We start from the raw sequence: 50,849 nt of genomic DNA on the forward strand, positions 1-50,849 counted from the left end.
GCCCGACGGCACGGTGGACATCCTCAACACCGGCGCCGCCGGCACGCCGCTGACGACCGCCGACAAGGCGCTGCTGACGGTGGACGTGTGGGAACACGCCTACTACATCGATTACCGCAACCTGCGCCCGAAGTACGTCGAGACCTTCCTCGACAAGCTGGTGAACTGGGGTTTTGCCGAGGCGAACTTCGCCTGACCCGATTCACAGCCAGGCCGCGGCATCGCGCCGCTTCCTGAATGACGGCCAGCCTGTGTGCTGGCCGTTGTCTTTCGTGGCGCGTCAGTTTCCGAACGGCGCGCCGCGCAACTTGCTGCCGGCCTTGAGGCCGCGCTTGGTGAACCAGCCGGCGTTCATCTCCAGCGCAAAACGCACCGGCCTGGTCGAGCAATGCGACTGGTCGGACTGCGGCTGCATCTCGGCGATGTTGACGATGGTGCCGTCGTCGGCGACGAAGGCGATGGCCAGCGGGATCAACGTGTTGCGCATCCAGAAGCAGCGCACGTCGCTGTCGTCGTTGACGAAGAGCATGCCCTCGTTGGTCCCCATGCTGCGGCGAAACATCATGCCGGTCTGCTGCTGCAGCGGCGTGATGGCGAGCTCGGCCTGGATGACGTGCATGCCGGCGGTGAGCGGCACCGTGCGCAGGCGCGGCTGCGGGCCGTCCTGCGCCCAGGCGGCCAGCGGCAACAGCACGAAGAGCAGGGCGGTGCGGCGGGCCGCGGCGAGCAACCGTGAGGGCTTGATGGAAGTCATGGACGCGGATGGTGGCTGTGGCCTAGATTATCGGCACCTCGACGGCGAAGCCGATGTATCCAGCCACAGCCGTACCCATAGAAGCCGCCCTTGCCGTTCTCGACGACCCTGCCGAGTTCAACGGCTGCACGCGCTGGGTCGTTGACGGCGCGGGCCAGCGGGTGGCCGAGACGGTGCTTCAGCTTTCGGGCATGCACTGCGCGGCCTGCAGCGGGCTCATCGAACAGGCGCTGCGGCGTGTCGACGGTGTGCGCTCGGCGGGCGTCAGCGCGGCCAGCGAACGCGCCACAGTGTGCTGGGACCCGGCGCGCACGCGGCCGTCGGCCATCATCCATGCCGTGCAGGCCGCAGGTTATGGCGCCGTCCCCGACGCCGCGGCACCGGCGCGTGCACTGCGCCGCCAGGCGCACCGGCAGGCGCTGTGGCGGCTGTTCGTCGCCACCTTCTGCGCCATGCAGGTGATGATGCTGGCCACGCCCAGCTACGTCGCCGGCCCGGGTGAACTCGAACCCGAGATGCGGCAGTTGTTGAACTGGGGCAGCTGGATACTGTCGCTGCCCGTGCTGGCCTTCTCGGCCGGGCCCTTCTTCAGCGGTGCCTGGCAGGCACTGCGCGCGAGGCGCATCGGCATGGACGTGCCGGTGGCGCTGGGCGTGGCCATCACCTTCATCGCCAGCACCGGCGCCACCTTCTCGCCCGACGGCATCTTCGGCCACGAGGTCTACTTCGACTCGCTGACGATGTTCGTCAGCTTCCTGCTCGGTTCACGCTACCTCGAACTGACGGCGCGCCACCGCGCGGCCGATGCGCTGGAAGCCTCGCTCGCCCGCCTGCCCGAAACGGCGTGGCGTGTGCTGCCCGACGGCAGTACCGAAGCCGTGAGCCTGCACCGCCTGCGCCCGGGTGACTTGCTGCGTGTGCCCCTCGGCCAGGCCTTCCCTGCCGACGGTGTGCTCGAGGCCGGCCACACCCGTGCCGACGAAGCCTTGCTCACCGGCGAGTCGGCGCCCGTGGACAAACCGCCCGGTGCCGCGGTGGTGGCCGGCAGCGTCAACCTGGGCGCGCCGGTGGCCATGCGTGTGCAGCGTGTCGGCGGCGACACGCGGCTGGAAGCCATTGTCTCGATGATGCGCAGTGCGATGGCACAAAGGCCGGCCGCTGCTGCGCTGGCCGACCGCTGGGCCGCCCCCTTCCTGTGGACCGTGCTCATGCTCGCCGCGGGTGCTGCGGCCGCATGGAGCGTGATCGACCCGTCGCGGGCCGTGTGGGTGGCGGTGTCGGTGCTCATCGTCACCTGCCCCTGCGCCTTGTCGCTGGCCGCGCCCGCCACGCTGGTCGCGGCGGCGCGTGGCCTGGCGCGGCGTGGTGTGCTGCTGCAGCACCTGGACGCGCTGGAACGCCTGGCCCGGGTGCAGCAGGTCTTCTTCGACAAGACCGGCACGCTCACCGAAGACCGCCTGCAGCTGGCCGGCGTGCGTCTCACCGATGCGGGCCGCACCCAGCTGGGCGATGCCGCCGCGGCACGGGCTGTTGCCGCAACGCTGGCAGCCTGGTCGTCGCACCCGCTGTCGCGCGCGGTGGTCGAAGCACAGGCCGCGGCACCCGCCGACCCCGAAGCACCGGCGGGCTGGACCAATGTGCAGGAGGTGGCCGGTCAGGGCGTGCAGGCCAGCGACGCCCAGGGCCGCACGTGGCGGCTGGGCGGGCCCGCCTGGGCCGGTGGCGCCGGTGGCGACGACGCGCAGGTGCAGCTGTCCTGCGACGGCGAGGTGCTGGCGGCGCTGGACTTCGAGGAGACGCTGCGCCCCGGCACCGAAGCGGCGCTGCGCGACCTGCAGCAGGCCGGCGTGCAGGTGACGCTGCTTACCGGTGACGCCCCCGCGCGCGCCGCGGCGCTGGCGCGGCGCCTGGGTGTGCAGGACGTGCGCGCCCGCGCCACGCCCGAGGACAAGCTGGCCGCCGTGGCGCAGGCGCAGCACGAAGGCCGCTGCGTGGCGATGGTCGGTGACGGCATCAACGACGCACCCGTGCTGGCGCGCGCCGATGTCTCGCTGGCGATGGGGCAGGGCGCGCTGGTCTCGCGCAGCCAGGCCGACGCCGTCATCACCTCCAACCGCCTCGGTGACCTGGTGCGTGCGCGTGCGACGGCCCTGCACGCGGTGCGCATCGTGCGCCAGAACTTCGTGTGGGCCGGCAGCTACAACGCTGTCAGCATTCCGTTGGCCTTGGCGGGTTATCTTCCTCCCTGGGCCGCAGGCCTGGGCATGGCCCTGAGTTCGCTGGTGGTCATCACCAACGCGCTGCGCGCAGCCCGCTGAAGACGCCGATTCGCGATGGAAAGCCTCTACCTGCTCATCCCGCTGTCTGCCGCCCTGGTGCTGGCGATCATCGCGGTCTTCGGCTGGGCCCTGCACAAAGGCCAGTTCGAGGACCTCGAGGCCGAGGGTGCGCGCATCCTGCAGGAAGATATTGCATCAGTTGATGCTGATCAATTCATGTCCGAACCGTCCCGCGAACAATCGCGCGTCCTGGAAAAACCACGCCTGTAACGAGGAGAAAACAGATGGCAACAAGCGCCGCAACGGCAGCACCCAAGGAAGGGGTCTACACGGACGCGGTCGTCAGACTGTTTTCGCTGGCCGCCGTACTCTGGGGCGTGGTGGGCATGCTCGTGGGCGTGATCATCGCCGCGCAGCTGACCTGGCCGGAACTGAACCTGGGCATCTCCTGGCTCAGCTATGGCCGGCTGCGGCCGCTGCACACCAATGCGGTGATCTTCGCCTTCGGCGGCTGCGCGCTCTTCGCCACCAGCTACCACGTCGTGCAGCGCACCTGCCAGACGCGGCTGTTCGCACCCGGGCTGGCGATGTTCACCTTCTGGGGCTGGCAACTCGTGATCGTGGCGGCGGCGGTCTCGCTGCCGCTGGGCCTGACCCAAGGCAAGGAGTACGCCGAGCTCGAGTGGCCCATAGACCTGCTGATCGCCGTCGTCTGGGTCTCCTACGCCATCGTCTTCTTCGGCACCGTGGGCATCCGCAAGGTGCGCCACATCTATGTCGCGAACTGGTTCTTCGGCGCCTTCATCCTCGCCGTGGCGCTGCTGCACATCGTCAACAGTGCAGCCATTCCGGTCGACATGACGAAGAGCTACTCGGCCTACGCCGGTGTGCAGGACGCGATGATCCAGTGGTGGTACGGCCACAACGCCGTGGGCTTCTTCCTCACGGCCGGTTTCCTGGGGATGATGTACTACTACATCCCCAAGCAGGCCGAGCGGCCGGTGTACAGCTACCGCCTGAGCATCGTGCACTTCTGGGCGCTGATCTTCACCTACATGTGGGCCGGCCCCCACCACCTGCACTACACCGCGCTGCCCGACTGGACGCAGAGCGTGGGCATGGTCTTTTCGCTGGTGCTGCTGGCCCCGAGCTGGGGCGGCATGATCAACGGCATCATGACCTTGAGCGGTGCCTGGCACAAGCTGCGTGACGACCCGATCCTGAAGTTCCTCATCGTCAGCCTGTCGTTCTACGGCATGAGCACCTTCGAGGGCCCGATGATGTCGATCAAGACCGTCAACGCGCTCAGCCACTACACCGACTGGACGGTGGGCCACGTGCACAGCGGTGCGCTGGGCTGGGTGGGCATGATCACCATCGGCTCGCTGTACTACCTGATCCCGCGCCTGTTCGGCCAGAAGCAGATGTACAGCGTCAAGGCCATCGAGACCCACTTCTGGATCGCCACCATCGGCATCGTGCTCTACATCGCGGCGATGTGGATCGCCGGTGTCATGCAGGGCCTGATGTGGCGCGCGGTGAACCCCGACGGCACGCTGGTCTACAGCTTCGTCGAGAGCGTCAAGGCCACCTTCCCCTACTACGTGGTGCGCCTTTGCGGCGGCCTGCTCTACCTGAGCGGCATGCTGCTCATGGTCTGGAACGTGGTGATGACCGTGAAGAGCGGCAAGCCGGCCCTGGCGCCGATCCCGCCCGTCAACGCCACCCCGGCCCACGCCTGAGCGCCCTCCAAGGAGACCATCGAAATGGCCAACACACACGCGCCCAGAGGTCACGAGAAGATCGAGACCAACAACTTCCTGATGATCGTGCTGATCCTGCTGGCGGTGGCCGTCGGTGGCATCGTCGAGATCGTGCCGCTGTTCTTCCAGCGCTCGACGACGCAGCCGGCCGAGGGCGTCAAGCCCTACACGCCGCTGCAACTGGCCGGCCGCGACATCTACACGCGGGAGGGTTGCTACAACTGCCACTCGCAGATGGTGCGGCCCTTCCGAGCCGAGGCCCTGCGATACGGCGCGCTGTCGACGGCAGGTGAGTTCGTCTACGACCACCCCTTCCAGTGGGGCAGCAAGCGCACCGGCCCCGACCTGCACCGCGTCGGCGGCAAGTACAGCGACGAGTGGCACGTCGTGCACCTGAACAACCCGCGCGACCTCGTGCCCGAATCCAACATGCCGGCCTACCCCTGGTTGCTGCAGGCCACCGTCAGCCCCGAGGGCATCGGGCCGCGCATGAAGGCGCTGCGCAGGGTCGGCGTGCCCTACACCGACGAAGAGATCGCCAAGGCCGCCGAGGAAGTCAAGGGCCGCACCGAGATGGATGCGCTTGTGGCCTACCTGCAGGTGCTCGGCACCGCGCGCAAGTGAGGAGCCCCGCCCATGGACGTCAATGACCTGCGCTCTGCTGTCACGGTCACGCTCTTCCTGCTGTTCCTGGCACTCGTGGTCTACACCTGGAGCCGCAAGCGCAAGCCCGAATACGACGAGGCGGCGATGCTGCCCTTCGCCGACGAGCAAGACACCGTTGCACCCCGAGGAGAAAAGCCGTGAGTGATTTTGTCAACAGCGGCTGGGCCTGGTTCGTGGCCGTGGTCACGGTGCTCAGCCTGCTGGCCTGCCTGGGCCTGCTCATCATCGCCAGCCGCCGCAGGGTGATGGCCAACGACAACACCACCGGCCACGTCTGGGACGTCGACCTGCGTGAACTGAACAACCCGCTGCCGCGCTGGTGGATGTACCTCTTCGTGCTGACAGTGGTCTTCTCGGCCATCTACCTGGCCTTCTACCCCGGCCTGGGCACCCACGAAGGCACGCTGAAGTGGACCAGCGTCGGTCAGTACGAGGCCGAGCAGGCCAAGGCGCGGTCGGCGATGGAACCGGTGTACGCCAAGTACGTGGCGATGTCGGCCGAGCAACTGGGCGCAGACCCCGCGGCAATGGGCATAGGCCAGCGCCTCTTCCTGAACAACTGCGCGCAATGCCATGGCAGCGACGGCCGTGGCAGCAAGGGTTTCCCGAACCTGGCCGACGACGACTGGCTGGGCGGTGACACGCACGACTACGTCAAGGGCGTCATCGGCAACGGCCGCACCGGAAACATGCCGCCGATGGCCGCCGCGGTGGGCTCGGCCGACGACGTGAGGAACGTCGCCCACTACGTGCTGAGCCTGTCGGGCAGCGCGCACAACAGCGTGGCGGCCCAGCTCGGCAAGGCCAAGTTCGCCGCCTGCGCCGCCTGTCACGGGCCCGAGGGCAAGGGCCTACAGGCCCTGGGCGCACCCAACCTCACCGACAAGATCTGGCTGCACGGCTGGGGCGAGCAGGCCATCGTCAACATCGTCACGCAGGGCAAGCAGAACGTGATGCCGGCGCAGGGCCGGCTGCTGACGCCGGAACAGATCCACGTGCTCGGTGCCTACGTGCTGAACCTGTCCAAGGCGACACGCGTCGCCGCCAAGTGAGAGAGCACACACCGGCTTGAGCGATACCGCCATCAAGGTCGAAGCCCCGAAGCCGGGCGACGAAGACGCCCGCACGTCGATCGTCTCGCTCTACCAGAAGCAGGACAAGATCTACGCCCGCGCCGTGTCCGGCTGGTTCGCCGGCTGGCGCTGGGCGCTGGTGTGGCTCACGCAGCTGGTCTTCTACGGCCTGCCCTGGCTTGACTGGGGCAGCCGCCAGGCGGTGCTCTTCGACCTGGGCACGCGGCGCTTCTACATCTTCGGCCTGGTGCTCTACCCGCAGGACTTCATCTACCTGACGGGCCTGCTCATCGTCTCGGCCTACTCGCTGTTCCTGTTCACGGCAGTGGCCGGACGGCTGTGGTGCGGCTATGCCTGCCCGCAAACGGTGTACACCGAGATCTTCATGTGGGTGGAACGCCACTTCGAAGGCGATCGCAACAAGCGCATCAAGCTGGACGAAGGGCCGTGGAACGCGAACAAGGTGCTGCGCAAGGGTGGCAAGCAGCTGGCATGGATGGCGATCGGGCTGTGGACCGGCCTGACCTTCGTCGGCTACTTCACCCCCATCAAGACGCTGGTGCCGGCGGCCTTCAACACGGGCCTGGGCCCCTGGGAGACCTTCTGGGTGCTCTTCTACGGCTTTGCTACCTACGGCAATGCGGGCTGGATGCGCGAGCAGGTGTGCAAGTACATGTGCCCCTACGCGCGCTTCCAGAGCGTGATGTTCGACAAGGACACGCTGATCATCAGCTACGACGCCGAGCGCGGCGAACCGCGCGGCACACGCAGCCGCAAGGCGGCACTCGGGTCGTCCGGCCTGGGCAGTTGCATCGACTGCAACCTGTGTGTCCAGGTCTGCCCCACGGGCATCGACATCCGCAATGGCCTGCAGTACGAGTGCATCGGCTGCGCTGCGTGCATCGACGTCTGCAACGGCGTCATGGACAAGATGAAGTACCCGCGTGGGCTCATCCGCTACGACACCCAGGCGGGCATGCAGCAGCACCTGGGGCGCAACGGCCTGCTGCGCCGCGTGCTGCGACCGCGCGTCCTCGTCTACACCACTGTGCTGGTGCTCATCATTGCCGCACTGGCCACCAGCCTGTGGCTGCGCTCGCCCTTCAAGGTCGATGTCGTTCGCGACCGCGGCGTGCTGGCGCGTGTGGTCGACGACGGTTGGGTCGAGAACGTCTACGGCCTGCAGATCATGAACGCCACCGAGCAGGTACAGCGCTACCGCATCGCCATCACCGGGCTGCCGCAGCTGGCCACCGACCAGACGGGCGACATCAGTGTCGACCCGGCCCAGGCGCGCTGGGTGGCGGTGGCGGTGCGCGTGCCGCCCGAAACCGCGGCGCAGGCCGGCGCCGGCAGCCACAGCATCCAGTTCACGGTCGCGCGCATCCCGGGCCAGCCCGACGAAGCGTTGCGCACCGTGGTCGAGAAGTCCACATTCATGGTGCCGCGTTGAGCGGCGCCCGATCAGGAGAAGTTGCCATGTCCTCGCGACCCACTGACGCCGGTTCCGCCACCAGCCCCGTCGCTGCCACGCCATGGTGGCGTGAGCCCTTCATGTGGATGGTCGTCGGCGGCCCGCTGACCGTGGTGGTGGCAGGCTTCGCGACGTTGGCCATCGCCATCGCCTACCCCGACCCGGTGATCGTCGCCCCCAGCACCGGCAACGTCGCCGACCAGCCGGCCGTGCAGGCCCGCAACCATGCGGCCAGCCCGAAGCCCTGAAGCCTGTTGGCGATGAAGAGCCTGACCCGCCGTCTTGCGGCCATCGCCTGGCCCGCTTTCCTGGGGGCCGGCGTGCTGGAGATCGCGGTCTTCGCCTTCGTCGACCCCGCGTCGCTGCAGACGCCCGGCGGCTCGGCGCTGGAGATGTCGGCCACCGCCGTCTACTCGATCGCCTTCTTCGTGTTCTGGGCGGCCACGGCCGCAGCCTGCGCGCTGACGCTGCTGCTGCAGCGCGCCGCCGACGACGTCAACAGCCGCGTCTGGCGCGACGGCTGATGCCGCGCGGCGGCGGGTTCAGCAGGCCGTGCCGTTGACCAGCTTCTGCAGGGCGTCGGCGTCGAGGACGCGAATCTGGCGCTGCTTGACCTCCAGCACGCCGTCTTCCTGGAACTTGCTGAAGGCGCGGCTCACGGTCTCGAGCTTCAGGCCCAGGTAACTGCCGATCTCCTCGCGTGTCATGCGCAGCACGAGTGAGCTGGCCGAGAAGCCGCGGGTGCGCAGCCGCTGCGTCAGGTTCAGCATGAAGGCGGCCAGGCGTTCCTCGGCGCGCATGCTGCCCAGCAGCAGCATCACGCCGTGGTCGCGCACGATCTCGCGGCTCATGATCTTGTGGAAGTGGCGCTGCAGGTCGGACAGTTCGCGCGACAGGTCCTCGAGCTGGTGGTAGGGGATGACGCAGACCGAAGAGTCTTCCAGCGCCAGGGCGTCGCAGGTGTGGCGGTCGGTGCCGATGCCGTCCAGGCCCAGCAGTTCGCCGGCCATCTGGAAGCCGGTGACCTGGTCGCGACCGTCTTCCGACGACAGGCAGGTCTTGAAAAAACCGGTGCGCACGGCGTACAGCGAGGTGAAGGCGTCGCCGCTGCGGAACAGAGGCTCGCCCCGGGCCACCGCGCGGCGCGTGGCGACGATGGCTTCCAGGCGTTCCATCTGGTCTTCGGACATGCCCACGGGCAGGCAGAGCTCGCGCAGGTTGCAGCTGGAACACGCGACCTTGAACGGTTCCATGCGGACGGGCGGGGGAGAAGGGTGCATGACGACGTGGTTACCTGCGAAGCCCGCAGTATCGCGCATGCCCGCATCCCCGCGCCACCGTCCTGCCGAGGCCCGTGGCCTTGAGCAGGATCAAGACGGGCCGGCCTCGCTTTGGCACAGTCCGACCACGAACTTTGCGGTACACCCATGAACACATCCGTTAGCCCCGACGTCGAAACCTTGCTCTCGGATGCCCTGCTGCGCCGTCTTGACGTGCCCGGCCCCCGCTACACGTCCTACCCCACGGCCGACCGCTTCGTCGAGGCCTTCGGGCACAACGAGTACCGCCAGGCACTGCGCCAGCGTGCCCAGGGCGCCACGGTGGGCGGCAGCGGGCCGCTGTCGATCTACATCCACATCCCGTTCTGCGAGCAGCTCTGCTACTACTGCGCGTGCAACAAGATCATCACCAAGCACAAGAGCCGCGGCGCCGAGTACCTGGTCGACCTGCAGCGCGAGATCGACCTGCACGTCGTCGAGCTCGGCCGCACGCAGCCGGTGTCGCAGCTGCACCTGGGCGGCGGCTCGCCCACCTTCCTGGACGACAACGAGCTGGCGGCGCTGATGGCGATGCTGCGCGGCGCCTTCAAGCTGCTGCCCGACGCCGAGGTCTCGATCGAGGTCGACCCGCGCACCGCCACACCGCAGCGCTTGCGCAACCTGCGCGAGATGGGCTTCAACCGCGTCAGCTTCGGCGTGCAGGATTTCGACCCCGACGTGCAGGTGGCCGTGCACCGCATCCAGCCTTTCGAGAGCGTGCGCGAGCTGGTGGCCGAGGCGCGAGCGCTGCGCTTCGAGTCGATCAACGCCGACCTCATCTACGGCCTGCCCAAGCAGACGCCCGAATCGTTCAAGCGCACCATCGCGCAGATCGCCGAACTGCGGCCCACGCGCATCGCGCTCTACGCCTACGCGCACCTGCCGCAGCGCTTCAAGCCGCAGCGCCGCATCGACGACCATGCGCTGCCCACGGCCGAGCAGCGCATCCGCATGCTGCGCGCGGGCATCGCCGGCTTCATCGCCAACGGCTATGTCTACATCGGCATGGACCACTTCGCATTGCCGGGCGACGCGCTGGCCATCGCCAAGCGCCAGGGGCGGCTGCATCGCAACTTCCAGGGCTACACCACGCAGCCCGACTGCGACCTCATCAGCCTGGGCGTGTCGGGCATCGGCCGCGTCGGCGCCACCTACAGCCAGAATGCCAAGACGCTGGATGAGTACCACGACGCGCTCGACCAGGGCAACTTCCCCATCGTGCGTGGCCTGGCGTTGACACGCGACGACCTGCTGCGCCGCGCCGTCATCATGGCACTGATGTGCCAGGGCCGGGTCGAGTTCGAGTCCATCGAACTGGCCCACCTGGTGAAGATGCACGAGGTCTTCGCGCACGAGTTCGAGGAGCTCAAGCAGCTCGAGAAGATGGGGCTGGTGGAGGTGTCCGACCAGGACATCCAGGTCACCGCGATGGGTTGGTTCTTCGTTCGCGCCGTGGCCATGGTCTTCGACCGCAACCTGCAGGCCGACCGCGTCAGGGAGCGTTTTTCCCGCATCATCTGAGCGTGGAGATTCCCCTCATCGCCAGCGCTGCCTTCCTGGGGCTGGCTGGCGTGCCGCATTGCACCGCCATGTGCGCAGCGCCCTGCGCGGCTGCCGTCGGCAAGGGCGGCTGGCCGGCCAACCTCGGCTTTCATCTGGCGCGTGTGCTCGGGTATTCGGCGGCGGGTGGCGTCGCGGCGGCCAGTGTGGGTGCGCTGGCGGGCTGGTCGCAGGTCGCGCCGGCGCTGCGGCCGCTGTGGGTGATGCTGCACGCCGCGGCGCTGGTGTTCGGCGTATGGCTCCTGGTGAAGGCGCGCCAGCCGGCCTGGCTGTACGCGATGGGGCGCACGCCATCGAGCCCGTCCGTGGCCGCGGGCTGGCAGACGGTGAAGGGGCCCGCGCGCGCCGCTGCTGCTGGCGGGCTGTGGGTGGCCTGGCCCTGCGGCCTGCTGCAATCGGCCCTGCTCGTGGCGGCCATGGGCAGCAGCGCCGCCACCGGCGCGCTGGCCATGGGCGGCTTTGCGCTGGCCTCGGCGCCCGGGCTGATTGTCGGGCCCTGGGTCGCGCGCCACCTGCTCGGCGGCAGCAGCAGCGCCGCACGCGAGCGCCTGGCCGCACGTGCCGCCGGCGTGATGCTGGTGGCCTTCTCGGGCTGGGCGCTGCTGCACGGTGTCTGGCACGACGTGGCGGCCTTCTGCGGCCTGGCCTGAGACGCGAATCGCCTGGTTTGGGCAGCGCTGATGTCAGTCGTTTGACAGGGGTCGTCGCATAGAATTCGAGGTTCACAAAACCGATGCCTTCGCACCCGCGGCGGCCCTGTGGAGACCACACATGTACCAGCACATCAAGGTGCCCGCCGGCGGGCAGAAGATCACCGTCAATGCGGACTACTCGCTCAACGTGCCCGACCAGCCGATCATTCCCTATATCGAGGGCGACGGCACGGGGCTGGACATCACGCCGGTGATGCTGAAGGTGGTCGACGCCGCGGTGGCGAAGGCCTACGGTGGCAAGCGCAAGATCCACTGGATGGAGGTCTACGCCGGCGAGAAGAGCACCAAGATCTACGGGCCCGATGTCTGGCTGCCCGAAGAGACGCTGCACGCGGTGCGCGACTACGTGGTCTCGATCAAGGGCCCGCTGACGACGCCCGTCGGCGGCGGCATCCGCAGCCTGAACGTGGCGCTGCGCCAGCAGCTCGATCTCTACGTCTGCCTGCGCCCCATCCAGTACTTCAAGGGCGTGCCGAGCCCGGTCAAGGAACCCGAGAAGACGCACATGGTCATCTTCCGCGAGAACTCGGAAGACATCTACGCCGGCATCGAATTCGAAGCCAAGAGCGACAAGGCCAAGAAGCTGATCGCCTTTTTGCAGACCGAGTTCGGCGTCAAGAAGATCCGCTTCCCGGAAACCTCCGGCATTGGCATCAAGCCCGTGTCCACCGAAGGCACCGAGCGCCTGATGCGCAAGGCCCTGCAGTACGCCATCGACAATGACAAGCCCAGCGTGACCATCGTGCACAAGGGCAACATCATGAAGTACACCGAAGGTGGCTTCCGCGATTGGAGCTACGCCTTGGCGCAGCGCGAGTTCGGCGCCGAACTGATCGACGGCGGCCCCTGGATGAAGTTCAAGAACCCGAAGACGGGCAAGGACATCATCGTCAAAGACGCGATTGCCGACGCCTTCCTGCAGCAGATCCTGTTGCGTCCTTCCGAGTACAGCGTAATCGCCACGTTGAACCTGAACGGCGACTACATCTCTGACGCGCTGGCCGCGCAAGTCGGTGGCATCGGCATTGCCCCGGGCGCGAATCTGTCGGATTCGGTGGCCATGTTCGAAGCCACCCACGGCACGGCACCCAAGTACGCTGGCAAGGACTACGTGAACCCCGGTTCCGAAATCCTGTCGGCCGAAATGATGTTGCGCCACATGGGCTGGTTCGAAGCGGCTGATCTGATCATCTCGTCGATGGAGAAATCCATCCTGAGCAAGAAGGTGACGTATGACTTTGCGCGCTTGCTGGAAGGCGCGACGCAGGTGTCGTGCTCAGGGTTCGGTCAGGTCATGATCGATCACATGTGATCCAGCTTCACCGCGTCTCATGACGCCCCGTAAGCCCTTGATTTTCCTGGTGAAAGTCAGGGGTTTTTTGTTTCAACTCGTCTCAAGGTAGACCACGAGATCCCGCCACTTTGGAGGGTATTTGGGGGAGAATCCTCCAAGTTCTTCCATTTGGAGGGCTTGCAGCCGGGAGCTCTTTGGTGGGGGCTTCAAAGCATCGTTTATCGCGATGCGGGAGCGCTTCCTCAGATCAGGATTTGAGTCCGCTGAGCAGCACCTGCCAAAACTTGTGGGAATAGCCTGGCATGCCGTCATTGCTAAACACGCGACCTGCCAAGTGCATGCCGAGCTGCCGATAACTTTCCCACTGGGCCTCATCTTCCGACTGGTTTAACTCGGCTTCCTGGGGGAAGTGGGGTTGCCGCCTGTAGTGCTGAGTCACGTCGACCGACATGTTCGGGAGCTGCACAGGCTTGATGAGGATGATGCGCGCAATCAGTTCATGTGAAGCCACGCCGGAGCCGACGCTCCGTTCAGTGCCCAGTACGTCAAGCATTACGGCGCAACGGCCAGTAGCTTCGGCCGCGTTGGCCTTGAAATCTTCGGGGCGACAAAACACCTGATTGAGCAACGCCTCATTGTGCGCATGAGGATGGACCTTAAGTTCCAGGCCGTGGTCGATGCGCACCATGCGGGTCAAGTTGGCCAGCGCATCGAATCGATAGTCGGGGTCGCAGGTGAAGTCGCAGGATAAGATTAGACGGATCTGCCGCTGCTTTTGGGCTTCGGGGCGCAACAGTTCGTAGAGCCCCAATTCGTCGAAGTCTCCGCCGCCTGTCAAATACTGATAGGGGCGTTGCTCACCGAAAAAACATCCCTTGAGCTTATCGAGCAGATACAACTGTGTCGGCAACGCTCGCCTCAGCATGTCATTGCGCATCCAAGGGGTCTTCAGCGGGCCCTGCCACCAATGCCCTGAGCGCACATTGGCAAAGCCCAGAGACAGTCGCATCCCGAGATCACGAGTCATTCTCTGGTCTGTCGCGGTGTCAGAGGCCGATATACCCAACCAATCGCCATAGGTTAGAGGACGTGATACCTCGGAGGTAGCCTCGTGCGGCCAACAGATGGATTTGCCGTAAGCATAGATTCCGCCTGGTGCGACCGCCAGTGGCTTCCCTTTTCTGTTGGATTGCGCCTGTTGCTCACCCAGACTGACGGTCTGGTTGGCGCAGACATGGATGAGGTGGATGGGGGCCAGGTGGTTGCGATAGATATCCTCAAGTGACAGATGATCGCCTTGGATCGGCTCGCTCGCTTCGCTAGCATCAGTTGATGCCGAGGGCTCAAACCGCGTGTGGTTGCTGGCACCCAGATACGTCCGTGTGATTCGTTCGGTATAGGCGCTCAGACTGCCCGACAAATTTAGGAACGACGGGTAGCGCGCGACCAGCAATGCCAGCAGCATCGAGCCGGCCAAAGCCATCAAGGCGAAGTGTTCAGCTTGGAGTGTGCGTTCCACATTCGCCAGCACCAGTGGGTCGGCCCATCCGGAAGGCCAGACAAAGCTGAGAAGGATTAAATCAAGAGATACAGCCAACGACATCCACAACCCGCAGCCCAGCAGCAGGCTCAGCCAATTTAGCGGCAGTTTACCGAAGCGATCAGACAGCCAAATGACTGCCGTTTTCAGCAAACCATTATCGCTGCCTTCATCTTGCCAAGTCCGACCTCTGTTGAGCAGAAGCACAGCAGCGACGATGCCACCCCAGAGGGCGAGGAGTTTCCACATGGACAACCAAAGCCAGGCGGTCTGCCCCAATGTGTCAATGAGACCCAGGCCGAGTGTCAGCAACAGTATCCACACTGTGTTACTCAGCCACGAAGACAGCTGATGGCGCTGCCTTGCGATCGAGCAGTTAATTGAACGTTGCGTTTGCCAGGCAGACAATGTATGCCAGCAGGCCGCGAGCAAGATGACGATGCCAATTGCGCCCATGAAGGTGCCGAGATAATATCGATTTCGTTGATAAGTAAAAAGCAAGCTTAGAGCGATCATCAAGAGGCCCAGCAGCAGGCTGATCCCGACAGGTGCATTGACGTATCGCGGCAAGGTCGTTGAGGGCCACTTCGTCGCCTCCAGATGTGGTGACAGCAGCACAGGGCGACACAGCCAGTGCGCCATGCCAAGCGGGAGAAAGGTCAACCACACTATCCCGGCGCTCAAGATCCATAGAGAACTCCACCAGATGCCATAGGCATCTCGCGTCGCATGGGACAGCAGGTCAGCTTCTAAGTCCGCATAGCTCGACCAACAGTAGGCGAGTGTCCATCGCGCAGCCTGCACGGAAGCAAGAACCAGCAGGATCAGGGTGGCCATTACTATCTGCATAGCCGCCCAGTTGAGAATGGTTTCTCCGACGTCTCTGATTCTGGATCCCGATCGATTGGCCACCACGAACCGACTGTTCCCGCGTAGCCATGCAAGTGCAGCGCTGCCAGGATACTTGGGATCAAATGACGTGTAGCGATGAGGTGCGCCGGGCGGATCCTCCTGAAGGACGCGGTAGGCTTGCGCAGTTGTTTCGAATGGTGTCTCATGGGATCGACCGGATAGGCGTCCACGAACAAACAGGCTGCATAAAAAGCCACCTATGAATCCGCCGCCACCAACCGTGCTGATGAAGTCGAATTGCGCGAGGAGCGGCCAAGGCAACTGTGGCGGTGCCCCGAGCGCGGAACTGTTTAGAGGGCCTGGAGAGCCCGCTGGATCGGGCAACTTGGCCATCATCTGTAGGACGCCAAGTCCAAGGGTGGCGCTGCGCACGCCTCCTCCAGATATCGCCAAAGCCCATTGGCCTGTAGACGCATCATGTGTCTGTTGTTCGCGCAGCGTTGTAGCAGGTCGTTGAATGCCCAGTTCTAAGCGTCGGGCGCGTGCGTTGCGCGCTTCTTCTGCGGCATCAGGTTGTACGGATGGTTGGTTCATGACGCTCATACGGTTCTCCCTGTCTCCCTTCAGCCTCAGGTAGGTCGACGAAATCTCGCAGTTCTTGGCGCACTTTACAACTGCGTTTAGCTGCCAGCAAACACGTCTCGCTCAGCGGCGTTTCGCGACTTGGATACGGCTGTCTGTGGCTTGATGAGTTTGCCCTGCATTGTTGGGGCCATGGAACGACAGTAGCTGCGAAAGCAATGACCGGGACAATCGATGTCCGTTCTTCTCTGAGCAATGCGAAGCCTGGGTGGACCATGTGCTGGCTTGATCGCCCCACGTTCCAAGCAGGCCCACGACTTCTTCAAAAGTCGTGGGCCTTTCTCATGGATTGATTCAGGCGATTCAGCGAACTTTGATGACGACCTTGCCCTTGGCGCGACCAGACTCGACGTATGCCATGGCCTCATTCGTCGATTCGAAGGGAAAGACTTTGTCGATTACCGGGTGAATGGCGCAAGCCTCGATGAGTTGGGTGATCTCACGCAATTGGCTGCCGCTGGCTTTCATGAACAGGAATGAGAAGCCAACGCCGAGCTTTCTCGCCTTTCGCCGGACGGACGAGCTGAGCAAGCGCATCACCAGCCGCACGAAGCCGGGTGCGCCGATGGCCTGCCCGAACGCCGGATCCGGTGGCCCTGAAATGGAGATGAGCTTGCCTCCACCCTTCAAAACGCGCAGGGACTTGTCGAGCGTCTTGCCGTCCTGGCTGTTGAGCACAACGTCCTGGTCGCGCAGAACAGCTTCAAGGTCTTGCGTTTTGTAGTCGACGACAACATCCGCGCCCAGGCGCTTCACCAAATCAATGTTGGCTGTGCTGGTGGTCGTGGCCACGGTGGCGCCGAGGTGTTTGGCCAATTGGATGGCAAAGGTGCCAACGCCGCCAGATCCGGCCTGGATGAAGACCTTCTGACCTCTTTTCAGCTTGGCTGTTTCAACCAGCGCTTGCCATGCGGTCAAGCCCACCAGCGGGATGGACGCGGCTTCCTCCATGGACAGGTTCTTGGGCTTGAGCGCGAGCGATGATTGCTTGACGGCGACGAACTCGGCGAAGGTACCGATCCGGAAGTCATCGGTCCGCGCATAGACCTGGTCGCCCAGCTTGAACTGCTTGGCGAGCAAGCCAAGCTTGACCACCACGCCCGCGACGTCGTGGCCCAGCACGAGAGGCATCTCATAGGGAAGAATGAGTTTGAACTCGCCAGCTTTGAGCTTGGAATCCAGCAAGTTCACGGCGGCGGCGTGAACCTCGACCAGGACCTCGTCATCGCGCAGCACCGGCGTGGGAATCTCTTCCTTGGCTAAAGTGCTTTTCTTGCCGTAGCGTTTCAGGATGAATGCTTTCATGGCGTTTCCTTGCTGGCCTCAAAGGCGCAGGTCTTTGCGAACGCCGGAGTCCAGCACGCTGGCTGGTGCGAATCGGCGCAGCAGGCGCAGGCGGCTCGCAAGTCCAGGGGCGTAACGCGCATCGGGGCGATCCGCCAGGGCGGCCTTCAACACGATGTCGGCCACCACCTCGGGGCCATCGGCGCCGACGAGCACTTCTTTCACCCGTTTGTCCACCCGGGCGCGGACATCGCGGTACACATCGATCGGCGCATCGGGCTTCATCAGGTTCGCATCAAACGGGGTGTTGATGTAGGCGGGCTCGACCGCCGAAACCCGGATGCCCAGGGTGCGCAGCTCGTGGTCAAGCGCCTCAGAGTAGCCCGCCACCGCATGCTTGGTCGCGGAGTACAAGGCCATGTAGGGCATGGGCAGGAAGCCCAGCACGGAGCCGATGTTGATGATCCGCCCGCTGGCCTGGCGGCGCATGTGAGGCACGACTGCACGCGTCATGCGGACGATGCCGAAGAAATTGGTGTCGAAGATGGCCTGAGCCTGTTCGAGCGAACTCTCTTCCGCGCCGGCAGGGGCCACACCGAACCCGGCGTTGTTGACCAGCAGGTCCAACCTGCCCTCCAACTGCATCAGTTTTTGCACGGCGGCTTCGACGGAATCATCACGCGTGACGTCGAGCGGCAGCATCTCGAACAGGCCTTCGCCGTTCTGCCCACCACGCCGGCTGGTGCCATAAACGGTGTAGCCCGCCTTGGCGAGCCGCTTGGCCGTGGCTTCGCCGATGCCCGATGAGGCGCCTGTGACGAGGGCGATCTTGCGTTTCATGCTCATGGTGTTTCTCCGGTGTGAAATGCATTTAACATGATGATCATCATGTGTAAATACGACCAAAATGGAAAGGCCTTCATCAAGGCTTCAATTGCGGGTGGGAAGCAGGTGCTTGAGCGCGGCCTCGCGCAGGCTGTCGGACAACGCAGGCTCATCGACAGCGCGGGCCAGCACCAGGGCGCCCACCATGGTGGAGATCGTGACGAGCGCGCGCTCATGGGCACCTGGCTGCCCCCAGTCTGAAGATTGCCGCGCCAGAACATCGACCATTTCCTTGATGTGCCGGGTGGTCACGCGGCGCACTTGGGGGGCTTGACGAGAGGTCTCAGATCCCAGCGCGGCCAGCGGGCAACCCATTTCAATGCCTTCGGCATGTTCCTTGGAGAGGTAGGCTCGAAGCATGGTGGCCAAGGCATTATCGGCAGACAGGCTGGTCACCGCCTTGGCGGCGGCCGCTGCCGATTCCGCACAAGCCTGGGCGGCGGCTTCAGCCAGCATGGCTTCGCGCGAATCGAAGTGAACGTAGAAAGCGCCGTGGGTCAGGCCCGCCTCCTTCATGAGGTCAGCGACGCCGGTGCCCGCATAGCCGCTGCGACGGATTGCCTTGGCAGCCACAGACACGATGCGCTCGTGCGTGGCTTCCTTGGCAGCAGTTCTGGCATTGACTTTGGACTTTCGCATGATAGACATCATATCAATTTAATTCCTGTTGTGGGCCCTCATGCTCGCCCGGCCCATGCGGCCTGATCCAAACCATGTACAACGCTGGCACGAACACCAATGTCAGCACGGTAGCCGCGATGAGCCCGCCCATGATGGCCATCGCCATCGGCCCCCAGAAGATGCTGCTGGTCAAGGGCACCATGGCGAGCACGGCGGCGGCGGCCGTCAGGACCACCGGTCGCGAGCGGCGCACCGTCGCGTCCACCACGGCTTGCGCTTGCGGCATGCCCGATGCGATGTCGCTGTCGATCTGGTCCACCAGGATCACGGCATTGCGCATGATCATGCCGCCCAGCGCGATCACCCCCAGCAAGGCCACGAAGCCAAAGGGCGCGTTGAAGATCAACAAGGCCGGCACCACGCCGATGAGCCCCAATGGCGCGGTGAGGAACACCATCCACATGCGCGAGAAGCTCTGCAGCTGTACCATCAGGATCAGCAGCATCACCACCAGCATCAGCGGGAAGACAGCGAACAGCGCCTGGTTGGATTTGTCGCTTTCTTCGATGGCGCCGCCTTGTTCGATGCGGTAGCCGGGCGGCAACTTGTCGATGATCGGCTGGAGCGAGGGCCAGATCTTCATCGTGGCCGATGGGCCCTGCACACCGTCGTGCACGTCGCTGCGCACGGTGAGCACCATGTCGCGGTTGCGGCGCCACAGCACAGGCTCTTCGAATGTGGGCACGAGGATGGCCACCTGCGACAAGGGCACCACAGCGCCGCTGCGGGTGAACAGGCTCACGTCGCCCAGTTGCTCCAGCGCCAGCCGCTCGTTTGGGTTGGCGCGCACGGTCACGTCAATCAGGTCCTCGCCGCGGCGGATCTGCGTCGCGGGGGCCCCGCTCAACACGGTCTGCATCATGGCCGAGACATCCGCGCTGGTGATGCCCAGCAGCCGGGCCTTGTCCTGGTCGAGCTGAACGCGCAAGGTCCTCACCTGTTCGTTCCAATCAAGCTGAGTGCCACGAACGAGGGGGCTTTGCCGCACGGCATCGCGCACCTGGTAGGCGATCTCGCGGACCTTGCCGGTGTCAGGGCCCACCACGCGGAACTGCACTGGGAAACCAACTGGCGGGCCGAACTCGAAGCGCGTGACGCGGCCCCGCAAATCAGGGAAGGCCCGCTCAGCGGCGAACATGTCAATCAGGCGACGCCGCACGGCTTCACGGTCGGCCACATTGGCCGTCTTGATGACGATCTGCGCGTAGCTCGGGTTGGGCAGCTCAATGGGCAGAGAGAGGAAAAAGCGCGGCGCCCCGGCGCCCGTGTAGGCGCTGAAGTGCTGAACCTGGGCATCGCGTTTCAGCACCTGCTCGAAACGCTTGACCTGGGCCTCGGTGGCCGTGAACGAGGCGCCCTCGCGCAGGCGCAGATCGACGATGAGTTCCAGGCGCGACGCGGTCGGGAAGAACTGCTGCTGCACCAAGCCCATGCCAGCGATCGCGCCGACGAAGAGCACGCCCGTGGCGGCCAGCACCGTCACGCGGTGGGCCATGCACCACTGCAGCAGACGGCGCAGGCGCTGGTAGAGCGGCGCCGCGTAGGGATCATGGGCCGCGTCGCCATGCACCTTCATGGTCTTGGGCAGCAGCACGATGCCCAGGTAGGGCGTGAACACCACGGCCACGAACCAGGATGCGATCAGGGCCACGCCCACCACCCAGAATATGCCGCCCGCGTACTCGCCACTGATTGACTTGGCAAAGCCCACCGGCATGAAGCCGGCCACGGTGACCAGCGTGCCGGTCAGCATGGGGAAGGCCGTGGACGTGTAGGCGAAGGTCGCCGCGCTGACGCGGTCCCAGCCCTGCTCGATCTTCACGACCATCATCTCGACGGCGATGATGGCGTCATCCACCAGCAGGCCCAGGGCAATGATCAGCGCGCCCAGCGAGATGCGGTCCAGGCTCCAGCCCGCCGCCAGCATCACGATGGCGACAATCGCCAGCACCAGGGGCACGGAGGCCGCCACCACGATGCCCGTGCGCCAGCCCAGGAAGAGGAAACACACCGCCAGCACGATGGCCAGCGCCTCGAGGAAGGAGCGCTCGAACTCCCACACGGACTCTTCGACGATGTTGGGCTGGTCGGCCACCTTGTCCACCACCACGCCCACGGGCAGGCTGGCCTTCAGCGCGGCCATGCGCGACTCGAGCTCGCGGCCGAGCGTCAGGATGTTGCCGTGCCGGTCGAAGGTGATGGCGAGCATCAGCACCGGCTTGCCGTCATGCCGCACGGTGAACGAGGGCGGATCTTCCAGCCCCGCGCTGACCTTGGCCACATCGCCCAGGCGCAGCAGCTTGCCGCCAGCGGTGATGGACACATGGGCCACGTCGCGCGCATCGCGCAGGGTGCCATCGACCCGCACGAACACCTGGTCGCCGCGGCCTTCGGTCGAGCCCGACGGGCTGACGGTGTTCTGGCGCGCCAAGGCCTCGATCACGGTCTGCGCACTGATGCCCAGCGAGGCCAGGCGCTGGCTTGAAAACTCGACGTGGACCTTCTCGGCCTGCCGTCCGAACACATCGACCTTGGTCACGCCTGGTTGGGTCTGCACCTGCCGCTTGATGTCTTCGGTCAGGACTTGCAGTTCAGGCCAGCTCAAGTCAGTGGCGCTGATGGCGTACATCACGCTGTAGACATCGCTGAACTCGTCATTGAAGATGGGCCCCAGGACGCCTTCGGGGAACTGGTGGCGCACGTCGCCGATCTTCTTGCGGGCCTGGTACCAGGCGCGTTCCAGATCGGCCTTGGACGTGCCGCCCTTCATCCAGAGGTTGACGGCTCCGTAGCCCTGGCGCGAGAAACTGCGGATAAAGTCGACGCCCTCCATCTTTTGCAACTCGCGCTCCATGCGGTTGAGCACCTGGTCCTGCACCTGCTGGGCCGAGGCGCCGGGCCAGGCCACCACGGCGGTCATCGTCGGCACCATGAACTGCGGGTCTTCCAGGCGGCCCAGTCGCGTGAAGGCAAAGGCGCCCACCAGGAGGCTGCCAATGATCATGAACAGCACCATGGCCCGGTGCGTGACAGCCCACTCAGAGAGATTGAAGGACTTCATCACAGGCTCCCGGGGCGCATGACGGCCTGCACCTTCATGCCCGAATCGAGCTTCTGCGCGCCCGCCGACACCACCAGCACGCCATCGGGCAAGCCGGTCACACGCACCTGGTCGGTGGATTGCGACAACAGCGTCACTGTCTGGCGCGTCAAGGTGCCGACCTTGTCATTGACCAGCCAGACCGACGGGGTCTTGTTGGTCGTGAGCAGCGCGCCCGATGGCAGTTCGGCCGAAGCAGTGGTGCCCTTTCGTGTCAGTTGCACATCGGCCGTCACGCCCATGCGCAATCCCGGTGGTGGCGAGGCGATGGCGTAGCGCGCCCGAAAGGTGCGGGTCTGCGCCGAAGCGCTGGGCGCCAACTCGCGCAGCTTGAGCTTGACCAGATCGGGCATGCCAGCAATGCGCGCTTGGCTGATTTGGTTGCGCAAGTCCGCGGCGAGGGCTTCAGGCACATCCACCACCACCTCCAGCTCGCCGGGCTTGGCCAGCACCATCACGGCCTGCCCTTCTGCCACCATTTGCCCCACCTCGACCTGCAGGCCGGTCACCACGCCATCGAAGGGCGCAGCCAGCACCGCATAGCCCGCCCGGTTGCGCAGCACCTCCAGCTGCCGTTCGGCCTGTACCAGGCGCGCCGCAGCCGCATCCGAGCGGGCCTGTTGACGCTCTTGGTCGGCCGCGCCCACCGAGCCGTCGGCCAGCAGTCGTTTGAAGCGTGCCGCATCGCTGGCCGCCTGCGTGGCGTCGACCTGCGCTGCGCGCAGTTGCTCTGCGGCGGCGTCTGCGGCGAGTTGGTAGTCGGCCGCGTCGATACGTGCCAGCGGCTGACCGGACCGCACGGTCTGGCCGATATCAACCAGGCGGGCCGTGACCTTGCCCCCGGCGCGGAACGCCAGATCGCTCTCAATGCGCGGGCGAATGGCGCCGCTCAGGATCCGCACGTCTTCGCCGTGGTCGTTGTGCACCGGTGTGACGTAGACGGCGGGGATTGGCGGCGCTTTTTCAGCGGCGGGCGAGCAGGCGGTGAGAACCGCCAGCCCACTGAGGACCAGGCCAGTCCAGACCAGGGCGTGGGCGAGCTTCATCAAACGGAAGTCAGAGGCGTCAATCATGGCAAGCTTTCAGGAGCAAGGCTGGAGGGCATGGTGCTGGTGTTGGTGGTCATGGCGGCAGGCGTGTCCTGCCATCCGCCGCCCAGGGCCGAGGCGAGCTGAACCGTGTTCAGCGCCAACTGGGCTTGGCCATCGATGGCCGACAGTTCGGCGGCGATCACGGCACGCCGTGCATCAAGCAGTTGCAGCAGGTCGATCTGGCCTTCGCGGTAGAGCGAATCGGCATGGCGCAGACCCATGCGCCGCTGCTGGGTCGTGGCGTCCAGCGCGGCCGAGCGATCACGCTCCTGGGCCAGGGCCACCAGGCTGTCGTCAACGTCCTTGACGGCGCCAAGCACGGCCTTCTCGTACTGCAAGGTGGCCATGCGCTCTTTGGCCGATTGCCGCTCAACGGCGGCACGCAAGCGGCCTGCATCGAACAGCGGCATGGTGAATGCCAGCGCCGCAGTGCTGTACCGCACCGGTGACAAGTCCAGCGCATTGAGGCGCAGGTCCTGCCGCCCGAACGCCGCGGCCAGGAAGAACTTGGGCCACCGGTCGGCCTGGGCCTCACGCAAGCGTGCGGCTTCGGCCATGAACTGCTTTTGCGCCACGCGCAGATCGGGGCGCCGCATCAACAGATCGACAGGCTGCCTGGCGGACAAGCGTGGCGGAGTGGGCAGCCATGGCGCGGTGGACGGATCGAGCTCAGCCAATGGCCGGTTGGGATTGGCGCCCACCAGCACGGCCAGTTGAGTCTCGGTGACGGAGACGAGGGTCCTCAAAGGCGGCAGTTGCGCGGCCAGCGCTTGCACCTCGCCTGCGGCCCGCGCCACGTCGAAGCGACTGGCCAGGCCCGCGGCCTCCCTGCTGCGGGTCAGCCGCTCGGTGTCGGCCTGGGCTTTCAGCAAGGCATCCAGCTTGGCCAGCCGCAGACGTGCGCTTTGCCAAACGATGTACTGCCGCGCGACTTCGCTGCTCACCAGCCAGCGCGCCACGTCCACGCCTTCTTCAGCGGTCAGCGCATCCAGCTCCGCGGCATCGGCGCCAGCGCGTGCAGCGCCAAACACGTCGAGCTCCCACCCCAGGTCAAGCGCGCCCCGGTAGGCCCGTGTGTCGGGCTTGCCTTGCTTGACCTGATCGGGCAAGCCGCTGCGCTCGTCGGACGCCGACCCTGTGAGTGACACGGTGGGCCAAAGCCTGGACGCTACCGCCGTCTGCCCAGCGCGGGCTTGCCGCGCACGCTGCACGGCGATGCGGACATCGTGGTTGGCCGATTGGGCGCGCTGAACCAGGGCCATGAGGGCGGCGTCGTCAAAGCTTCGCCACCAGCTTGACTCGACAACAAGCGCCTGGTCTGGCGCCTGCCGAAAGCTGGCGTCTTCGGCGGCCGATACATCGGGCGGCTCGGGTTTGGGCGAGGCGCAAGCCGACAGCAAAGCGGCCAGGCACACGGCGAGCAAAGGCGGCAATGGCCGAAGCCTCAATGGCGAAAAAGACATGATTTCGCTTCAATGGTTGACAGTGTCTACCATTTTGCTTACAAATGTAGACAGTGTCAACCAGCTGTCTTCACCCAGTAAACTCGCACCTCGAATCCCACCACTAGACTCCACCGCATGCCCAAGAAAAGCCCATCACCCGCGGCCCCCCTCGATCTGCGAGAGGCGTGTGTCATCGCCGCTCAAGAAGTCATCGCCGAAAAGGGTGTGGAGAACTTGAGCCTGCGGGATGTGGCCCGAAAACTGGGGGTTTCGCATCAAGCGCCTTACAAGCACTATCCCAGCCGTGACCACCTCTTGGCCGAAGTGATGCGACGCTGCTTCCAGAGGTTTGCCGAGCACCTGGACGCCCGTGGCCAGTTCGACGACCCCAAGGGCGACTTGGCTGCGCTAGGGCGCCAATACCTCAGCTATGCACGGGATCACCCGCTGGAATACCGCCTGATGTTCGATACCCAGTGGCCCGAAGCAGCGGAACACCCTGACCTCATCAGAGACGCCGTCCACACTTACGACATCCTGCGCAAGGTATTGCGCCGCTTGCATGGAGACTCCGCCAGCCTGCACGACCGAGTGGATCTGGATGCACTCTATATTTGGTCCACTGTGCATGGCATGGCGGGCGTGATGAATGGCAACTGCATTGACAAGCTGAACTTGAAGCCGAAGGTGATCGAGCAAGCCATCGAACACGTCATCAAGATGGTGGAGTTGGGATTGTCGAGTTTTTCAGAAGCAGGCTGATTGAAGATGCTGAAGTCCGCGGCGATTTGGCGCAACGAATCGCCTAGACATTCAGTTCGAACAGGGCGTGCTGCGACTGGCCACTGTTGCGCGCGGGCGCGGGCTGCAGCCAGATTTACATGAATTGATCGATCACGTGTGACTTTGTTTCACCGCGTTTCATGACGACTCGCAAGCCCTTGATTTTCTGAGCGAAAGTCAGGGGCTTTTCTGTTTCAGATCGTCTCACGGCAGACGGTCGAGTGGTGCCAGCGGTGGACTTCGTTGGTGCTGAAGATCCTGTTGAGGTAGCCGCTGCGCAGATCAAGGTGCGGCCGCACCCAGCAACACCTCGGTGGGCACACCGATGAGCCACAGGGGCAGCATGCTCGCCAAGGCGTTGAGCAGATGGTTGAGGGGGTGAAAGCGGAAGTTGTTCAGCCAGTACAGCCGTTGGCTGCTGTGGTGCAAGGCGTGCAGCCACCACAGCGCTGTCACGGTGTGGCGCGCCCGGTGCGCCCAGTATTTGGCGAATTCGATCCAGACGAGGGCCAGCAGCACCTGCAACAGGAAAGGCGCGCCGGTTGGAAACAAGGGCAGGGTACCGCTGTCAGGCAGCAGGGCCACGGCCAGGACCGGCAGCGCCGCTTTGATGGCCGGGTCGACCAGCCCGATCAGCGTCACTGCGCTGACCGCATCGGTGCGGCCATCGCCATGAGGAATCCGCCAGCGCGCCTTAAAAGGCATCACGCGCTCCAGAAGTGCCCCCGAGGCAAGCACCATCAGGCTGCAGGCCACGACGATCAGTTCAAGCGGCCAGCCAAGCGCCCGGCCGATCAGAAAGGCGCCCAGGCCGCCGCCAACGCAGAGCAGGTAGAGATGGTGAGTCAGCAGGGTGCGCATGGCTGTGCCCCTCAGCGGTGAGGTAGCCCAGCGGCGCGTTCATCTGATCGAAGGACAGGCTGGTGGTCGGCACGACCAAGGAGGTGGCAATGGCCCCGGGGGGGGGGAGCCCGGTGGGGCCCTGGGATTTGTGCAAGCGATTGCCGAATGGCGTTTCGACCCGCTCGCGGCACCGAGAGGGCTACCCAGTGGTCCCATAGGGTCATATCGCGGTGGAACTTCTTGCCCACCGATTGCTCTACACTTTCATCATGCTTAATCGCCTGCGCTTAGTCTTGGTGTGTCTGTTGGCCCTTGCCCTTCCGGTGCAGGGGTTCGCGGCCGCGACCATGTTGTTTTGCGTAGGCGGTTCCCACCACAGAGGAACGGCTCAGGTCGGCAACCCCTTGCTCATGGGCGGTGACCACGATGTTGGCACCTCCCATGAGCATCCGGCTGGCACGCCCGCTCACGCACACGTGGGAAATCACTCCAGTGATGCCGCAAGTCCACATGGCGACAGCGCACAGATATCGGCATCCTCCGAATCCGGGCAAACTCTCCAGCTTGCGTCCACCGTGGGTTCCAAGTCGAACGACAAATCGGTGGTCAAGGTGGATGGCAAGTGCTCTGCTTGTTCGGCCTGTTGCGCCTCCGTGGCGCTTCCTTCTGCCTTGATGGTGTTCCAACCCGTCAAGGCTGACTCGCCTCTGGTGGCCATCGTCACCAGCGCTGCGGTGGGTTTCCTCACCGACGGTCAAGACCGGCCCCCACGAACTTTCCTCGCCTGAGCGGCCCCGCACGGGTGCACGCGAGTGCGCTCGGCTGGTGACCGCATCGATGTCGCACGTTCGCCTGTTGTCAGGCGCAGAGCGTTGCAGTCCATCCCTGCGAGGAAAACATGAACCGATCCATTTTGTGCGGCGCGCTGCTAGTCGCAGCCGTCTTCACGCCCCTCAGTTGGGCGCAAACACCCCCGCCCCCGGTGGCCTCGGCGGCTTGGCCTGGGGCTCCCCGCCCCGCCGAGACTGCTCGTTTCGGCCCTGCGTCTGATCCGCTCAATGCCCAGGTGCCCGTGCCCGCGCTGAACGCGCGCTCGTCCTTGAGCGACTACCGCCCGTACAAGGATGCAGAGGTCGGCCCTTGGCGGCACGTCAACGACAGGGTTCGCGACGTGGGTGGCTGGAAGGCTTATGCCAGGCTCAGCCAGGAACCCGATGTGCCCGAGGGCGCGAAGCCCCCGCAGAGCGCCCCGGCCAGCAGTCCCGCGCAGCCGGGCACGCCCCAAGCTCCCGTGCAAAAACCAGTGCCCGGCGGCCACGCCGGACATGGTCACTAGGAGTCAGCCATGGACAACATCATGGTGAAGACTCTGCCGGGTGCAACCGAGATCGGCGTTCCGACGCGCTTGCGAACGGGGGGCGACCGCGGACCGTTGGGCCGCCGATGTACCGCGCTGCTCGTGTCGGCAGCGGCCGTGTTGCTGGGCGGCTGTGCCAGTTTCAGCCCGGACGGTGGCTTCGAGTCCGTTCAGCAAGTCACCCAGCAACGCCTGGGCAAGGACGTGCAGTGGGCCCGGACAAGCGATCAGCGCACGACCCTCGACACCCGCGTCGGCGAACTGCTGGCCAAGCCGCTGAGCGTGGACGACGCCGTCCAGATCGCCCTGCTCAACAACCGAGGCCTGCAGGCGTCATTCTCCGAACTGGGGATTGCCGAATCCGATCTCGTGGCGGCTGGCCGCCTGCCGAATCCCGGCTTCAGCTTCGCGCGGCTGAGGCGTGGCGATGAGGTCGAGCTAGAGCGCAGCTTCGGCTTCGACTTGGCGCATCTGATCACGATGCCCCTGGCACGCCAGATCGAGACGCGGCGTTTCGCGCAGGCACGCCAACTCGCCGCACAGGAAGTACTCAGCTTGGCCTCCGAGGTCAGAAAGGCCTACTTCATGGCCGTGGCCGCTGATCAAAGCGTGCACTACATGGGCCAGGTTCGTTCGGCTGCGGAGGCGGCGGCGGACCTCGCGGGCCGCTTGGCACGGGCTGGCAACTGGACCAAGCTGCAACAGGCGAGAGAACAGGGCTTCTACGCCGATGCGGCCCTCAACCTTGCTCGTGCGGAGCAGGCCCAAGTGGCGTCACGCGAACGCCTGACGCGACTCATGGGCCTGTGGGGCGATCAGACCGCCTTCCAACTGCCCGAACGGCTGCCGGACCTGCCCAAGAACGCGGACGAGTTGCCGGACGTCGAGCAAACGGCCATCGCCCAGCGTCTGGACATCCAGGCGGCCAAGCAGGGCACCGAACAGCTGGCACGCAACCTGGGCCTGTCGCGAGCGACCCGGTTCATCAACGTGCTGGAACTCGGGGCTGTCCACAATTCGTCGAACGAGGCGCCAACGCAAAGGGGCTTCGAGATCTCGCTGGAGTTGCCCTTGTTCGACTGGGGCACGGCACGGACGGCGAAGGCCGAAGCGCTGTACATGAAGGCCGTCAACCGCACGGCGCAGATGGCTGTCGATGCCCGGTCCGAGGTCAGGCAGGCCTACAAGGGTTATCGAAGCCAGTTCGAGGTGGCGCGCCACTACCGAGACGAGATCGTTCCGCTCAAGCAGCGTATCTCCGAGGAGAACCAGCTTCGCTACAACGGGATGCTGATCGGCGTCTTCGAACTGCTGGCCGACGCCCGCTCCCAGATCGACAGCGTCAATGGCTACATCCTGGCTTTGCGCGATTTCTGGATCGCGCGCTCCGACCTGGACATGGCCTTGACGGGCAAACCAAGTTTGAACACACCTGACGCCGCTGCGATGTCAACCGGCTCGGACGCCGGCGGCGGTCATTGAACTCAAAGGACACCTCCATGCTTTCCAGAAGAAATTTTGTCAGCGGCGCCGGGGCGATCAGCGCCGCAGTCGCCGCTGCCTCGGTCAGCAAGGCCGCCATGGCCGCCTTGCCCGAACCGGTACTCCAGACCTCGCCCAACACCATGCCGCCGCTGGTGCCCTCCACCGGGCGGCCCTACAACGCCGTGGTCACCCTCAACGGCTGGACCTTGCCCTGGCGCATGAACAGCGGCGTCAAGGAGTTTCACCTGGTGGCCGAACCCGTGGTGCGCGAGATGGCGCCCGGCATGAAGGCGCACCTGTGGGGCTACAACGGTCAGTCGCCGGGGCCGACCATCGAGGTGGTCGAGGGCGATCGCGTGCGGATCTTCGTGACCAACCGCCTGCCTGAGCGAACCTCCGTGCACTGGCATGGCCAGCGCCTGCCCAATGGCATGGACGGCGTGGCGGGCCTGAACCAGCCGGCGATCGAGCCGGGCAAGACCTTCGTGTACGAGTTCATCGCCCGCAGGCCAGGCACCTTCATGTACCACCCGCACTCGGACGAGATGACGCAGATGGCGATGGGGATGATGGGCTTTTGGGTGACGCACCCCAAGACCAAGCACCCCCTGATCGACGACGTGCAGCGTGACTTCTGCTTTCTGCTCAACGCCTACGACATCGATCCGGGCAGCTACACGCCCAAGATCATGACGATGCTGGACCACAACCTGTGGTCATGGAACAGCCGGGTGTTTCCTGGTATCGATCCGCTGGTGGTACGCAAGAACGACAAGGTGCGCATCCGCATTGGCAACTTGACGATGACCAACCACCCGATCCACATCCACGGACACGAGTTCGAGGTCACCGGCACGGATGGCGGCCCCACCTCCAGATCCAGCCGTTGGCCCGAGGTCACGACCGATGTGGCGGTTGGCCAGATGCGGCAGATCGAGTTCCTCGCGGACGAGGAGGGCGACTGGGCGTTTCATTGCCACAAGTCTCACCACACGATGAACGCCATGGGCCACAACGTGCCCACCATGATCGGCGTGGACCACACGGGGGTGGCCAAGAAGATCAACAAGCTGATTCCCGACTACATGGTGATGGGCGAGCGGGGCATGAGTGACATGTCGGAGATGGAGATGCCCCTGCCCGACAACACGGTACCCATGATGAGCGGTCAAGGCCCCTACGGCTCCGTCGAGATGGGTGGCATGTTCTCCATTCTCAAGGTCCGCAAGCACCAGCCAGCCGGGAACTACAAGGATCCAGGCTGGTACCAGGCGCCCAAAGGCACCGTGGCCTATGAGTTCACAGGCGCGCTGCCTGAGGCGCCACGCGCCAGCAGCGCGGGGGGGGCATTGACGCACCCCGCCCGAGCGCCCGGCGCGCCCACCGATGTCGAAGTACAGATTCGCAAGCCCGTTGGCGGGCATGGCGGTCACTGAGTTGACTCACCCATTCAGCCATTCGCATGGCCAACGTTCACCGAAAGGACACACCATGACTCATCCCATCCTCCGCTCTGCGCTGTCGGCCACTGCGCTCGCTTTCCTGGCTGCGTCGTCACCCTCTGCCTTGGCCGATGGCGCGGCAGGCCATCATCACGAGGAAAGCAGCGCGATCGGCGTGCCCGGCGAGCCCAGCCAAGTCACACGCACCGTCAAGGTCGATATGAGCGACAACATGCGCTTCACCCCTGCGAATTTCAACGTCAAGCAGGGAGAAACCGTGCGCTTCCTGGTCCGCAACGTGGGGCAACTCAAGCACGAGTTCGTGCTGGGCACGCAGAAGGCGCTGCTGGAACACTATGAGCAGATGAAGCAGAACCCGGAGATGGAACATGCCGACCCGAACATGGTCACGCTTGATCCTGGAAAGAAGGGCGAGGTGATTTGGCGCTTCACAAAAAACGGGGCCGTCGCCATCGGATGTCTCCAACCAGGGCACTACGACGCGGGCATGAAGGGTTCAGTGAAGGTGGCCGCCGCCGTCCACAAGTCTGGCAAGACTGCGCCCAAGCAATCTGACACCGGGTACCACGCTCCGCACTGATGCCAACGTCATCGCCCCAACCATGAGTCGGCTTGCATTCGTCAACTCGGCTAAGCCTCTTTACAACCTCTTCAACTTGAAGGGATCACCATGAACACACGCCACCTCATCATTCAAAGCATTTTCGCCAGCGCGCTTTCTGTGGCCGCCTTGACGGCCACCGCGGCCGACCACATGGCGCCAGGCAAGGGCGCGGCGATGGCCCCGACCAGCAGCCAAGCGACTCCGACGGCCGCCAGCGCCGCCGGCGGCGCATCGGCGGCCGTGATGGCCGATGGTGTCATCCGCAAGATCGACAAGGACAACAAAAAAGTCACGATCAAGCATGGCGAAATCGCCAACCTTCAGATGCCGGGCATGACCATGGTCTTCCAAGTCAGAAACGCCGCGTTGCTGGACAAGATTCAGGTCGGCGACAAGGTCAAGTTCCACGCGGAAAAACAGGAGGGCGCCATTGTCGTCACCGACGTGCAGACAGCCCCGTAAATCAGCCCACAGCGGGGGTGGCGCAGGCGCAATGGGGGGCGGTAACTTTTTCAAGCGAGCCGCAACATTTTCTTGAACCGGACGCATGCCACGTGGTGAACACGAAGGCAGAGGTTGGCTCGTGTCAAAACCGGGATTAGAGGGTGGCCAGCGTGGGCCCCCGCCTTGCAGGGAAGCAGGGGCCAGTCGTTGGCCAGCCCCAACCCCATCCAAGACATCGAAAGGATTCCACATGAGCCACCAACAATTCGCAAGTTGCATCGAGGCCTGCAACGCATGTGCCACGGCCTGCGAGCACTGTGCCACCGCTTGCCTCGACGAGAAAGATCCCAAGGCCATGGCCCGCTGCATCCGTTTGGATCTCGATTGCAGCGCCATCTGCCGTCTTGCCGCTGCCGCCATGGCGCGCGGCAGCGAACAGGTGTCGGCCATCTGCGCCCTGTGCGCTGAGATCTGTGAAGCCTGTGCCGAGGAATGCGGCCGTCACCAGATGGACCACTGCCAGGACTGCGCCACAGCGTGCCGTCGATGTGCACAGGAGTGCCGCAGCCTGGGCCAGGCCGCTGGCTCGTCAGTCAGGCAAGGTGCCACGGCGCATGCCCATTGATACATCGACATCTACCCACAACCCCACCGACAAGGAAGCCCACATGAACGCTGACAAACACAGCTCTCTGTCCCAATTCGCCGCAGCCGCTTTGGTCGCCATGGGCATGACCCTCGGCGCAGCGCAGGCCCAGACGACGCCAGGCGCGCCAATGCATCCCGTGGAGCACTCGCAGGGGGCGATGCACAAGGGCGCCGACATGAAGCCAGGACACGACCACGGCTCAACCGAGATGGGTGAGTCCATGCACAAGGGGATGCAGTCGATGCAGGAGATGAAGATGTCGGGCGATGTCGATAAGGACTTCGCCACGATGATGAAGATGCACCATCAACAGGCCCTTGAGATGGCCAAGGTGGAGATCGAGCATGGCAAATCCGCGCAACTCAAGGCCATGGCCAAGAAGATGATCAAAGACCAGACCAAGGAGATCGGGCAGTTGGACAAGTGGTTGAAGTCGAATCCTTGAGCATGGGTGCGATTTGATCATCAGGGGGCGTGATTTTGGGTCTGCAACACGTGCTGATGACACGGGCTGATCCACCCAGCACCTTGAAGCCAGTGCGGGATAAATGTTGGGTCAAACGACCGGGTAGCCTGCTTCCGCCAGGACATCGACGATGGCTTGGCGTTCCTGCAAGGTCTCGACGGTGACCTGGTGTTGGGCCAGGTCAACCTGAACCTTGGCTTGGGCGTCCACGGATTGGACAGCCTGGGTCACTGCCTTGACACAATGGCCACACGAGATGGAGGGAACTTGGAACTCAAACATGAGGAAACCTCGAAATGGGTTGATGAGGCACAAACTTTCAAGCTTCCCACGATGGTAAGGTCAACGGTAGGGGATTAAATCACCGGCCTCTTGACCTTCCCATGATGGGAAGCTGCAAAGTTGGTGCGTTGATTGTTCTGAAGAAAGACCATGCCATGAACGCACTGCCTGTTGCCTTTGTACCTGAGACGCCCTTGCAAGAGTGGACGATGTCGATTGAAGGCATGACCTGTGCCTCGTGTGCAGGTCGAGTCGAGCGGGCCTTGAGCAAGGTGCCGGGGGTGACATCGGCCCAGGTCAATCTGGCCACGGAGGTGGCCACGGTCCAGTCTGCCAGCCACGACGTGTTGATGCCGGAGTTGGTGGCTGCGGTTGAAAAAGCGGGCTACGCAGCGCGCCCCATTGAATTGGCCGGTGAGCCAGAAGTGGCTCAGCCACGCCCCTGGGCGCCCGATTGGTGGCCCATCGCGGTGGCAGCAGCTTTGTCGGCACCGTTGGTTTTGCCGATGATCGGGATGCTGGTGGGCCAGCACTGGATGCTGAACGGTTGGTTGCAACTGGCCTTGGCCACGCCAGTTCAGTTCTGGTTGGGCGCACGCTTTTACATCGCGGGCTGGAAAGCCTTGCGGGCGGGTTCGGGCAACATGGACCTGCTGGTGGCACTGGGCACCTCGGCGGGCTACGGTTTGAGCCTGTACATGCTGTTGCGCCATGGCGGGCACGACATGCCGCACCTGTACTTCGAGGCTTCGGCGGTGGTGATCACTTTGGTCATGTTGGGCAAGTGGCTGGAGGCGCGCGCCAAGCATCAGACCACCGAAGCCATCCGGGCGCTCAACGCGCTGCGCCCTGAGACGGCCCGTGTGCGCCGGGCAGGGCAAGATTTCGAGGTGCCCGCGGCGCAGGTTCGGATCAACGATGTCGTGGTCATCCGCCCCGGCGAGCGCGTGCCGGTGGATGGCGAAGTGACCGAAGGCAGCAGCGAGGTCGATGAGTCGCTGATCACGGGTGAAAGCCTGCCGGTGGCCAAACACGAGGGTGATCTGGTCACCGGCGGATCAGTCAACGGCCAGGGCCTGCTGCTGGTGCGCACAGCAGCGGTGGGCGCGGAGTCCACTTTGTCGCGCATTGTTCGCATGGTCGAGTCTGCGCAAGCCAAGAAGGCGCCCATTCAGCGCCTGGTGGACCAGGTCAGCGCGGTCTTCGTGCCGGTGGTGATTGGCATCGCCGTCGTCACTTTGCTGGCCTGGGGCTTGGGCACCGGCCAATGGGAGAGCGCCATCCTCAATGCCGTGGCCGTTCTGGTCATCGCGTGCCCCTGCGCCTTGGGCCTGGCCACGCCCACCGCCATCATGGCGGGCACCGGCGTGGCAGCACGCCATGGCATTCTCATCAAAGACGCAGAGGCTCTGGAGCTGGCGCACGCGGTCAAACTGGTCGCCTTTGACAAGACCGGCACCCTCACGGAGGGCAAGCCCCGCTTGGTGGCTTGGGAAGCGGCCAGCGGCAGCCAGGCCGAACTCCTGGCCGACAGCGCAGCCATCCAGGCGGGCAGCGAGCACCCATTGGCCCACGCCGTTTTGCAGGCAGCGAAAGACGAAGGCCTGTCGGTGGTCGCCGCGCATGAGGTCCGGGCACTGGCAGGCCGAGGCATGGCGGCCGTGGTGGGCGGGCGAGACCTGAGGCTGGGCAGCACCCGCCTGATGCAAGAGCTGGGGGTTGAGCTGAACGTGCTGCAAGCGCGGGCCGGCCAGTTGCAGCAAGAAGGGCGCACGGTGTCCTGGGTGGCCGATGTGAGCAAGCCGGGCCAGCCGCTTTTGCGAGGATTGCTGGCCTTTGGCGACACGGTCAAGGCCTCGGCCAGCCGAGCGATTTCGCGCCTGCACGAGCACGGCGTGCGCACGGTGATGTTGAGCGGCGACAACCGGGGCAGTGCCCAGGCCGTGGGCCAACAACTGGGCATTGACGAGGTCCGCGCCGAGGTCTTGCCCGAAGACAAGGCATCCATCGTGAATGAGCTCAAAGCGTCAGGCCTGCGTGTGGCCATGGTGGGCGATGGGATCAACGATGCCCCGGCCCTGGCCGCCGCCGACGTGGGCATCGCCATGTCCACCGGCACCGATGTGGCCATGCACGCGGCGGGCATCACGCTGATGCGGGGCGACCCGGCCTTGGTGTTCGACGCGATTGACATCTCTCGGCGCACCTACGCCAAGATCCGCCAGAACCTGTTCTGGGCATTTGCCTACAACGTGGTCGGCATCCCGCTGGCCGCCATGGGCCTGCTCAACCCCGTGATCGCCGGTGCGGCCATGGCGTTCAGCAGCGTGAGTGTGGTCACCAATGCCTTGATGCTGCGCCGCTGGAAAGGAAGCTCGACATGATTGCTGGACCCCTGAACATTGGCCAGGCGGCCGCGCTGTCTGGCGTCTCGGCCAAGATGGTGCGGTACTACGAATCCCTGGGTCTGCTGCCCAAGGTGGCGCGAACGCAAGCCGGGTATCGGCAATACGGCGAGCGCGAGGTGCACACCTTGCGCTTCATCAAACACTCGCGGCAATTGGGGTTTGGCATGGCCGAGGTGGCCGAGTTGCTGAAGCTCTGGCAGAACCGCAAGCGCTCCAGCGCCGACGTCAAACGCATTGCCCTGGCCCATGTGGCCGACCTGGATCGGCGCATGCGCGAGATGGCCGAGATGAAGCACACCCTGGAGCGCCTAGCCCAGTGTTGCCATGGCGACAGTCGGCCTGACTGCCCCATCCTGGAAGAATTGGCCGACTAACGCAGCCAGGTGATGGCCAGGCCCACCAGGGCGCACAGGCCCAGCAAGGGCATCACACCCAGTTTGAAGCGGAACAGGGCCACCGCAGCGCCCAGCGTCATCAAGGCAGACACCCCATCGAAACGGCCACTCAGGCCTTGGGGCCACAGCACGTGGTACGCAAAGAACATCGCCAGGTTCAGGATTACCCCGACTACCGCTGCCGTGATGGCCGTCAACGGTGCGGTGAACTTCAACTGCCCATGTGTCGATTCGATCAAGGGGCCGCCTGCCAGGATGAAGATGAACGATGGCAGGAAGGTGAAGAAGGTCACGACTGAGGCCGCCACGGCGCCAGCCAGCATCAGCGCATCTGGCCCCAGCACTTGCTGCGTCCAGGCTCCCACAAAGCCGACAAAGGCCACGACCATGATCAGTGGTCCGGGCGTGGTCTCGCCCAAGGCCAGGCCGTCGATCATCTGAGGCCCCGTCAGCCAGTGGTAGTGCTCCACCGCGCCTTGGTACACATAGGGCAGCACCGCATAGGCACCGCCAAAGGTCAGCAGGGCGGCCTTGGTGAAGAACCAGCCCATCTGCGTGAGCGTGCCGTCCACGCCATGGGTGAACAACAGCAGGGCCATGGCGCCAGCCCACAAACCCAGCCCCATGACCAGCACCTTGACCAGGTGGCCGCGGCTGAAGCGCACATGCGCAGGCGTGGGTGTGTCGTCATCAATCAACGCAGGCCCGTAGCCGTGCTGCGTGCTGCCATGGCCACCACCCACGACAAAAATCTGCGGTGCCATCCGCCCTCCGACATGCCCGATGAGGGCGGCGATCAGCACGATCACAGGGAAGGGCGCCTCCAGCGCAAAGATGGCCACGAAAGAGGCCGCTGCGATGCCCCACAGCCAGCCGTTCTTCAAGGCGCGTGTGCCGATGCGGTGGGCCGCGTGAATGACGAGGGCCGTCACCGCGGGCTTGATGCCGTAGAAGATGCCCGCCACCACCGGCACCTGACCGAAGGCCACATAGACCCATGACAAGGCCCCCAGAATGAACAGCGAGGGCAGCACGAACAAGGCCCCGGCCACGATGCCGCCCCAGGTGCGGTGCATCAACCAGCCGATGTAGGTGGCCAGTTGCTGGGCCTCGGGGCCGGGCAACAACATGCAGTAGTTCAGCGCGTGCAGGAAGCGTTTTTCGCTGATCCAGCGGCGGCGCTCGACCAACTCGGTGTGCATGATGGCGATCTGACCGGCCGGGCCGCCAAAGCTGATGAAGCCCAGTTTGAGCCAGAAGCGAAAGGCCTCCCAAAAAGTGACGGGGGCAGGGCAGGTGGTGGTGCGGGAGGTGTCGGACATGCGCAAGTCTAGTTTTCAGGCTGCGTCAATGCTTTCAGGTGCCAGCACGCCGCTCCAGGTTCTTGTTGTTAGAATGGGAATCATTCTCATACGCATTTGCGTGTGATGAATTTTCCATTCACCAAGCCTGGAGTATCAGATGGCTAACCACACCCCGAACCTGAGCTTGCACCGACCATCGTGAAGAAGGCTGTGGTTCTCAGTGCCCGCGAACGTTGGGCCGTGGCATCCCGTGCGTTAGCGGCGATCCTGGGCGGTTATGTGATTGCCGCGCTGTTCACTGGCGCCTTGGCCATGTACTTGCCTGGCAGCCGCTTGGAGGCGACCTTGACGGCCATGATGTTGTCGTTCGCGGTATACGCCTGCGCGGTGATCTGGGTTTTCTCTGCCCGTTCGGCATGGCGAGCGTGGTGGGGGTTGGCCGTGCCTGCGGCGGTCCTGGGCGCCCTGATCGGGTGGTCCCGATGAAAGAAGGTTTCCGTCAATCCATGGCCTGGTTGCACACCTGGTCCGGCTTGCTGGTCGGTTGGGTGCTGTTCATGATCTTTGCCGCCGGCACGGCCACCTACTTCCGCCAGGAGATCACGCAGTGGATGCAGCCCGAGGTCTTGCAGGCCCACGCGGGTCCGCAGGCAATCACCCATGCCCTGAACGCTTTGCGTCAGAAAGCACCTCAGGCCAGCCGTTGGAGCATTGAGCTGCCCACACCACGCGAGCCTGCTGTGCGCATTGGCTGGGTCGAGCCGCCACCACCTCAAGCCAAGAATGCCCGAGGCCGTTTCAAGACCGAGTTCCTGGACCCGGCCACCGGCGCGGTCTTGAAAACCCGTGAAACCCGGGGCGGGGAATTCTTCTACCGTCTGCATTTCGACCTGCACTACATGCCGGCGATCTGGGCGCGCTGGATTGTGGGTTTTTGCGCGATGTTCATGCTGGTGGCCATCGTCAGCGGCGTGATCACGCACAAGCGCATCTTCAAGGATTTCTTCACCTTCCGGCCGCGCAAGAATCAACGCTCCTGGCTGGATGCCCACAACGCCACGGGCGTGCTGGCTTTGCCCTTCCATCTGATGATCACCTACAGCGGCTTGATCACGCTGATGACGCTGTACATGCCCTGGGGCGTGATGACGGCCTACCAGGGTGATCAGAAGGCTTTCACCGCCGAAGTGTTCCCACAGACGGTCGTGCCCAAGCCCATCGGCCAGCCGGGCACACTGACCGCAGTCGAGCCTTTGCTGGCCCAAGCCCAGGCGCGCTGGGGCCAGCCGACGGGCCGCGTCACGGTGCTCAACCCGTTGGATGCCAGCGCGGTGATCGAGGTTCAGCCGATTGACGAGCGCCGCATCTCGCTCAACGGGCCGACGATGACGTTCCAGGGCAGCAGCGGTGCCTTGTTGTCGGTGCGGGGCGACGATGCGCCCGCCGCCGCTACACGTGGGGTGCTGTATGGCTTGCACGTGGCCCGCTTCGCCGAGCCTTGGCTGCGGGCCCTGTTCTTTGTGTCTGGCCTGGCGGGTTGCGCCATGGTGGCCACGGGGCTGCTGCTGTGGGCGGTGAAGGAACGTCAAAAGCACGCCAAGCAGATCCGGCATGGCATGCCCATCAGCTTCGGATTGAGGCTGGTTGATGGCCTCAACATCGGTGCGATCGCTGGCTTGCCCATCGCCATCGCCACCTACTTCTGGGCCAACCGTTTGCTGCCTTTGGACTTGCTTGAGCGCCCCCAGCAGGAGATCACCTGCTTCTTCACGGCCTGGGGCGCAGCCACCGTGTTTGGGTTGATCTGGCCAAAGCGCACCATGTGGCGGCTGCAGTTGGTGTTGGGGGCTGGCCTCTTCATGCTGCTGCCCCTGCTCAATGCCCTGACCACCGACGCGCACCTGGGCATCACGCTCCCGGCTGGGTACTGGGCCTTGGCAGGTTTTGACTTGACCGTGCTGGCCTTGGGCCTGGCCCTGGCCTCGGCGGTCTGGGTGCTGCAGCGGCATGGCAAGCACAAAGCAAAGGCCAGCCCATGAATTGGCCCGCCTTGTGCCTTGCCTACGCGGGCTTTGCTTCATTGAGCCTGGCCATGGATCGCCATTGGTCTGATCGCTTTGGTCGCGATGCGCAGCCTGGCCCTTGGCGTGTGCCTTTGCAACTGGCAGGCGCTGGCTTGCTGGCGGCCTCCTTGTGGGCATGCCTGGGGCAAGAAGGCTTTGGCATCGGCCTGGTGGCCTGGTTGGGTTGCCTCACGGCCAGCGGCATCGCCTTGGTGTTGACGCTGACCTATTGGCCGAAGGCCATCACCGTTACTGGCCCGCTGATGCTGCTTGGCGGTCTGGCCGTTGCGATGCGCATGCCGGGGCTCTGAGCCACCGCGCCCAAAGATTCTCTTCGTTTCCATCCTCATCCTGGAGCAGTACCCATGCGGCAACCGCAGTTCAAACTTGCGCCCATCACTTTGGCCTCATGGCTGTTGATGGGCTTTTCAACCATGGCGCATGCGCAGTCTTCTGTGGGCCAGAATGAGGCGCCTGGCGATGCTGCGGCGGCCCTGCCCACGGTGACCGTCACGGGTGTGGCGTCCGGTTCCTCCACCGAAGGCACGGGCCAGTACACCACTCGCGCGCTCAGCATCGGCAAAGCGGTGCAGTCCCCGCGTGAAACGCCGCAGTCTGTCAGCGTGATCACGAGGCAGCAACTGGACGACCGCAACTTCACCAAGCTGGAGGATGCCGTCAAGCAAACCACGGGCATCAACATCACACGGTTGGATGGTGCCGGGAACTACAACACCATTCAATCGCGTGGCTTCGACATTGGGGCCATCCAGCTGGACGGCATCCCCATTCCTCAAGGCGCCAACTATGCGACGGCGATGGACACGGCGATCTACGACCACATCGAAGTGCTGCGCGGTCCTGCGGGCTTGTTGCAGGGTGCGGGCGAGCCTGGTGGTGCGATCAATCTGGTGCGCAAGCGGGCCTTGGGCCGCCTGGCCGTTGGAGCCAACGCGGTGGGCTCGTTTGACTTCAAAAGGGCGGATGTGGATGTCACGGGGCCCCTCAATGAAGCTGGCACATTGCGCGGGCGAGTGGTCGGTGTGATTGATCGCCGCAACAGCCACGTGGACACGGTTTTCAACCACAAGCAGCTGGGCTACGGCACGCTGGAGTTCGACATCACGCCAGCGACCACGCTGTCGGTGGGCTACACGCAGCAAGAGGTCCGCGCGGCCATTGACCAGGGCCTGCCCACCTTCGCGGATGGGCGTTTGCTGGAAGTGCCGCGTTCCACCTTGGCGGGCCTGCGTGCCAACCGGCAGGATCTGGACACCAAAGACATTTTCCTGGAGCTTGAACACCGGCTGGACGATGGTGGTCTGCTCAAATTTTCGGCGCGCGATGTTTGGCGTTCTTCCTTCTACAGGGCTGCCCGGGCCAATTCGCCCGTGGCAGCCAACGGGGACATCCAGCTTCAAACGGTGGATTTCCTGCAAGAAAACCAGGACCGGAACTACGACGTGTTCTTCACCCGGCCCATCAAGCTGGGCGGCCTGACACACCGCATCCTGGTGGGCGCCAGCTACAACGAGAGCAAGGCCTATGGCGGCAACTTTGTCTACGGGCCTTTGCTGGCGTTCAATGTGTACCAGCCCAACTACGACCTGCCTTACCCCGTGTTGACGCTGCCGGGCTACAACGCGCTGACCACGCGGCGCGAGAAGGCGATCTATGGGCAGGCTCAGATCAGCGCCACTGACCGCTTGAAGTTCTTGCTGGGTGGGCGCATGAGTTGGGCAGAGGTGACCACGACGGCTCTCCGTGCGGATCCCGGCCGACATTTCACGCCATCGGTCTCAAGCATCTACGACCTCAACCAGGCCCTGTCGGCCTACGCTGCTTACTCGGAGACCTTTGTGGTTCAAAGCGCGCTGAATGCCGCCAGCAGAATCCTGCCGCCCCGCACCGGATCGCAAATCGAGTTTGGCTTGAAAGGCGAGTTTTTCAACAAGCGCCTGCAGACGCACGCTGCCATTTTTCGAATTGAAGACAAGGACCGGGCGATCACCGATCCCGCTGCCACGAACGCTTCGATCCCGGGTGGTGAGGTCCGCAGCCAGGGCTTCGAGGCCGAAGTCAGCGGCAAGGTGGCGCGTGGCTGGGATGTCTTGGCGGGCTATGCCTACACCGACACCGAGTACGTCAAAGCGCCGGTCACGCAACTGGGGCAAGTGTTCAGCGCCATCACACCGAGGCACAGCGTCAACCTGTCCACCAAGTACGCCTTGGCCAACTTGGGCTTGCCCGCCTGGACCATTGGTGGCGGGGTGTCTTACCGCAGCGAGTTCTTTTCGCAAAGTGGCACAGTGCGCGTGGTGTCTGGCGATTATTCGATCTTCAATGCCCAGGTGGGCTACAAGTTCAATGACCAGCTCTCATTGAATTTGAACGTTGACAACCTGTTTGACAAAACCTACTACGACAAGGTCTCAGCTCCCAGCGTTTCCCTCAGCCGCCAGAACTACTACGGCGAACCCCGCCGCGTCGTGCTGGCATTGCAAGCGCGTTATTGATCAAGACGACGGCACAGGCAAATCAGCGCCTGTGCCGCCCTGGCCTTTGCATTCAAAACTGAACCTGGGCTGACAGCGCCACGGTGCGCGCAGCGCCCAGCGCATTGGGTGTCAGCCAGTAGCTCTTGTTGCCGATGTTGCTGACATTCAAGCGCAGCGTCAGCGGCAGTTGGGCTATTTTTGTCTGGTAGCGTGCACCGACATCGACGGTGGCAAAGTCCGGGACGAAATCGAGGTTCGCCGGATCAACCGCCTGTTTGCCGGTGTAGTACACGCCGCTGCTCAAGGTCAGGCCCGGGACTGAGGGCAGGGCATATTCCACATAGACCTTGGCCAGTTGCTCTGCCACGTTGATCGGGGCCTTGCCGATGTGCGCTGGATTTTGGGTCTTTTGCACTTCGGCATCGAGCAGGGTCAGGCCACCCACCACCGTGATCTGTCGTGTCAAGCGCCCTGTGGCGGTCAGCTCCAATCCCCGATGCACCTGGCGTCCATTCTGAACATAGATGGGGCGAGCAGGGTCTGTGGCGTCGTAGTACTCCAGGCCCTTGTCGATCTCGAACAAGGCGGCCGTGAGCAGGGTATCGCCGATGATGGCTTTCAAGCCACCTTCCACCTGCTTGCTGACGATGGGGGGCATGACCATGCCCGCGTTGACCACCGCTGCGCTGTTATAGGTGGGTCCGGCAGTGCCGCCCTTTTCGAGGCCTTCGATGTAGCTGGTGTACAGCGTCAGGTTGGGCATTGGCTTGAACAGCACCGACGCGCTGGGCGTGATTCTGATTTTGTCGTAGGCGGTGATGGCACCGTTGACCGCGTAGGTTTTGGTGGCAATGCGGGCTTGGTTGAATCCCAGCAGGGCTGACCACCTCTCACTGAACTGGATGTCATCACCTAGCACGATGTTCTGATTGCGCGTTCTGCCAGCCAGGTACTTCGCGGTCACTGGCGCCAGAGGCTGCGTGGTCTGATAGTAAGGCTGGGACAAGTTCAGGTTGGGCGTGCTGTTGGCGGCCCAACTGCCTGCAGAACTTCGGTAGTTGGTGCGTTCATCGACATCGCCGAACACGCCCGCCGTCAGTTTGTGCTTGACCACACCTGTGGAAAAACTGGCGTCCAGGTAAGCGTATGCCGCATCATTGGTGATGTCTGGGTATTCCCAGGTGCTGGTCTCGGCCTTGTAAATGCCGTTGGCAGCTGTGAACGTGTTGTTGGCCGCGGTCAACTCGGAGGTGCTGGTGCGGTGGGCATATCCGGTGCGCACGCCGATCTCCTCAGTGGCTTTCCAGTTCAGTCGCAGGGCGGCGTGCTCCTGGGTCGTGTCCGTGGCCGTGAAGGGTTGCCCCCAGTATTGGCTGGCGTCCGGCGCATTGGGGTACTTTGCATTGTTGGACGTGGCCCAATATGCCTCGGTGCCGCGCATGTGGTACCGGCCGGATGAGGCGTCGAACTGCACGTGCAACCGGTCGCTGATGTTCCAATCCAGCGCACCGCTCACGAACTGGCGGCTGAGCGACTGGAAGTCAACGGAAGTGTCGCCATCCTGGGCCGCGACATTCAACCGGTAGGCCAACTTGCCGGCCTCGTCGATCGGTCCGCCGAAATCGCCCTGCACGATGGCGTTGCTGCCACTCGTGATGCCCATGGTGACGCTGTTCAAGCGCACATAGGTGGGCCGCTTGAGCACGTAGTTCAAGGTGCCGCCTACCGCGCCCGGCCCGTAAAGGAAGCCCGACAGGCCGGTGAGCACTTCTATGCGCTCCTTGTCTTCCATGTCCACGCCGATCATGTTGCTGTTGGGCAGGCCATCGACGCGCTTGTTGGAGCCCACGCCGAAGCCACGCAGAGACACGCCCGTGAAGAAGCGCGACTGCGGGTTGTTCAACTGCAGCACGGGGTTGATTTTGAGCACATCGTCCGGCTTCGACGCTTGCAGGTTCTGGATCAGCTCCTGAGAGACAACGTTGATCGAGAAGGGGGTGTCCAGCAAATCCTTGCCGCCAAGCGCGCCGACCTGGGATGCAGAACTGTTCCGATAGCCCTTGGCGACGCTGCCTTCTCGGGCCGCCCCTTTCACGGTGATCTCGGGCAACGCTTGGTCCGTGACGATGTCTTGCGCGAACAAGGGCGAGGTGCTGGCGGCCGCCAGCATGGCGGCCAAAGGCAATGGGCGCAGGGCCTGGGTTGGCTTGTGTTTCATGTGGGTACTGCTGGGGTCAATCAGAAACGGTAGGAAGCGGTGGCAACCGCAGTGCGACGCTGTCCGAGGAAGCAGTCGCCACGCGCCAGGCAAGTGGTGAGGTAAAGCTTGTCGGCCAGGTTGTTCACGTTCAGGGCCAGGCGCCAGTCACCCGTGTCGTAAGACACCATCGCGTCGATCAAGGTCACCGCGGGCACCTTGTTGCGATCGGTGCCGTCGGTGGAGGTGCCGATGTAACGTGCACCCGCACCGACCTTGAAGCGCCCGGGCCCAAAGGGGATGCCATACGTCAGCCAGCTCGAGGCCATGTGCTTGGGGGTGCCCGACAAGTGCGTGCCTTTTTCAGCCACGGAACCGATGGACGTGCCGTTGAGGTCGAAGATCGCGATCTTGGTATTGCTTTCGGCGACCACGGCATCGGTGTAGGCATAGCTGCCGATCCAATCCCATTGGCGATTCAAGGGGCCACGCGCCTCCAGCTCCAGGCCCTTCACGTGGACCTTGCCCATCTGCACGCTGTAGGTCGGATCGGTCGGGTGGGCGGTCTTGCGGTTCTCGTCGTACAGGTCGTACACCGCCAGCGTGTAGAGCATGCGCGAATCCAGCGGCTGGAACTTCACGCCGGCTTCCCATTGGCTGCCACGCTGTGGCTTGAAGGGTGCTCCGGCGATGTCGGTGCCGGTCAGTGGCTGGAACGATTCCGAATAGCTCAGGTAGGGCGTCCATCCGTTGTCCGCGATGTAGAGCAGCCCGGCCCGCTTGGTGTTGGCGTGGCTCTTGATCTTGGCGGCGGCCCTGTTGCCCAGCGCATCGGTCACGTTTTGGGCCTGGTCATGGCGCAGGCCGAAGGTGGCAGCCCAATGCTGACCAAACTTCAGCTGATCCTGCACATAGACCCCGGTTTGGCGCAGCGTGTTGGGCGGTTGTTCAGTCACGGCGGGGACCGTGAAGGCGGAGCCGTACACGGGCGCATACAGGTCGAACGCGGGCGTGGTCCCGCGGCCCGTGCGTTGCTCCGTCTTGATGTGTTGCGTATCCAGGCCAAGCAGCAGGGTGTGGGTGACCTGGCCTGTGCTGAATCGCGCTTCGCCTTGGGTGTCCAGCATGGACAACTTGGCGCTGTTGAGCTGGATCCCCACATCGCGAAGCACCGTGCGGTTGTTGCTGGTGTCGAACACCGGCCGAGCAGGGCGGCTCGCGCTGGGCACAGCAGTGAAGCTGGTGTACATCGTGTAGTAGTCCACCTTGCTGTCGGCAATGCGCATGTTCTGCCGCACGGTCCACGTCGGGTTGATGCGGTGGCTGGCCTGGTAGGCCACGGCGGACTGCTGCGTGTTGTACTTGTCGAAGCCCGGTTCGCTGCTGAAGGTGTTGAACGGGATCTGACCGTTGGGGTTGGGGTAGAGCGTGCCTTTCCACGGAAAGAACCCGATCAGCGACCCGCTTTTGTCCTCTTGGTACAGCGCCTGCAAATTGATCTCGGTGTCGCTGTTGGGGGCCCAGGTCAGCGAAGGGGCGATCACCAATCGGTCATCCGGCACGTAGTCAACTTGCGTGCCGCTTTCGCGGCCCACGGCCACCAGCCGGTACAGCAAGGTGCCGGTGTCGTTCAACGGACCTGTGAGGTCGGTGGCGAGCTGGTGCCGGTCGTTCGTGCCCACCTGCAGCTGCAGTTCACGCTGGGCTGTCTTTTGCGGGCGCTTCGACACCATGTTGAGCACCCCGCCGATGCCACCCTGGCCATACAGCACCGACGACGGGCCGCGCAGAACCTCGGCACGTTCCAGCGTGTAAGGGTCTGGTCGCGTGGTGTTGTAGCTGCCCGAGTTGCGCAGCAGGCCATCGAGGTACTGCGTGGGGTTGCCACCACGAGACTGGAACGAGTCGCCTCGGCTGTCAAAGTAGGCCGAGTTGATGCCAGCGGTGTAGCGCACGATGTCGGCTGCGGTCAGCGCCCCTTGCTCTTCGAAGGCATCACTGGTGATGACGGTGATCGCCTGCGGTGTTTCGGTCAGGGGCGTGTCGGTCTTGGTGGCCGCGGCACTGCGTTTGGCCACATAGCCCTGCACGGGCCCGACCGGGCTTTCGCGGCGGGTGGCCCGCACGGTGACTTCGGGGAGCGCCTCAGGCTCGGTGGCGGGGGGCTCCTGAGCCGTGACTGGCAGGGTGAAACAGGCCAGGGCGGCCCAGGCAATCGGTGATTTGGTCATGACTTACAACAGAGAAAGCGCAAAGGTTGGACGTTTGTGACGTTTGAACTGGCAGGCTGATCAGTTCGCCGGTGCCCATGGCAGACCTTCGGTGACTTCGAAGCTCAAGGTGCCAACGTGGCGTGAGCGGTCATAAGCCGCGCCAGCGGCTTCACCGGCGGTGGTGTCCTGATGAGCGGTTTCAATCACGTAGCGGCCTTTCCAAGGCGTCGTGATCGAGAAGCGGCCTTCGGCATCCGTGTGAAGAACCTTGCTCCACTTGGGCGGTCCGAACACGGTCACTTCCGTCTTAGGCACCGGCTGACCCCTGAGGGTCAGCACAAAGGTGTTGGCGTTGGGGGCCGTGGGCACGATCTCGAAGTCCAGCTTGCCGACTGTTTCGGTGCGTCCCGCCTTGGCATGGAAAACCGTGCGGCTTTTCCCGCCTTTGGCTTTGTCCTCTTTGGGCAGCAAGGCTTCCACCAGGCGCACGTCGCCGGAACCGGAGGTGGCAATCTCCAGGTGATCGTTCTTGCGCGTCAGAACATAGGCCTTGCCCAGGTCGGTGCCAAATGCCTGCAGACCCTTGATCATGTCCAGGTAGCCGCCAGCCTTCTCCCTGACGTCCTCGGCCCACTCGCCGAAATACGCGCGCGCAATGGGTGCCGTGCCATCGCGCTCAACCCACACCATGTGGGCACATGCCTGCCCACCCCAACTGGTCAGGGCAGCCAGGACGATGGCCGAGGAAATGCGTTTCAGCTTCAAAGCAGGCGTGGTGTTCATGTGCAACTCAATTCAAGAGGTGGAGCGCTGCCGGTCTGGCAACGACAAAACATTGAATGTAAATGCAAATGATTCGCAATAGCAATATATGAAGGGGCCAAACCTGCTGAATGACGTGCCTGCACCCCACAAACAGGGGGCAATTCGGACGCGATCCCCCTGTCAAGACCACGAATCCTTCGGCCGTTGTGTTTTCCCGTGGCGGCTGTCAATTGAATGGACGTTGATATACCATCGGCCCGGCCTCACGGGTGCTCGGAGGACTGCGGTGCCTGGAGCTCCTGCAGCCTTGCGAAATCACCATTTCAAAAGGGATCGTTGCCGTGCGTTTTGCGTCTTTGAATTTGAAAGTCCTGGCTGCTGCGGCCATCTTGCTGGCCACCGGTGGGGCCTGGGCTCAGCCCGTCACGCCATCCGCGGCTTCTTCCACCGCGCCCCTGCGCGAATTGGGCAAGCCCGAAGAAGACATCGCCGTGGACGTGATCGCATACCAGGTCAATGGATTGCCTGAGGCTTCTGCCGCAAGATTGGCGGCCATCACCGCACCCTTCACCGGCAAGGGCCGCAACTACGAAGACCTCGTGAATGCCACGGCTGCCGTGACCTTGTACATGCAGCGCGAGCTAGGCTACTACGTTGGCTTTGCGTACCTGCCCGAACAGCAGGTCAAAGAAGGCGTCGTGCACATCGCGGTACTCGAGGGGCGCCTGGATCAAGTGCAGTTGAATTGGACTGATACCGCCGTGCCTGTGCACCGCGACGTGCTTGAAAGCTACCTCGCCGCCTTGAAGCCGGGAGAGGTCATTCGCGTGAAAGACGTCGAGCGTGTTGTTTTCCTGGTCAATGACCTGCAAGGCGTTCGCACTCGCTTCGAAATCGGCGAAGGCCGCGAGCCTGGCACGGCGTCGCTGATCGTCACGCCCACCGCAGAAGCCCGGGTCAGCGGCCGGGTCGAGCTGGACTCTTTGGGCTCACGCTACACCGGCATGGGCCGCATCAGTGGCGGCCTGACCGTGGCCAGCCCCACCGGGCGTGGTGACGCCTTGTCCGTCAACGCCCTGAGCTCCTTCAGCGGCGGTTTGGCATTCGCGGGTGTGAGCTACGTGTCGCCCGTCGGTTCGAATGGCTGGAGGCTTGGTGCAGCCCTTTCCAAAGTGCGCTACGAGCTGGACAAAGAGTATGTTTCTTCTGACCTGACTGGCACCGTTGTCGCGGCCAGCGGCTTTGCGCTGTACCCGGTGGTGCGTTCGCGCAACCTCAATGTCTTCGGCTTGCTGAGCTATGAGAACAAGCGATTCGACGATCAGGATGCTGGCATGGCGTCTCGCAAGACCAGTGATGACGTGCAGTTGGGCGTGGTGGGTGATTTCCGAGACAACTGGCTGAATGGCGGTGTCAACACCTACGAACTCAGCTGGCTGCAAGGCCGGATGAAGTTCGATGCGGCTGATGCCACGACCGTGGGCCTGAAAACCAATTTTGGCAAGGCCAATCTGGGCTACTCCCGCCTGCAAAACCTGGTGAGCGGCCGACTGCAGCTGTACGCACGTTACAAAGGGCAGATTGCCGGGACCACCCTGGACGCCACCGAGCGCTTCGCGGTGGGTGGGCCCACGGGCGTTCGTGCCTTTGCCCCGGGCGAGGCCGCTGGTGACACGGCCCATGTGGTGAACACGGAATTGCGATTCTTGCCACCGGAGGCCTGGTTTGGGCGCTTTGCGCACGAATTGGCATTCAGCACTTTTTATGATTGGGGCCATGCCAGGCTGGCGCCCAACTCGCAATCGGCATCGACCAGCCGCAGCCTCAGTGGTTATGGCTTGGGCATGATCTGGGCCCGCCCCAGTGATTTTGCGTTGCGCCTGAACCTGGCTTGGCGTGCCACGGGCGAGCCGCTGGCCGACAACAACACCCACCAGCCGCGTGCCAATGCCGTGCTGACCAAGAACTTCTGAGCATGAATGTCGAGGCTATCCACATGACCGATCAATCACCTTTTTCTTGCGCCCACCATCGCCTGGTGCAGATCTCTTTGGCGGTGTGCTGTGCCGGTTTGTCTTCAATGGCTTGGGCTCAGGAGACAGCTTCTGCCCCTGCGTCAGGGCAATCTTCATTCGGCATGATGCCCCCTGGCGTGGCTGCCAAGAATTCCGCAGTCAAGACCATTGAGCAAACCCAAGGCACGCCAGCGACTCGGGCATTGAAGCAGGGCGATGCACTCAACATCCGTGGTGGTTTGATCACCCAGGTTGGCTCGGGGCAACCCGTGTCGGAAGGCAGCCGCGTCTTGCGTTTGCCTGGCAAGTGCACGCCCAAAACCAACAGCCTGGATTGCGTGGCCGAGGCCGGGCAGGCGCCGACTGGCGCCAATGTTTCATCCAGGGTTCGCAATAGCGTGATCGGAGAGGTTGGCGCTGGGCGCGCCGCGACCGAGGGCAGTGGCACCGTCAAGCGTAAGGACGCCTGCACACCAGCCCCTGGCAAGCTGACATGCGAATAACAAGAGTCACCGCTTGATACAAGAACCCCGCCTTGAAGGCGGGGTTCTTGTTGGTGCGGGGCGTCAATGCGGCAAGCTGTGCCCAGGCCCTCCAGACAATTCCCTGAAGTGCATGTCACTCAGGGCATCGGGTTGAGCCTGTTCCGCCGTGATGGCGTCAACGGGCTGAATGTTCTGCGCAAGCATGCCTTTGGGGCCGGCTATCAGTTCGTACTGAACTTTCGAGCCCTGCTTGAGCGTGCGGAAACCATCCATCTGGATGGCTGAAAAGTGGGCGAAAACATCTCCGCCACCCTGATCGGGCTCAATGAAGCCAAACCCTTTGGCATCGTTGAACCACTTGACAGTGCCTATTGCCATACTGTCCCTCCTGTTAGTTTGTTGTCATTTTCTAGTCCGAATCCACGGGTGTCAAGCACCAAGGATCCGGCTGGGTTTCCGGCCTTGACATGGCTTTGATTTTGTAATGTGAAATTCAGATGAAATCCAGCGCTTTGCTCCAAGCTGCGTTCAGCACCGGCATGCCTGAACAATCCACGGTGCTTTGAAAAGTCGTGAAAGCTGGGTGAATTTCCCCCCTTGAAGTCAGGTGGGTTACCGCAACATGTGAAGACACAAAGCAATCGCGTCTCGTAGAATGAATTCATGACTGAACCGTTACAACCCCACTCATCCGAACCGCCCGTTGGGCCTGGTGAAGGTGGAGAGGGGCTGGCCATTGCCGAAAAAGAAACTGTCAGCCTGGAGCCGCCAAAGCTCTACAGGGTGGTGATGCTCAACGATGACTTCACCCCCATGGAATTCGTGATCATCGTCTTGCAGGAATATTTCCGTCACGACATCGAGACAGCGACGCAAATCATGCTCAAAATCCACCACGAAGGTCGTGGTGTGTGCGGGGTCTATACCAAAGACGTCGCGGCCACGAAGGTCGAACTCGTTCTTGCCGCCGCCCGCAGAGCCGGGCACCCCCTGCAGTGCATTCTGGAGACCGCATGATTGCGCAAGAGTTGGAAGTGAGTCTGCACATGGCCTTTGTCGAGGCCCGTCAGCAACGCCACGAGTTCATCACCGTCGAGCACCTGTTGCTCGCCTTGATTGACAACCCCTCCGCTTCCGAGGTGTTGAAAGCTTGTGCGGCCAACCTGGAAGAGTTGCGCAAGAACCTTGATCAGTTCGTGCGTGACAACACCCCCACCGTGGGCGGTACCGACGAAGTCGATACCCAGCCGACCCTGGGCTTCCAGCGTGTCATTCAGCGCGCCATCATGCATGTCCAATCCTCGGGCAGTGGCAAGAAGGAAGTCACCGGTGCCAATGTGCTGGTGGCCATCTTCGGCGAGAAGGATTCGCACGCGGTGTACTACTTGCACCAGCAGGGCGTGACACGCCTGGACGTGGTGAACTACATCGCCCATGGCATCCGCAAGGCCGATCCTCCTGAGCCCATCAAGTCTTCTTCAGAGTCCAGCCCCGCTGAGACCGAGAAGGAGGAGGGCGGCGAGCCCAAGGCGTCTCCGCTGGAGCAATACACCCAGAACATCAATGTGCTGGCCCGTGAAGGCAAGATCGATCCCCTGATCGGTCGTGACCACGAGGTGGAGCGGGTCATTCAGATCCTGTGCCGTCGCCGCAAGAACAACCCACTGCTGGTGGGTGAAGCTGGCGTGGGCAAGACCGCAATCGCCGAGGGCCTG

The 50,849-nt window shown here is 63.7% G+C and carries 47 protein-coding genes and 1 pseudogene; 32 read left to right on the forward strand and 16 right to left on the reverse strand.

Going from position 1 to position 50,849, the window contains the following annotated elements; translation table 11 throughout:
- The coding region (locus Q7V20_RS03685; RefSeq protein ID WP_304787293.1) for a Fe-Mn family superoxide dismutase at positions 1-196 on the forward strand (196 nt) is incomplete at its 5' end.
- Positions 197-280: 84 nt separating this feature from the next.
- On the opposite strand, the gene Q7V20_RS03690 is transcribed toward Q7V20_RS03685, so the two are convergent.
- Positions 281-754, reverse strand: a complete 474-nt coding sequence (locus Q7V20_RS03690; RefSeq protein ID WP_304787295.1) for a DUF192 domain-containing protein — start codon at positions 752-754, stop codon at positions 281-283.
- A 53-nt stretch (positions 755-807) separates the two neighbouring features.
- Between Q7V20_RS03690 and Q7V20_RS03695 the strand changes: the two genes are divergently transcribed.
- From Q7V20_RS03695 to Q7V20_RS03735, 9 genes are read left to right on the forward strand one after another with little or no spacing between them, the layout of a single operon-like run.
- A complete protein-coding gene (locus tag Q7V20_RS03695) occupies positions 808-3,072 on the forward strand; it encodes a cation-translocating P-type ATPase (RefSeq protein WP_304787297.1) in 2,265 nt (754 codons plus the stop codon).
- 15 nt (positions 3,073-3,087) lie between these two features.
- A complete protein-coding gene (gene ccoS, locus Q7V20_RS03700) occupies positions 3,088-3,303 on the forward strand; it encodes a cbb3-type cytochrome oxidase assembly protein CcoS (protein WP_304787299.1) in 216 nt (71 codons plus the stop codon).
- 14 nt (positions 3,304-3,317) lie between these two features.
- Positions 3,318-4,775, forward strand: coding sequence for a cytochrome-c oxidase, cbb3-type subunit I (ccoN, locus tag Q7V20_RS03705; RefSeq protein ID WP_304787301.1), 1,458 nt, complete (start codon positions 3,318-3,320; stop codon positions 4,773-4,775).
- Positions 4,776-4,799: 24 nt separating this feature from the next.
- On the forward strand, positions 4,800-5,420 hold the full coding sequence (gene ccoO / locus Q7V20_RS03710; protein WP_304787303.1) for a cytochrome-c oxidase, cbb3-type subunit II: 621 nt from the start codon (positions 4,800-4,802) through the stop codon (positions 5,418-5,420).
- Positions 5,421-5,432: 12 nt separating this feature from the next.
- On the forward strand, positions 5,433-5,603 hold the full coding sequence (locus tag Q7V20_RS03715; protein WP_304787305.1) for a CcoQ/FixQ family Cbb3-type cytochrome c oxidase assembly chaperone: 171 nt from the start codon (positions 5,433-5,435) through the stop codon (positions 5,601-5,603).
- Positions 5,600-6,514, forward strand: a complete 915-nt coding sequence (gene ccoP, locus Q7V20_RS03720; RefSeq protein ID WP_304787308.1) for a cytochrome-c oxidase, cbb3-type subunit III — start codon at positions 5,600-5,602, stop codon at positions 6,512-6,514. The genes Q7V20_RS03715 and ccoP overlap by 4 nt, the downstream gene beginning before the upstream one ends.
- Positions 6,515-6,530: 16 nt before the next feature.
- Positions 6,531-7,988, forward strand: coding sequence for a cytochrome c oxidase accessory protein CcoG (ccoG, locus tag Q7V20_RS03725; RefSeq protein ID WP_370652396.1), 1,458 nt, complete (start codon positions 6,531-6,533; stop codon positions 7,986-7,988).
- Positions 7,989-8,014: 26 nt separating this feature from the next.
- Entirely contained in the window at positions 8,015-8,257 is a 243-nt protein-coding gene (locus Q7V20_RS03730; protein WP_304787310.1) for a hypothetical protein, read from the forward strand.
- A 12-nt stretch (positions 8,258-8,269) separates the two neighbouring features.
- The gene (locus Q7V20_RS03735; RefSeq protein ID WP_304787312.1) at positions 8,270-8,533 is read left to right on the forward strand and encodes a hypothetical protein; all 264 of its coding nucleotides are present in this window, start codon (positions 8,270-8,272) and stop codon (positions 8,531-8,533) included.
- Between the two features lie 18 nt (positions 8,534-8,551).
- On the opposite strand, the gene fnr is transcribed toward Q7V20_RS03735, so the two are convergent.
- Positions 8,552-9,289, reverse strand: coding sequence for a fumarate/nitrate reduction transcriptional regulator Fnr (gene fnr / locus Q7V20_RS03740; protein ID WP_304787394.1), 738 nt, complete (start codon positions 9,287-9,289; stop codon positions 8,552-8,554).
- A 147-nt stretch (positions 9,290-9,436) separates the two neighbouring features.
- Here fnr and hemN point away from each other — a divergent pair, with 147 nt between their 5' ends.
- From hemN to icd, 3 genes are all read left to right on the forward strand, one after another.
- On the forward strand, positions 9,437-10,849 hold the full coding sequence (gene hemN, locus Q7V20_RS03745; protein ID WP_304787313.1) for an oxygen-independent coproporphyrinogen III oxidase: 1,413 nt from the start codon (positions 9,437-9,439) through the stop codon (positions 10,847-10,849).
- A gap of 2 nt (positions 10,850-10,851) precedes the next feature.
- Positions 10,852-11,538 carry a sulfite exporter TauE/SafE family protein gene (locus tag Q7V20_RS03750; protein WP_304787315.1) on the forward strand — a complete coding sequence of 229 codons (687 nt, stop codon included), beginning with the start codon at positions 10,852-10,854 and terminating at the stop codon, positions 11,536-11,538.
- Positions 11,539-11,659: 121 nt separating this feature from the next.
- Positions 11,660-12,913 (forward strand): NADP-dependent isocitrate dehydrogenase, encoded by a 1,254-nt coding sequence (gene icd / locus Q7V20_RS03755; RefSeq protein WP_304787317.1) that lies wholly within the window; start codon positions 11,660-11,662, stop codon positions 12,911-12,913.
- 229 nt (positions 12,914-13,142) lie between these two features.
- On the opposite strand, the gene Q7V20_RS03760 is transcribed toward icd, so the two are convergent.
- From Q7V20_RS03760 to Q7V20_RS03790, 7 genes are all read right to left on the reverse strand, one after another.
- Positions 13,143-15,881 carry a hypothetical protein gene (locus Q7V20_RS03760; protein ID WP_304787319.1) on the reverse strand — a complete coding sequence of 913 codons (2,739 nt, stop codon included), beginning with the start codon at positions 15,879-15,881 and terminating at the stop codon, positions 13,143-13,145.
- A 351-nt stretch (positions 15,882-16,232) separates the two neighbouring features.
- Positions 16,233-17,234: an NADP-dependent oxidoreductase gene (locus Q7V20_RS03765; protein ID WP_304787321.1), complete on the reverse strand. Its 1,002-nt coding sequence runs from the start codon at positions 17,232-17,234 to the stop codon at positions 16,233-16,235.
- A gap of 18 nt (positions 17,235-17,252) precedes the next feature.
- The gene (locus Q7V20_RS03770; protein ID WP_304787323.1) at positions 17,253-18,059 is read right to left on the reverse strand and encodes an oxidoreductase; all 807 of its coding nucleotides are present in this window, start codon (positions 18,057-18,059) and stop codon (positions 17,253-17,255) included.
- 84 nt (positions 18,060-18,143) lie between these two features.
- Positions 18,144-18,749: a TetR/AcrR family transcriptional regulator gene (locus tag Q7V20_RS03775; protein WP_304787324.1), complete on the reverse strand. Its 606-nt coding sequence runs from the start codon at positions 18,747-18,749 to the stop codon at positions 18,144-18,146.
- A gap of 1 nt (position 18,750) precedes the next feature.
- Positions 18,751-21,840 (reverse strand): efflux RND transporter permease subunit, encoded by a 3,090-nt coding sequence (locus tag Q7V20_RS03780; RefSeq protein ID WP_304787327.1) that lies wholly within the window; start codon positions 21,838-21,840, stop codon positions 18,751-18,753.
- Entirely contained in the window at positions 21,840-22,952 is a 1,113-nt protein-coding gene (locus Q7V20_RS03785) for an efflux RND transporter periplasmic adaptor subunit (RefSeq protein WP_304787328.1), read from the reverse strand. Before Q7V20_RS03785 ends, Q7V20_RS03780 begins: the two co-directional genes overlap by 1 nt.
- Positions 22,949-24,433, reverse strand: a complete 1,485-nt coding sequence (locus Q7V20_RS03790) for an efflux transporter outer membrane subunit (RefSeq protein ID WP_304787331.1) — start codon at positions 24,431-24,433, stop codon at positions 22,949-22,951. Before Q7V20_RS03790 ends, Q7V20_RS03785 begins: the two co-directional genes overlap by 4 nt.
- A gap of 117 nt (positions 24,434-24,550) precedes the next feature.
- Here Q7V20_RS03790 and Q7V20_RS03795 point away from each other — a divergent pair, with 117 nt between their 5' ends.
- The gene (locus Q7V20_RS03795) at positions 24,551-25,177 is read left to right on the forward strand and encodes a TetR/AcrR family transcriptional regulator (RefSeq protein ID WP_304787333.1); all 627 of its coding nucleotides are present in this window, start codon (positions 24,551-24,553) and stop codon (positions 25,175-25,177) included.
- Between the two features lie 303 nt (positions 25,178-25,480).
- Here Q7V20_RS03795 and Q7V20_RS03800 read toward each other — a convergent pair whose 3' ends face one another.
- Positions 25,481-26,059, reverse strand: coding sequence for a sterol desaturase family protein (locus Q7V20_RS03800; RefSeq protein ID WP_304787335.1), 579 nt, complete (start codon positions 26,057-26,059; stop codon positions 25,481-25,483).
- Positions 26,060-26,616: 557 nt separating this feature from the next.
- On the opposite strand from Q7V20_RS03800, the gene Q7V20_RS03805 reads away from it, so the two are divergent.
- From Q7V20_RS03805 to Q7V20_RS03840, 8 genes are all read left to right on the forward strand, one after another.
- Entirely contained in the window at positions 26,617-26,829 is a 213-nt protein-coding gene (locus Q7V20_RS03805; RefSeq protein ID WP_304787337.1) for a hypothetical protein, read from the forward strand.
- Positions 26,830-26,939: 110 nt separating this feature from the next.
- Positions 26,940-27,377 carry a hypothetical protein gene (locus Q7V20_RS03810; RefSeq protein ID WP_304787341.1) on the forward strand — a complete coding sequence of 146 codons (438 nt, stop codon included), beginning with the start codon at positions 26,940-26,942 and terminating at the stop codon, positions 27,375-27,377.
- A 9-nt stretch (positions 27,378-27,386) separates the two neighbouring features.
- On the forward strand, positions 27,387-28,880 hold the full coding sequence (locus Q7V20_RS03815) for a TolC family protein (protein ID WP_304787343.1): 1,494 nt from the start codon (positions 27,387-27,389) through the stop codon (positions 28,878-28,880).
- A gap of 17 nt (positions 28,881-28,897) precedes the next feature.
- Entirely contained in the window at positions 28,898-30,319 is a 1,422-nt protein-coding gene (locus Q7V20_RS03820; protein ID WP_304787346.1) for a multicopper oxidase family protein, read from the forward strand.
- Between the two features lie 55 nt (positions 30,320-30,374).
- Positions 30,375-30,926 (forward strand): cupredoxin family protein, encoded by a 552-nt coding sequence (locus tag Q7V20_RS03825; RefSeq protein WP_304787347.1) that lies wholly within the window; start codon positions 30,375-30,377, stop codon positions 30,924-30,926.
- Between the two features lie 90 nt (positions 30,927-31,016).
- Positions 31,017-31,412 carry a copper-binding protein gene (locus Q7V20_RS03830; RefSeq protein ID WP_304787349.1) on the forward strand — a complete coding sequence of 132 codons (396 nt, stop codon included), beginning with the start codon at positions 31,017-31,019 and terminating at the stop codon, positions 31,410-31,412.
- 232 nt (positions 31,413-31,644) lie between these two features.
- Positions 31,645-32,019: a four-helix bundle copper-binding protein gene (locus Q7V20_RS03835; RefSeq protein ID WP_304787351.1), complete on the forward strand. Its 375-nt coding sequence runs from the start codon at positions 31,645-31,647 to the stop codon at positions 32,017-32,019.
- Positions 32,020-32,062: 43 nt separating this feature from the next.
- The gene (locus Q7V20_RS03840; protein WP_304787354.1) at positions 32,063-32,488 is read left to right on the forward strand and encodes a DUF305 domain-containing protein; all 426 of its coding nucleotides are present in this window, start codon (positions 32,063-32,065) and stop codon (positions 32,486-32,488) included.
- 111 nt (positions 32,489-32,599) lie between these two features.
- On the opposite strand, the gene Q7V20_RS03845 is transcribed toward Q7V20_RS03840, so the two are convergent.
- Positions 32,600-32,791, reverse strand: coding sequence for a heavy-metal-associated domain-containing protein (locus tag Q7V20_RS03845; RefSeq protein ID WP_304787357.1), 192 nt, complete (start codon positions 32,789-32,791; stop codon positions 32,600-32,602).
- 155 nt (positions 32,792-32,946) lie between these two features.
- Here Q7V20_RS03845 and Q7V20_RS03850 point away from each other — a divergent pair, with 155 nt between their 5' ends.
- Both Q7V20_RS03850 and cueR read left to right on the forward strand, forming a co-directional pair.
- Entirely contained in the window at positions 32,947-35,175 is a 2,229-nt protein-coding gene (locus tag Q7V20_RS03850; protein ID WP_304787359.1) for a cation-translocating P-type ATPase, read from the forward strand.
- On the forward strand, positions 35,172-35,573 hold the full coding sequence (gene cueR / locus Q7V20_RS03855; protein ID WP_304787361.1) for a Cu(I)-responsive transcriptional regulator: 402 nt from the start codon (positions 35,172-35,174) through the stop codon (positions 35,571-35,573). The genes Q7V20_RS03850 and cueR overlap by 4 nt, the downstream gene beginning before the upstream one ends.
- On the opposite strand, the gene chrA is transcribed toward cueR, so the two are convergent.
- The gene (gene chrA / locus Q7V20_RS03860) at positions 35,570-36,916 is read right to left on the reverse strand and encodes a chromate efflux transporter (RefSeq protein WP_304787363.1); all 1,347 of its coding nucleotides are present in this window, start codon (positions 36,914-36,916) and stop codon (positions 35,570-35,572) included. The genes cueR and chrA overlap by 4 nt on opposite strands.
- Positions 36,917-37,096: 180 nt before the next feature.
- On the opposite strand from chrA, the gene Q7V20_RS03865 reads away from it, so the two are divergent.
- From Q7V20_RS03865 to Q7V20_RS03880, 4 genes are read left to right on the forward strand one after another with little or no spacing between them, the layout of a single operon-like run.
- Positions 37,097-37,384 carry a DUF3649 domain-containing protein gene (locus tag Q7V20_RS03865; RefSeq protein WP_304787365.1) on the forward strand — a complete coding sequence of 96 codons (288 nt, stop codon included), beginning with the start codon at positions 37,097-37,099 and terminating at the stop codon, positions 37,382-37,384.
- Positions 37,381-38,937 (forward strand): PepSY domain-containing protein, encoded by a 1,557-nt coding sequence (locus Q7V20_RS03870; RefSeq protein ID WP_304787367.1) that lies wholly within the window; start codon positions 37,381-37,383, stop codon positions 38,935-38,937. Before Q7V20_RS03865 ends, Q7V20_RS03870 begins: the two co-directional genes overlap by 4 nt.
- Entirely contained in the window at positions 38,934-39,272 is a 339-nt protein-coding gene (locus tag Q7V20_RS03875) for a DUF3325 domain-containing protein (RefSeq protein ID WP_304787370.1), read from the forward strand. The genes Q7V20_RS03870 and Q7V20_RS03875 overlap by 4 nt, the downstream gene beginning before the upstream one ends.
- A gap of 54 nt (positions 39,273-39,326) precedes the next feature.
- Entirely contained in the window at positions 39,327-41,477 is a 2,151-nt protein-coding gene (locus Q7V20_RS03880; RefSeq protein ID WP_304787372.1) for a TonB-dependent siderophore receptor, read from the forward strand.
- A gap of 52 nt (positions 41,478-41,529) precedes the next feature.
- Here Q7V20_RS03880 and Q7V20_RS03885 read toward each other — a convergent pair whose 3' ends face one another.
- From Q7V20_RS03885 to Q7V20_RS03895, 3 genes are read right to left on the reverse strand one after another with little or no spacing between them, the layout of a single operon-like run.
- Positions 41,530-43,677: a TonB-dependent siderophore receptor gene (locus Q7V20_RS03885; protein WP_304787374.1), complete on the reverse strand. Its 2,148-nt coding sequence runs from the start codon at positions 43,675-43,677 to the stop codon at positions 41,530-41,532.
- Positions 43,678-43,697: 20 nt separating this feature from the next.
- Positions 43,698-45,887 carry a TonB-dependent siderophore receptor gene (locus Q7V20_RS03890; protein WP_304787377.1) on the reverse strand — a complete coding sequence of 730 codons (2,190 nt, stop codon included), beginning with the start codon at positions 45,885-45,887 and terminating at the stop codon, positions 43,698-43,700.
- A 60-nt stretch (positions 45,888-45,947) separates the two neighbouring features.
- Positions 45,948-46,652, reverse strand: a complete 705-nt coding sequence (locus Q7V20_RS03895) for a DUF4198 domain-containing protein (RefSeq protein ID WP_304787379.1) — start codon at positions 46,650-46,652, stop codon at positions 45,948-45,950.
- 323 nt (positions 46,653-46,975) lie between these two features.
- On the opposite strand from Q7V20_RS03895, the gene Q7V20_RS03900 reads away from it, so the two are divergent.
- Positions 46,976-48,607: a ShlB/FhaC/HecB family hemolysin secretion/activation protein gene (locus Q7V20_RS03900; RefSeq protein WP_304787381.1), complete on the forward strand. Its 1,632-nt coding sequence runs from the start codon at positions 46,976-46,978 to the stop codon at positions 48,605-48,607.
- 164 nt (positions 48,608-48,771) lie between these two features.
- On the forward strand, positions 48,772-49,152 hold the full coding sequence (locus tag Q7V20_RS03905) for a hypothetical protein (protein ID WP_304787384.1): 381 nt from the start codon (positions 48,772-48,774) through the stop codon (positions 49,150-49,152).
- A 165-nt stretch (positions 49,153-49,317) separates the two neighbouring features.
- On the opposite strand, the pseudogene Q7V20_RS03910 reads toward Q7V20_RS03905, so the two are convergent.
- Positions 49,318-49,512, reverse strand: a pseudogene (locus Q7V20_RS03910) (cold-shock protein); the annotation flags it as partial.
- Positions 49,513-49,797: 285 nt separating this feature from the next.
- Between Q7V20_RS03910 and clpS the strand changes: the two are divergent.
- Positions 49,798-50,151: an ATP-dependent Clp protease adapter ClpS gene (clpS, locus tag Q7V20_RS03915; protein WP_304787388.1), complete on the forward strand. Its 354-nt coding sequence runs from the start codon at positions 49,798-49,800 to the stop codon at positions 50,149-50,151.
- A partial coding sequence (locus tag Q7V20_RS03920; RefSeq protein ID WP_304787390.1) for a Clp protease N-terminal domain-containing protein occupies positions 50,148-50,849 on the forward strand: 702 nt, incomplete at its 3' end. The genes clpS and Q7V20_RS03920, both read left to right, overlap by 4 nt.

The sequence above is a fragment of the Aquabacterium sp. genome (assembly GCF_030652515.1).
Classification (GTDB): domain Bacteria; phylum Pseudomonadota; class Gammaproteobacteria; order Burkholderiales; family Burkholderiaceae_C; genus Aquabacterium.

What these genes read in the sequence shown, in the direction of transcription:
- cueR (WP_304787361.1), top strand. Translation starts at nt 35,172, where the DNA reads ATGATTGCTGGACCCCTGAACATTGGCCAGGCGGCCGCGCTGTCTGGC.
- Q7V20_RS03815 (WP_304787343.1), top strand. Translation starts at nt 27,387, where the DNA reads ATGGACAACATCATGGTGAAGACTCTGCCGGGTGCAACCGAGATCGGC.
- Q7V20_RS03715 (WP_304787305.1), top strand. Translation starts at nt 5,433, where the DNA reads ATGGACGTCAATGACCTGCGCTCTGCTGTCACGGTCACGCTCTTCCTG.
- Q7V20_RS03850 (WP_304787359.1), top strand. Translation starts at nt 32,947, where the DNA reads ATGAACGCACTGCCTGTTGCCTTTGTACCTGAGACGCCCTTGCAAGAG.
- Q7V20_RS03810 (WP_304787341.1), top strand. Translation starts at nt 26,940, where the DNA reads ATGAACCGATCCATTTTGTGCGGCGCGCTGCTAGTCGCAGCCGTCTTC.
- Q7V20_RS03835 (WP_304787351.1), top strand. Translation starts at nt 31,645, where the DNA reads ATGAGCCACCAACAATTCGCAAGTTGCATCGAGGCCTGCAACGCATGT.
- fnr (WP_304787394.1), bottom strand. Translation starts at nt 9,289, where the DNA reads ATGCACCCTTCTCCCCCGCCCGTCCGCATGGAACCGTTCAAGGTCGCG.
- Q7V20_RS03695 (WP_304787297.1), top strand. Translation starts at nt 808, where the DNA reads ATGTATCCAGCCACAGCCGTACCCATAGAAGCCGCCCTTGCCGTTCTC.
- Q7V20_RS03765 (WP_304787321.1), bottom strand. Translation starts at nt 17,234, where the DNA reads ATGAAAGCATTCATCCTGAAACGCTACGGCAAGAAAAGCACTTTAGCC.
- Q7V20_RS03880 (WP_304787372.1), top strand. Translation starts at nt 39,327, where the DNA reads ATGCGGCAACCGCAGTTCAAACTTGCGCCCATCACTTTGGCCTCATGG.
- Q7V20_RS03760 (WP_304787319.1), bottom strand. Translation starts at nt 15,881, where the DNA reads ATGAACCAACCATCCGTACAACCTGATGCCGCAGAAGAAGCGCGCAAC.
- Q7V20_RS03820 (WP_304787346.1), top strand. Translation starts at nt 28,898, where the DNA reads ATGCTTTCCAGAAGAAATTTTGTCAGCGGCGCCGGGGCGATCAGCGCC.
- chrA (WP_304787363.1), bottom strand. Translation starts at nt 36,916, where the DNA reads ATGTCCGACACCTCCCGCACCACCACCTGCCCTGCCCCCGTCACTTTT.
- Q7V20_RS03775 (WP_304787324.1), bottom strand. Translation starts at nt 18,749, where the DNA reads ATGATGTCTATCATGCGAAAGTCCAAAGTCAATGCCAGAACTGCTGCC.
- Q7V20_RS03905 (WP_304787384.1), top strand. Translation starts at nt 48,772, where the DNA reads ATGATGCCCCCTGGCGTGGCTGCCAAGAATTCCGCAGTCAAGACCATT.
- clpS (WP_304787388.1), top strand. Translation starts at nt 49,798, where the DNA reads ATGACTGAACCGTTACAACCCCACTCATCCGAACCGCCCGTTGGGCCT.
- Q7V20_RS03830 (WP_304787349.1), top strand. Translation starts at nt 31,017, where the DNA reads ATGAACACACGCCACCTCATCATTCAAAGCATTTTCGCCAGCGCGCTT.
- Q7V20_RS03845 (WP_304787357.1), bottom strand. Translation starts at nt 32,791, where the DNA reads ATGTTTGAGTTCCAAGTTCCCTCCATCTCGTGTGGCCATTGTGTCAAG.
- Q7V20_RS03780 (WP_304787327.1), bottom strand. Translation starts at nt 21,840, where the DNA reads ATGAAGTCCTTCAATCTCTCTGAGTGGGCTGTCACGCACCGGGCCATG.
- Q7V20_RS03735 (WP_304787312.1), top strand. Translation starts at nt 8,270, where the DNA reads ATGAAGAGCCTGACCCGCCGTCTTGCGGCCATCGCCTGGCCCGCTTTC.
- Q7V20_RS03890 (WP_304787377.1), bottom strand. Translation starts at nt 45,887, where the DNA reads ATGACCAAATCACCGATTGCCTGGGCCGCCCTGGCCTGTTTCACCCTG.
- Q7V20_RS03770 (WP_304787323.1), bottom strand. Translation starts at nt 18,059, where the DNA reads ATGAGCATGAAACGCAAGATCGCCCTCGTCACAGGCGCCTCATCGGGC.
- hemN (WP_304787313.1), top strand. Translation starts at nt 9,437, where the DNA reads ATGAACACATCCGTTAGCCCCGACGTCGAAACCTTGCTCTCGGATGCC.
- Q7V20_RS03790 (WP_304787331.1), bottom strand. Translation starts at nt 24,433, where the DNA reads ATGTCTTTTTCGCCATTGAGGCTTCGGCCATTGCCGCCTTTGCTCGCC.
- Q7V20_RS03785 (WP_304787328.1), bottom strand. Translation starts at nt 22,952, where the DNA reads ATGATTGACGCCTCTGACTTCCGTTTGATGAAGCTCGCCCACGCCCTG.
- Q7V20_RS03870 (WP_304787367.1), top strand. Translation starts at nt 37,381, where the DNA reads ATGAAAGAAGGTTTCCGTCAATCCATGGCCTGGTTGCACACCTGGTCC.
- Q7V20_RS03885 (WP_304787374.1), bottom strand. Translation starts at nt 43,677, where the DNA reads ATGAAACACAAGCCAACCCAGGCCCTGCGCCCATTGCCTTTGGCCGCC.
- ccoO (WP_304787303.1), top strand. Translation starts at nt 4,800, where the DNA reads ATGGCCAACACACACGCGCCCAGAGGTCACGAGAAGATCGAGACCAAC.
- icd (WP_304787317.1), top strand. Translation starts at nt 11,660, where the DNA reads ATGTACCAGCACATCAAGGTGCCCGCCGGCGGGCAGAAGATCACCGTC.
- Q7V20_RS03795 (WP_304787333.1), top strand. Translation starts at nt 24,551, where the DNA reads ATGCCCAAGAAAAGCCCATCACCCGCGGCCCCCCTCGATCTGCGAGAG.
- Q7V20_RS03825 (WP_304787347.1), top strand. Translation starts at nt 30,375, where the DNA reads ATGACTCATCCCATCCTCCGCTCTGCGCTGTCGGCCACTGCGCTCGCT.
- Q7V20_RS03800 (WP_304787335.1), bottom strand. Translation starts at nt 26,059, where the DNA reads ATGCGCACCCTGCTGACTCACCATCTCTACCTGCTCTGCGTTGGCGGC.
- Q7V20_RS03875 (WP_304787370.1), top strand. Translation starts at nt 38,934, where the DNA reads ATGAATTGGCCCGCCTTGTGCCTTGCCTACGCGGGCTTTGCTTCATTG.
- Q7V20_RS03895 (WP_304787379.1), bottom strand. Translation starts at nt 46,652, where the DNA reads ATGAACACCACGCCTGCTTTGAAGCTGAAACGCATTTCCTCGGCCATC.
- Q7V20_RS03840 (WP_304787354.1), top strand. Translation starts at nt 32,063, where the DNA reads ATGAACGCTGACAAACACAGCTCTCTGTCCCAATTCGCCGCAGCCGCT.
- ccoN (WP_304787301.1), top strand. Translation starts at nt 3,318, where the DNA reads ATGGCAACAAGCGCCGCAACGGCAGCACCCAAGGAAGGGGTCTACACG.
- ccoS (WP_304787299.1), top strand. Translation starts at nt 3,088, where the DNA reads ATGGAAAGCCTCTACCTGCTCATCCCGCTGTCTGCCGCCCTGGTGCTG.
- Q7V20_RS03690 (WP_304787295.1), bottom strand. Translation starts at nt 754, where the DNA reads ATGACTTCCATCAAGCCCTCACGGTTGCTCGCCGCGGCCCGCCGCACC.
- Q7V20_RS03730 (WP_304787310.1), top strand. Translation starts at nt 8,015, where the DNA reads ATGTCCTCGCGACCCACTGACGCCGGTTCCGCCACCAGCCCCGTCGCT.